This window comes from Aestuariimicrobium ganziense (genome assembly GCF_015352975.1).
In the GTDB taxonomy this organism is placed as follows: Bacteria; Actinomycetota; Actinomycetes; order Propionibacteriales; family Propionibacteriaceae; genus Aestuariimicrobium; species Aestuariimicrobium ganziense.
In genome coordinates this window covers 511,834-568,195 of sequence record NZ_JACYIZ010000001.1, presented here as the reverse complement: position 1 = coordinate 568,195, position 56,362 = coordinate 511,834, and the positions used below count along the sequence as shown (strand labels likewise).

Below are 56,362 nucleotides of genomic sequence, written 5' to 3'. Positions count from 1 at the left end.
ACCATCAGCTGGGCCGAGACCGTACGCATCACCGGGGTCGACCTCAAGCACGCCGATGGCAACCGGGTCGAGATCAAGCACACCATCGAGATCTGGGGCGGTGAGGTGCCGATCACGCTGAGTGCCGAACCCGGCGTCGACCCGGCCACCCGTCGGTTCACCCTGCGCAACCCCAAGGCCGAACTCAGTGGTGTCGAGGTGCCGCAGTCGCTGCTCGTCCCGCTGCTGGCCAAGCTCACCGAGAACACGCTGCTGCCCGAAGTGATGGGGCTTCGTTACCAGTCGTTGGTGGCCACCGACGAGGGGATCGTCGTCGAACTCACCGGCACCGACGTGCCGCTGCAGCAGCCCCGCTGATCAGCCGTCCTGGCCGGAGCCGCCGCTGATGTCGGTGTGCAGCCGCACCTGCTTCAGCCGCACCACACCGTCGTCCGAACCGAGCTCGCGGTGCGCCCCGTCCGCAGCCCACCCCGCCCCCACCAGGAAGCGGCGCAGGTCGTCGTCGGTGGAGGTGACCCACCAGCGAGCGAGCGAGAACCCGTCGGCGCTCATCGTGTCGACCACGGCGTTGAGCAGCCGTGATCCATGCCCCCGACCACGGGCCTGGCCGTCGATGATGAAGGCCAGCACCTCGGCCTCGCGGCTTCCCGCGTCGTCGTCGCCCGAGGGCCCGATCGCGGCGAAACCGAAGACGCGTGACTCGAGGCGGCTGGTGTTCGGCTCTGGAGTCTGTTCCGGGCGTCCCCACGGCTCGGTCGCCACCAGCACACGGTACTGGGCCAGCGGTGGACGGGTGATCGCGCGGTGCCACACCTCGGCCATTTCGTCGACGCTGGCCTGGTCGAGGAAGCGGGAGTGCACCGGGTCTTCAGCCCAGGCCCGACGCTGGATCTCGGCGATCTGCAGCGCCTCGACAGGCATGGCCAGGCGCACTGTCGGCAGTGGCCGCGACGGGTCGTGAGTCACCCGGGCAGCCTACCGGCACCCCTCGTGCAGTGCTCCGCGCCGAGTACTCGACGGGCAGATGCTCTTCAGTGGGGTGCTGTTCACGTGGCCAGGATCGCCGCGGTCCGACCACATGGTGGGTGTGGCCACTTCCACGGGCGAGGAGTGCTGCCGATGACCAGGTCTCCGGTTGTGACCAGACGCGCCTTCGTGACAGCTGTGGCAGGGGTGTTGGCGGTGGGTTGCACCGAGCCGGAGGTTCGTCAGAGCGAGGGGATTCAGGCTCCCGTTACAGCAGCATTCGAGACCTGGGTCGAGACAGTGACGCCATCGTCCTGGGCAGGGTGACGTCGTTCCAGACGGTGACCTACACACCCGGGCCAGACGTGGCGCCCTATCCGCTGGTGTTCGCCACGCTGGCGGTCGAACGCTCCCTCGGCGTCGTCCCGGCCACGATCGAGGTCTGCTGGTCAGGCGAGGACGACCAGCAACGAGGTGGGCTGAACAAGATGAAGGACGGGGAACGCTACCTGCTGTTCACCAACCGGAGCGAGCGCGACAATCGAACCAGCCTTCAGGACCACGACGACCTCCACTTCATCACCGACGGACCCACGGGGGCCTTCTCGGTCAGCGGCGAGCAGGCCACCATGCTCGGCGATGGCTTCGACCCAGCCCCCGGTGAGCAGAAGTCGACCCAGGCCACCACCTACCCGGTCGACGAGCTCTTGGCGGTGGCCACGCGGACCTAGCCTGTCGGTGGGCTCCACTAGGGTGGGGCCGTGCCCGTCACTGGACTGAAGACCCCGCCCCGTCTCGCCCCCGACACGCTCCGCGTCATTCCGCTGGGCGGTCTCGGCGACGTCGGGCGCAACATGGCCAGCCTCGAGGTCAACGGCCAACTGCTGTTCATCGACGCCGGTGTGCTGTTCCCCGAGGACGACCACCCGGGTGTCGACCTGATCCTGCCCGGCCTGGACGCGATCACCGATCGACTGGACGACGTGCAGGCGCTCGTGCTGACCCACGGCCACGAGGACCACATCGGGGCAGTGCCCTACCTGCTGCGCCGGCGCAACGACATCCCGGTCTACGGCTCGAAGCTCACCCTGGCCCTGCTCAGCGAGAAGTTGCGGGAGCACCGCATTCGCAACGTGGTGCTGCGCGAGGTCAGTGAGGGCCAGCGCCAGCGGGTTGGCGAGTTCGACCTGGAGTTCGTGGCGGTCAACCACTCGATCCCTGACGCGATGGGCGTCATGGTGCGCACCCGCGCCGGGTCGGTGCTGCACACCGGTGACTTCAAGATGGACCAGTTGCCGCTGGATGGCCGGATCACCGACCTGCGCGCCTTCGCCCGGCTCGGTGAAGAAGGTGTCGACCTGTTCATGGTCGACTCGACCAATGCCGAGGTGCCCGGCTTCGTGCCGAGCGAGCGCGAGATCGAACCGGCGCTCGAGCGGGTGTTCGCCACCTCGCGACAGAAGCTGATCGTGGCCTGCTTCGCCAGCCACGTGCACCGGGTGCAGCAGGTGCTCGACCTCGCCGTGCAGCACGACCGCAAGGTGGTCTATGTCGGACGATCGATGCTGCGCAACATGGGTGTGGCCCGCGACCTGGGCTACCTGAGGGTGCCCGAGAACACCCTGGCCGAGATGAAGGACCTGGAACACCTGCCCGACGACAAGGTGGTGATCATCTCCACCGGCTCGCAGGGTGAACCACTGTCGGCGCTGTCGCGGATCGCCAACCGTGAGCACCCGGTCGTGCAGATCGGTCCCGGTGACACCGTGCTGCTGGCCAGCTCGCTGATTCCCGGCAACGAGAACTCGGTCTACAGGGTGATCAACGGCCTCACCCGGCTGGGCGCCAACGTCGTCCACAAGGGCAACGCGCTGGTGCACGTGTCGGGCCATGCCGCGGCCGGGGAGTTGCTCTACTGCTACAACATCATCCGTCCCCGCAACGTGATGCCGGTGCACGGCGAGGTGCGCCACCTGGTCGCCAACGGTGCCCTGGCGATCAAGTCAGGCGTGCCTGCGCAGAACGTGGTGATCACCGAGGACGGGGGAGTGGTCGACCTGGCCGGTGGCCGCGCCAAGGTGGTCGGCAAGATCGATGCCTCCTACATCTTCGTCGACGGGTCGGTGGTCGGCGACATCTCCGAATCCGAGCTCACCGACCGCAAGATCCTCGGCGAGGAGGGCTTCATCTCGGTGGTGGCGGCAGTCAACCTGCACGACTCGACCCTGGTCAGCGGCCCCGACATCACCGCCCGCGGCTTCGCCGACGAGGAAGCCTTCGCCCGGATCACCGACGAGGTGCGCCGCGACCTCGAGAAGGCGCTTGCCGACGGCGTCGACGACGTGCACCAGTTGCAGCAGATGATTCGGCGCCTGGTCGGACGATGGGTCTCGCAGACCTACCGCCGTCGCCCGATGATCATTCCCGTGGTGGTCGCGATCTGAGTCATCAGCGGGGGAGGGCCCCCTGCACCCCCCGCACGCGCCCTGGGGTGGGGAGCAAGGGGTGAGCGTCCCGGAGCCAGCACCAGGCCACCCCGGGTTTGGTCACCGGCGGCCCCAGCGGGTACGATCGACAGGTTGCTGTGCGCGGACACTCGTCCCCGCAGCCCCGAACCAAGAACACTGCCACCACCGGTGGCTCGAAGAATCTGCAAGGAGACTCCCATGGCTGCCGTGTGCGACGTCTGCGCCAAGCGTCCCGGCTTCGGCCACAACGTGCCGTGGTCGAAGAAGAAGACCAAGCGTCAGTGGACCCCCAACATCCAGCGCGTGCGCGCCCTGGTCAACGGTGCCCCCAAGCGGATGAACGTCTGCACCTCGTGCATCAAGGCCGGCAAGGTCACCCGCTGACCCCAGCTGACAACGAACGAAGGACCCGCCGCGGCGGGTCCTTCGCTCATTTCGCCCACGATCGGGTCGGGCACGATCGGTTCAGTTGAACTGGGCCTCGATCTCGTCCAACTCCTCGGCGGTCAGCTCCAGGTCGGCGGCCTTGGCCGAGTCGGTGATCGACTCGGGACGAGACGCCCCGGGAATCGGGATCACGTGTTCGCCCAGGCTGAGCTCCCAGGCCAGCACCACCTGGTAGGGGCTGACGCCGCGGCGGCGTCCGATCTCGGTGAAGGCGGGGTAGGTGAGGCCGACTTCCTGGCTGCCGGCGCCGGTGCCTCCCAGCGGGCTCCACGGCAGGAAGACCACCCCGTTCTCGCCGCAGAACTCCAACTCGCCACGGCTGGAACGGAACTTCGGTGAGAACTCGTTCTGCACCGACACCAGTCCACCGGGACCGAGCACGTCGATCGCGACCTGGATCTCCTCGACGTTGGCGTTGCTGATGCCGACAGCCTTGACCAGCCCCTCGTCCTGGAAGCCCTTGAACACCTCGACCACCTGGCCGTAGGGCAGCGACCGGTCGGGGCGGTGCCACTGGTAGAGGTCGATGACGTCACGCTCGAGGGCGGTCAACGACGCCTCGAGCGCGCGGCGCAGGTACTCCGGCGATCCGTCGCGGCCCCAGGTCTCGCCCTCACCGCGGGTGATGCCACCCTTGGTGGCCACCGTGATCGTCGAGGCGTCGCCCGACCAGCTCTTCAGCGCCTTGGCCACGATGCGCTCGTTGTGGCCCATGGTGTCCCAGCTCGGGGCGTAGATGTCGGCCGTGTCGAGGAAGGTCACCCCCGCGTCCAGGGCGGCATGGACGGTGGCCTCAGCCTGTTCGGGGCTCGGCTTCACGTTGGCGCCCATCGACATCGGCATGCAGCCCAGGCCGATGGCAGAGACGGTGAAGGGTCCCAGTGTGCGTGTCTTCATGGATGCCATCCTTGCGTGGCAGGTGAGCGAGCGGCGCAGCGGGTCGGTGTTCGGTGACCAGCCACCCAATACCATGGCGAGCGTGAGCAACGACGCCCGACTGGTGAGCGCGCTGTGGTGACCCGCCACGTGCGCCACGTGGCCCTGACGATCCTCGGCTGGGTGTTGTTGGTCGCCGGCATAGCGGCCCTGGTGTTGCCCGGCCCCGGCCTGCTGATGATCTTCGCCGGCATGACCATCCTGTCGCAGCGCTACGCGTGGGCCGAGAAGCGGCTTCGTCCGATCGAGCTCAAGGCGATGTGGGGTGCGGCCGAGAGCGTGCAGACCTGGCCACGGATCATCGGCACCTGCCTGATGGCGACCGGCCTGGTGGCACTTGGGGTCTACTGGTTCCTGCAGCCGGATGTGCCGTCGTGGTGGCCGGTGCACGAACGCTGGTGGCTGATCGGCGGCCGGACCCCGGGCGCGACCTTCGCCGTGTCAGGGCTGATCGCGTGGAGCTTGGTGATCTGGAGCTATCGGCGATTCCACAACAAGCCCCACGCACTGGCTCGGATCGAGGAACTGGCCCGCTCGAACTGAGCGGCCGTCCTCGTCTCATCCGGATCGTCGGCCGCTGCCAGTAGGGTCGCACCATGGTGCGTTGGCAGACCGACACGTTCGCGCGCCTCAACGCGCCCCTGTCGTCGGTGCTCGGCGACAAGACCGCCAAGGCGATGGCCAAGCTGCGGCTGCGCACCACCGGCGACCTGATGCGTCACCTGCCCCGGCGCTACCTGCGCGGCACCGAGGAGAGCTCTGACCTGTCACGACTGCAGGACGGTGAGGACGTCGCCCTGCTCGCCCGGGTGCGCAACGTGAAGAAGGTGACCAGCCAACGAGCGCGGGTCGAGGCAGTGCTCACCGACGGTCGCAACGAGGTCGACGTCACCTTCTTCGCCCCCAAGCACTGGATGCCCGACTTCTTCGAGAAGCAACTCACCAAAGGGGTGCAGGGCATCTTCGTCGGACGGGTCGGCACCTTCCGCGACCGCTTCCAGCTCACCCACCCCAACTTCGTGATGATCGACCGCCACGGCACCGTGGTCGGCAGCGCCGAGCGGGTCACCCTGGCCTCGGCGGTCTCGCGATCAGGCCTGGTCGGGCTCTACCCGTCGAGTTCGGCCCTTCCCACGTGGACGATCTCCGCCTCGGCCGAGATCGTCCGCGAGCACCTCAGCGGGCTGGACGAGCCGCTGCCCGACTGGGTGCGCGAGCAGAGGGGCCTGCCCACCCTGGAGGAGGCGTTCGCGTTCGTCCATGCGGGGGAGACCCTCGACCAGACCGAGCGGGGTGCTGAGCGACTGCGCTTCGACGAGGCCCTCGCCCTGCAACTCACCATGGCCTACCGCCGGCTCGACCAGTCCCACCACTTGGCCGCCCCGATGCCTGGGGCGGTCGGTGGTCTGCTCGACGCGTTCGACGACACCCTGCCCTTCACCCTGACCCGTGGGCAGCGCCAGGTCGGTGCCGAGATCGACGCCGAACTGTCCCGCGACAAGCCGATGCAGCGACTGCTGCAGGGTGAGGTCGGCTCGGGCAAGACCCTGGTCGCGCTGCGGGCGATGCTGCGCGTGGTCGACTCGGGCCACCAGGCCGTGCTGCTGGCCCCCACCGAGGTGCTCGCCGCCCAGCACGCCGACACCCTGCGCCGCCTGCTGGGCGACCTCGCCGCCGGCCAGGTGCTGGGTGCTCCCGAGCAGGCCACCGAGGTCGTCCTGCTGTCGGGCTCGCTGCCGGCGGCGGTCCGGCGCGACACCTTGGCCAAGGCCGCCAACGGGCAGGCCGGCATCATCGTCGGCACCCACGCCCTGCTCTCCGACGCGGTCGAGTTCGCCTCGCTCGGTCTGGTGGTGGTCGACGAGCAGCACCGGTTCGGGGTCGAGCAGCGTGCTCGGCTCAACGAGGCCGGCAGGCTTCGTCCGCACGTGCTGGTGATGACCGCCACCCCGATCCCACGGTCGGTGGCGATGACGGTCTTCGGCGACCTCGAGACCAGCACCCTGACCGAGATCCCGGCTGGACGAGCCGATGTGCAGACCACGGTGGTCGACGTCGAGGCCCATCCGGGGTGGCTGGACCGGGCCTGGCAGCGGATCCGTGAAGAGGTGGGGCAGGGCCGCCAGGCCTTCGTGGTGGCGCCCGCGATCTCGTCCACGGTGATGGACGACACCGCCGACGCAGTGTTGTTTGTCGATGGGGCCGAGTCGACGTCGACCAGACCACTGACCAGCGTCGAAGACCTGCACGACGACCTTCGCAACGGTGTGCTGGCCGGGCTGAGGATCGGCATGCTGCACGGCCGGATGCCCACCGACGAGAAGGACAAGGTGATGTCGTCCTTCGCCTCGGGTGACCTCGATGTGCTGGTCTCGACCACCGTCGTCGAGGTAGGCGTCGACGTGCCCAACGCCTCGGTGATGGTGGTGATGGACGCCGACCGGTTCGGCATCAGCCAACTGCACCAGTTGCGCGGCCGAATCGGACGAGGCAGCCACCCCGGGCTGTGCCTGCTGATCACCGGCGCCGAGGAGGGCAGCCCGGCCCGGGAGCGCCTGGCGGCGGTCGCCTCGACCCGCGACGGGTTCGTCCTCGCCGAGGCAGATCTGAACGCCCGCCGCGAGGGCGACGTGCTCGGTGCCTCGCAGGCCGGCACCCGCTCGACCCTTCGGCTGCTGCGGGTGCTCGAGCACGCCGACACCATCATCGATGCGCGCGAGGTGGCCGAGCGCCTGGTGGCCGACGACCCGCGCCGTGAGAATCCCTTCCTGGCCGACCTGGTCACCCAGACCGAACTGCTCGCCGCCGGTGACTGGCTGGAGCGCACATGAGCCGGATCGTCGCCGGTAGAGCCGGCGGGCGACGGCTGCAGATGCCCGCGGGTGAAGCCACCCGGCCCACCTCCGACCGGGTGCGGGAGGCCTTCTTCACCGCGCTCGCCAGTTGGAACGGATCGGCCGATGCCGCGGTCGAGCAGCACTTGGCCGGCATCGCCTTCCTCGACCTGTACGCGGGTTCTGGTGCGGTCGGCCTGGAGGCCGCCAGTCGCGGCGCGTCACCGGTCTGGTTGGTCGAGCACGACGAACGAGCCGCACGGGTGGCACGGGCCAACGTGGGCGCCACAAGGTTGGGTGCCACGGTGGTGCAGCGCCGCGTGCAGTCGCTGCTGGCCACCGAGCCCGACCAGGTCTTCGACGTGGTGTGGCTCGACCCGCCCTACCCGGTGGGCACCGACGAGGTCGAGAAGGTCGTCGAGCAGGTGTTCGCGGGCGGCTGGGTGGCCAGCGACGGCGTGGTGGTGATCGAACGGTCGACCCGTGCGGTGCCACCTCGGTTCGACCACCACGAGCAGTGGCACAGGAAGTACGGTGAGACCACCGTGTACTGGGTCGCAGCCCGAGCAGAGGAGTTGGAATGAGGGTGGTCTGCCCCGGGTCGTTCGACCCGATCACCCTGGGTCACGTCGACGTGATCCAGCGTGCGGCCGAGATCTTCGGTGAAGTGGTGGTCGCGGTGGGGGTCAACACCACCAAGCAGTACGTGTTCTCAGAGGACGAGCGGATCGCGTTGGCCCGGCGCACCTTCGCCGACCTGCCGGGTGTCATCGTGGCCCCGATCGAGGGGCTGCTGGTCGACTTCTGCCGCGAGCACGGGGCTGAGATCGTGGTCAAGGGTCTGCGGTTCTCGTCCGACTTCGAGTTCGAGTTGCAGCAGGCCCACATGAACAACCACGTCGGTGACGTCGAGACGGTGTTCCTGCCCGCCAGCCGTGAGTTCGGCACGATCTCGTCCACCCTGATCCGCAACATCGCGGCCTACGGGGGAGACGTCTCGGCCTTCCTGCCGCCCGAGGTCAACGAGGCGCTGATGCGCCGGATGGCCGAGCGGCGCGGCTGAGCACGAGGCCGGGGCCTGCATCTTTGGGCCTCAGGCCTGGCGCGGGCCTCGTCCGTCGAACCCGTCGGCCAGCCAACCGGCGGCCGCGCAACCGAGCACGATGAGGGTGCCGAGCACCACGACGACTGCGTTGATGAGATCCATTGTTGTCATGCATCCAGCCTGCTCAACAGGGGGTGCCATGCACATCCACCGCCGGTCGCGACTCCATTCGCCCGCGGTCGGACCGGCGGCGTAGGCTCCCCCCATGGCGCACCTGATACTGACCCTGATCGGCGAGGACCGGCCCGGCCTGGTCCAGTCGGTCGCCGAGGTCGTCTCTGCCCACGCCGGTAACTGGGAACGCAGCCAACTCGCCCACCTGGCCGGCCAGTTCGCGGGTCTGGTCGAGGTCGGCGTCGACAACGACCAGGCCGACGACCTGGTGGCGGCGCTGCGCGGGCTCGAGGGACTCGAGGTCACCCTGCGCACGGGACGTGCCACCGAGGCACCCCCGCCCGCGCGACGGATCGTCCTCGACCTGGTCGGCAACGACCGTCTGGGGATCGTCGCCGACGTGACCTCGGCGCTGGCCGCCCGCGGCGCCAACATCGAACGGCTCGAGACCACCACCGAAGAAGCTCCGATGGCCGGGGGCAGCATCTTCCGGGCCAGGGTCGAGGCCTCCGTGGTCGACCGAGCCGAACTGGCCGATCTGACCCAGGCGCTGGAAGACCTGGCGGGGGAGTTGATGGTCGACCTCGAGGTCACCGACGCCGATCCCGACTCTCTGTTGTGAGCGTGCTCCGGCAATTTGGGTTCACCCAGCGCCACCGGTAGAGTTGCTCCTCGGTCATCGACAGCGTCGTGCTGCGCGCAACGAGGAGGGACACATCATGACGTCCTCGTCCAAGCATCCGGACGCCCGCTCGCTCCTGGTCCTCGAGACCCATGAGCTGAGCAGGCGGGCGGGCACGATGAAGGAGGTCCATCGGACCGTCCCTGCTCCCGCGGGGCTCGGCGTCGAGATGATCGGGGTGCCTGAGGGCTCCGAGATCGCCGTGAGCGTCAAGCTCGAATCGGTGGTCGAGGGGATCTGGGTGTCCGGAACCGCCGAGGTCGAACTGACCGGGGAGTGCGCTCGCTGTCTGCGGCCGCTGGCTGATGAGGCCACGCTGGAGATGCAGGAGCTGTTCTACCACCCCGGGCGTGACGCCGAGGAGGACGCCAGCTTCGTGGTCGACGAACGGATCGACCTCGAACCGCTGCTCCGTGACGCCGTGGTGCTCGAACTTCCGTTCACCCCTGTGTGCCGGGATGACTGTGCGGGGTTGTGCGTCGCGTGCGGCGCCAACCTCAACGACGATCCCGATCACACCCACGACGAGCAGATCGACCCCCGGTGGGCGGCGCTGCGCGACGTGACCCAGAACTGAAGTACCCGAATCCGGCTCGCCGGAGAAGACCTGAGGAGAAGACCTGTGGCTGTTCCCAAGCGGAGGATGTCCCGCAGCAACACCCGCAGCCGTCGTGCGCAGTGGAAGGCGGTTGCCGTGCAGACGGTGACCTGCGCCAACCCCGCGTGCCGCCAGCCGCACCTTCAGCACACCGCCTGCCCCGGCTGCGGCCAGTACGGCCCGCGCGTCGCGCGTCGCCAGGTCCTCGAGGCCTGAGCCGCGGGTGGCGGCGATGAGCCGCTTCCACCAACTCCTCGACGAGCTGGGTGTCCCGATGGACGCCCAGCTCTTTGAGCTTGCCCTGACCCACCGCAGCTGGGCCTACGAGAACGGTGGCGTGCCCACCAACGAGCGGCTGGAGTTCCTGGGCGACTCGGTGCTCGGCGTGGTGGTCACCGAACACCTCTACCACCGCTTCCCCGACGCCCCCGAGAGCACCTTGGCCAAGCTGCGCGCCGCCGTGGTGAGTGGACGAAGTCTTGCCGAGGTCGCCCGCCGCTACGAGATCGGCCCCCTGGTCAAGCTCGGTCAGGGCGAGATCAACACCGCCGGGTCCGACAAGACCTCGATCCTCGCCGACACCCTTGAGGCGCTGATCGGCGCCGCTCGTCTTTCGGGCAGCCTCGCCACGGCGTCGCGGCTCGTCCACCACCTGTTCGATCCCCAGGTCGAGACGGCCGCCGAACTCGGTGCCGGCCTGGACTGGAAGACATCGCTGCAGGAACTGTGCGCGACCCGGGGCCTGGAGATGCCGGTCTATGAGGTGACTGCCACGGGGCCGGAGCACGACCGCCGCTTCGTCGCTGTGGCGATCGTCGGCGGTGAGCAGCACGAGCCGGGACGAGGGCGCACCAAGCGGCACGCCGAGATGGAGGCCGCCAGCCACGCCTTCGCCGCGCTCAGCCCGCGACCCGGTCCCGCCGGCGGCGATGCCTGAGCTGCCCGAGGTGGAGTCGGTGCGGCTCGGCCTGGCTGCCCACCTGGTCGGCCGGACGACCACCGCGATCACCGTGCTGCACCCTCGGCCGGTGCGCTCCGACCCCCTCGGACCCGACCACTTCGCGTCCCTGCTGACCGGGCGGACGTTCACCGAACCGCGCCGGCGCGGCAAGTACCTGGGGCTGCCGTTCGCCGACGGTGACGCAATGCTCGCCCACCTGGGGATGAGCGGGCAGTTCCGGGTGGACGGGCCCGGCGACCCCCTGCTGCGCAACACCCGCGTGCTGTTCGACCTGGACGACGGACGCCAACTGCGCTTGGTCGACCAGCGGATGTTCGGGGGACTGGCGCTCTCGCCCGGCGGGGCTGAGTTCCCCGACGAGTACGCCCATGTTGCCCCCGACCTGCTCGAGGAGGCGTTCGACCGCGACGCCGTGGTGGCCCGGATCCGCAGCAAGGACTCGGGCATCAAGCGGATCCTGCTGGACCAGCGGGTGATCTCAGGGCTTGGCAATATCTACGTGGACGAGTCGCTGTGGCGCGCTCAGGTGCACTACGACCGGCCCGGTCGGCAGCTGACCCGGGCAGCCGCCGGGGGTTTGCTCGACCACGCCCGCAACGTGCTGCTTGAGGCGCTGGAGGCCGGAGGCACCAGCTTCGACGCGCTCTACGTCAACGTGAACGGCGAGTCCGGCTACTTCGCACGCAGCCTGCACGCCTACGGCCGCGAGGAGCAACCGTGCGACCGGTGCGGTACGCCGATCCGCCGGGAGGCGTTCATGAACCGGAGCTCGTTCTTCTGCCCCCGGTGTCAGCGGGCACCGCGCAAGCGTCGGACGTGAGCCCCTACCCGCACGGGTGAACAATGCGCAGTATGCGGCATGAGCGTGCTTCGCCTGCCCGTGACCAAGGCCCGGCGAAGACAATGTCCCCATGACCCACTTGTCTCAGTGCCGAACTCTCCCGTGGATCCTGCCGTGAGGCCTTGGCAACTGGCGTGCCTGGGGCTGCTGACGCATCCGCGGCCATCGACGGTGGTTCTGGATGACGAGTGGTTCTTGCAGTACTACTTCCGGATCCTCAGTTGGTGGAGGCCATGAAGGGCAAGGTCGGCACCTACGAGTTCTTCGAGCAGGTGGACCAGCGTCTGGTCTGTGGCAGAGGTGACCAGTTCGACCACTGGGAACTCGACCTGGCCGGGGAGGTCGCCACGTGCACGTGCCCCTGTGGACTGATGAGTGCCGAGGTCATCGGTAGCCCTGTTCGGGGGGATTACGTGCACCAGGGTCTCCACCCCCAGAAGGGTCTGCCATGGGCCACTGGTGTGGAAGTCCGACTCAGGCCCACCCTCACAGAACCGCAGATGGCCTCGGCCGCTGACTCGATCCTCATCAAGCCCCACGAGCGGCTTGATCCGTGGTACGAGGCCACTTGGGCTACGTCACCGCAGGCGCCAACCTGGCCAGCAGAAGGTGGCAGCGCGACATCGTCGATCCGACTTGGGACGCGCTCTGGGCAAGCTCGAGTCCACTGGCCGCTTTCTCGCTGCTCGCGAATGGCTGGTTGCTGGACGATGATGGCGCTGCCTCCCGCCGAGGAAGCATGCCTCGCTGCCAACTCGCTCTGCTTGGCCTACGCGTGCACCCCGATCCTCCCAGGCCGCCGAAGGCCTGGATCCGCGAGGAGTTCCTGCGCCTCGCCATGATCGACGGTGGCCATGCCGCGGTCAGACGGGCCGCCCTGATGCTCAAACAGACCCTCGTCGACATTGGCATGGGCGACACCCCCACGCTGCAAGCTGTCGCAGCCGCTGCCAAGGAGTGGGTCGCCCGTGTGGGAGAGCGGTAAGCACCAAGAGCGCGGGCGCTTGATGGCCCTCGTTCGGACTCGCGCGCCTGGACTCTGCCATCGCCCCCGCCTCGCTACGCTGTGACGACCATGACCAGACCGTCCCCCTTCTTCGAGCGACACCGCCGCACGCTCGGGCAATTCGTCCGCTTCGGGCTGGTCGGAGGTTCGGGAGTCCTGGTCAACATGGTCGTCGCCGTGATCATGACCAAGCTCAACGGTGGCACCCGCAACGACAACCGGGTGCTGTTCTGGATCACCAGCGAGCACGCCTTCCGCTACACCGTCCTGGTCTGGATCGTCGCGTTCGTCGTCGCCAACTTCTGGAACTTCGAGCTCAACCGGCGCTGGGCGTTCAAGTCGCGCCAGCACGCGAGTTGGTGGTCGGAGTTCTGGCCGTTCTTCGTGGTCGGTTCGGTCGCTGCCGGCGTCGGCGCCATCATCAAGGTCGCGCTGACCAACCCGACCAGCCCGCTCTACCTGCCGCACCCACCGTTCAACGACGACCAGGGCCTGCGGGCCCGCGCCTACTGGGCCCAGCTGATCACCATCGTGATCACCATGCCGATCAACTTCGTGGTCAACAAGCTGTGGACGTTCCGCGCCGTGCGCTCGTCCCGGATGGCCGCCCACGCCGCAGCCGCTGACCAGGCCGAGAAGGTCGGTCGCTGATGTACCTGAAGTCGTTGACGCTACGAGGCTTCAAGTCCTTCGCGTCAGCCACCACGTTGCACTTCGAACCCGGGGTCACCTGCGTGGTCGGGCCCAACGGGTCGGGCAAGTCCAACGTGGTCGACGCGCTCAGCTGGGTGATGGGCGAGCAGGGCGCCAAGAGCCTTCGCGGCGGCAAGATGGAGGACGTCATCTTCGCCGGCACCGCCGGACGGGCGCCCCTTGGTCGCGCCGAGGTCGTGCTCACCATCGACAACACCGACGGCGCGCTGCCGATCGACTACACCGAGGTGACGATCAGCCGGACGATGTTCCGCAACGGCGGCTCGGAGTACTCGATCAACGGCCAGGCCGCCCGGTTGCTCGACGTGCAGGAACTGCTCAGCGACTCCGGCATCGGCCGCGAGATGCACGTCATCGTCGGCCAGGGCCAGCTCGACTCGATCCTGCAGGCCACCCCTGAGATCCGCCGTGGCTTGATCGAGGAGGCCGCCGGGGTGCTCAAGCACCGCAAGCGCAAGGAGAAGGCGCTCCGCAAGCTCGAGTCGACCGGCGCCAACCTCAACCGGCTCAACGACCTGATCGCCGAACTGCGCCGCCAGCTTCGTCCCCTGGGACGACAGGCCGAGGTCGCCCGCAAGGCCGCCATCATCCAGGCCGACCTGCGCGACGCGCGCGCCCGGCTGCTGGCCGACGACCTCGCCCAGCTCACCGACGCGCTCGAGGCCGACCTCGCCGACGAGCAGGCCCAGGCCGAGGCCCGCCGCCGGCTCGAGGCCGCCCACGAGCGAGCCCGCGCGGCCGAGGCTGCCGCCGACGACGAGGTCGCCGCCGCCAACCCCCGTCTGGCTGCCGCCCAGGAGAACTGGTACGCGTTGGCCGGCCTGCGAGAACGGGTGCAGACCACCCGCTCGATCGCAGCCGAGCGGATGCGCCACGCCGACGCCCAGCCCGAACTCGCCAGGGCCAGCCGCGACCCCGAGGCACTCGACCGCGAAGTCGCCCAGGTGCGCGACGAGGAGGCCCAACTGCGCGAACAGGTGCGCCAGCGCACCGACGAGCTGGCCGACGCCACCCTGCGCCGCAATGGGGCCGAGGCCGCCCACGCCGAGGCCGACGCCACCCACAACGCCCAACTGCGTGCCATCGCCGACCGACGCGAGGGCCTCGCCCGGCTGGTCGGCCAGGTCAACGCCATGCGCTCCCGGCTCGAAGCCTCCGCCGAAGAGGTCGACCGGCTCACCCAGCGCCGCGGCGAGGCCGAACAGCGCTCGCGTCAGGCCGCCGCACAGTTCACCAAGCTCGAGATCCAGGTCGGCCAACTCGGTGATGGGGAGTCCGGGCTCGACCACGCCCACGAACAGGCCCAGTCCCTGGTCGACCAGCTGAAGCTGCGCCGTGACCAACTGCGTCAGGACGAGGCCGACGCCGCCCAGCGTCGGGCTTCGCTGGCCGCCCGGCTCGAGGCGCTGCAACTGGGCCTGGAGCGCAAGGACGCCTCGGCTGCGCTGCTGGCCGCCTCCGACGACCTCAGCGGACTGCTCGGCCAGGTGGCCACCCTGGTCAGCGTCGAGTCCGGCTACGAGGCCGCCACCGCCGCCGCCCTCGGTCAGGCCAGCGACGCCGTCGCCGTCACCGACCTGTCTGCCGCCGTCGCCGCGATGGACCACCTGCGCGCCGAAGACCTGGGACGCGCCGGGCTGCTGCTGGGTGGTGCCACCGCCGGACGCGACGACTGGCCAGACCTGCCCGGCTCCGCCACCTGGCTGGTCGACCGGGTCACGGTCGCCGACGAACTGCAGGGATCGATGGCACGGCTGCTGCACAAGGTGGCCGTCGTCGAGACCCTCGACCAAGCCCGCACCCTGGTCGCCGCGCTGCCCGACGTCAGCGCCGTCACCCGCGATGGCGACCTGCTGTCGAGTTGGTTCGCCAGCGGCGGCTCGGGTCGCAAGCCCAGCCTGATCGAGGTGCAGGCCGCCGTCGACGAGGCCCAGGCCGGGCTGCTCACCGCCCAGGCCGACCTCGAGCAGTTGAAGTTCGGCCTCGCCGAGACCCAGGCCTCGCTCGAGACCGCCGAGCACCAGGCTGCCGCCGCCTTGGAGAAGCTGCACGAGTCCGACGCCCACTACACCGCCCTCACCGAACAACTCGGTGCTCTCAACCAGACTGTCCGCGAGGCCGGCTCCGAGGCCGAACGTCTGGCCGCCGCGATCGAGACCGCCCGTACCGCCCGCGCCCAGGACGAGGAGGGTCTGGCCGCCCTCGAGTCACGCCTCGAACTGGCCTCGAGTGAGACCGACCTCGTCGAGGCCGACCCCACCGAGCGCGACACCCGTGCCGCCGAGGCCCGTCAGGCCCGTCAGGTCGAACTCGAGGCCCGGCTGGCGCTGCGCACGGCCGAGGAGAAGGTCAAGGCGATGGCGGGACGAGCCGACTCCCTGGCCCGTGCCGCCGCCCATGAACGCCAGGCCCGCGCCAAGGCCGCCGCCCGCGCCGCGCAACTGCGTCGCGAGGCCGAGGCCGCCACCGCCGTCCATGCCGCAGCGCAATGGCTCACCGAGCAGGTCGAGCGCGCCCGCGCCATCGCCACCGCCGAGCGCACCGCTGCCGAGACGTCCCGTCAACAGGCCGAGGCACGCCTGGGTGTCGCCCGCCGCGAGACCCGCGACCTGGCCAAGGAACTCGAGGACGTCGTCGCCGGCGCCCACCGCGACGAGATGGGCCGCATCGAACTGCGGATGCGTATCGAGCGGCTGCACGAGGTGGCCATGGGCGAACTCGGGCTCGAACCCGAGGCGCTGCTGGCCGAGTACGCACCCGAGTTCCCCGTGCCGGTGCTCACCCACCCCGACGGTCGTCCGGTCACTGACGAGGACGAGGACCGCCCCCACCCAGTGCCCTACGTGCGGTCCGAGCAGGAGAAGCGACTGCGCGAGGCCGAACGCAACCTGCAGGTGCTGGGCCGGGTCAACCCGCTGGCGCTGGAGGAGTTCGACGCCATGCAGGAGCGCCACCACTACCTCGCCGAACAACTCGAAGACCTGCGTCGAACCCGCGCCGACCTGACCGACATCGTCGCCGAGGTCGACGCCCGCGTGCAGGAGGTCTTCGCCGCCGCCTACGCCGACGTCGAGGCCGCCTTCGAGCGCGTGTTCGCCCGCCTGTTCCCCGGCGGTGAGGGACGACTCGTCCTCACCGAACCGGGGCAGTGGCTGACCACCGGCGTCGAGGTCGAGGCCAAGCCGGCCGGCAAGAACGTCAAGCGGCTGTCGCTGCTGTCGGGCGGCGAGCGATCGCTGGTGGCGGTGGCCTTCCTGGTCAGCCTGTTCATGGCCCGGCCCAGCCCGTTCTACATCCTGGACGAGGTGGAGGCCGCCCTGGACGACACCAACCTGGGACGCCTGCTCGGCATCTACGAGGAACTGCGCGAGAACTCCCAGTTGCTGGTGATCACCCACCAGAAACGGACGATGGAGATCGCCGACGCCCTCTACGGGGTGACCATGCGCGGCGACGGTGTCTCAACCGTGGTCTCACAGCGCCTCCGCGACCAGTGAGCAATGCCTCAGCGATGTGTTGGGGCCCCTCAGTGAAGTCTTGGCTGATTCTTGGCTGAACCCGTGTGTGCCCGGTTGGAGGAACAGAGCTGACCGCGGGCACAATGGTCGGGTAGGAATCTGCAACGAGGCGAGTCCTTCCCCAGTCACACGCTCGAGTCCTCAGAGGTGAATCCATCGTGGCCGTGATCGTCCTGTCCATGGTCGTCATCGTCGCCGTCGCTCTCGCGGTCGCCGCCGTCGTCGCGGTCGGCATGCGCGGCAAGTTCGTCACCGCCGACCCTCGGCTGCGCAACGGACTGACCCAGGTGGCCCGCCACCTCAACGGTGACGCCGAGACTCCGCAGGCCTTCGCCGACGCCGTGGCCTCGATCGGTCATCACCGCGACGAGCGAATCACCACCGCCTGATCGCGGACCCACCTGGTACAGCCCCGCCTGACAGCCGCACCGCTGGTCCCAGCCCCGCCCCGGCGGCGGGGGAGCCGCCGAGCTGCGCCTAGACTCGTGGCTCGTGAACTGGATGTATGTCTTCTGGGCGATCCTCGCCGCCTTCGTTCTCGTCACGGCTGCCGCCGCCGTGGTGGCCCTGCGCTCGCGCCGCGAGCTGCCCCCGGTCGAGCCGGCCGACGAGCTGCTGCCCGCGCAGGAGCCCACCGATACCGAAGTCTTCGAGCCGACCGACATCGACCTGGAACCTGCCCCGCCGGTAGAGCCCGAACCGGTCGAGGAGCCTGCTGTCGCCCTCGAGGTGCCCGAGGCTCCCGCGTCGCGGCTCGCTCGCCTGCGCCGCCGCTTGGCCGGCAGCAACAATGCCCGGGCCCGCGGGCTGGCCGACCTGCTCAGCCGTGATCGGATCGACGAGGACACCTGGGACGACTTCGAGACCACGCTGATCACCTCCGATCTGGGTGTCGGACCCACCACCGAACTGGTCACCGCCCTTCGCCGGGAGCTCGCGGTCGACGGTGTCTCCGACCCGGCCAAGGCCCGCGAGGTGCTGCGCCGTGAGCTGGTGGCGCTCGTCCAGCCCGATCTTGATCGCTCGCTCGACGTCACCGGCGATGGCGACGATCCGGGTGTCGTCCTGGTCGTCGGGGTCAACGGCACCGGCAAGACCACGACCGTCGGAAAGCTCGCCCGCGTGCTGGTCGCCGAGGGACGCACCGTCGTCCTCGGCGCCGCCGACACCTTCCGCGCGGCCGCCGCCGAGCAACTCACCACCTGGGGTGAGCGGGTCGGCGTCGAGACCATCCGCGGACCGGAGGGCTCCGACCCCGCCTCGGTCGCCTTCGACGCCGTCAGCCGTGGTGCCGCCGAGAACATCGACACCGTCATCGTCGACACCGCCGGACGACTGCACACCAAGACCGGCCTGATGGACGAGCTCGGCAAGGTCAAGCGCGTGATCGAGAAGACCGCCCCGGTCACCGAGGTACTGCTCGTGCTCGACGCCACCACCGGCCAGAACGGCCTGACCCAGGCGAGGATCTTCGCCGAGGTCGTCGACGTCACCGGCATCGTCCTGACCAAGCTGGACGGATCGGCCAAGGGCGGCATCGTCGTCCAGGTGCAGCGCGAGCTCGGCGTGCCGGTCAAGCTGATCGGCCTGGGTGAGGGTGTGGACGACTTGGCGCCCTTCGACGCCGAGCAGTTCGTCGCCGGCCTGCTGGGGGAGTGAGTCCCCTCGCTCACCGGGTAAACTCGGGGCTCGGCGCCGCTCGGCGCCAGCTTCCGTGCACCCTGTGAGGTCCCCTTCGTGTTCGACACCCTGCAAGACCGTCTCGCCGCCACCTTCAAGGGACTGCGTGGCAAGGGTCGGCTGTCCGAGGCCGACATCGACGCCACCGCACGCGAGATCCGGATCGCACTGCTCGAGGCCGACGTCAACCTGGCCGTGGTCAAGGAGTTCGTGGCCGCCGTCAAGGAACGCGCCCGCGGTGAGGAACTCTCCAAGGCTCTGAACCCTGCCCAGCAGGTCATCAAGATCGTCAACGACGAGTTGATCGAGATCCTCGGCGGCGAGACCCGCACGGTGCGCTTCGCCAAGACCCCGCCGACGGTGATCATGCTCGCCGGCCTGCAGGGTGCGGGCAAGACCACCCTGGCCGGCAAGCTCGCCCGCTGGCTCAAGGACGAGGGCCACTCGCCGTTGCTGGTCGCCGCAGACCTGCAGCGACCCAACGCGGTCAACCAGTTGCAGGTGGTCGGCCAGCGTGCCGGGGTGCAGGTCTTCGCCCCCGAGCCCGGCAACGGCGTCGGTGACCCGGTAGCGGTCGCCCGCCAGTCGATCCTCGAGGCGCAGCGTCGGCTGTTCGACGTGGTCATCGTCGACACCGCCGGACGCCTCGGCATCGACGCCGAACTGATGCGACAGGCCGCCGACATCAAGGCCGCGGTCAACCCCGACGAGACGTTGTTCGTGGTCGACGCCATGATCGGCCAGGACGCGGTCAACACCGCGGTGGCCTTCCAGGAGGGCGTCGGCTTCGACGGGGTGGTGCTCACCAAGCTCGACGGCGATGCCCGCGGTGGCGCCGCGCTGTCGATCGCCCGCGTGGTCGGCAAGCCGATCATGTTCGCCTCGAACGGTGAGAACCTCAAGGACTTCGACGTCTTCCACCCCGACCGGATGGCCTCGCGCATCCTCGACATGGGCGACATGCTCACCCTGATCGAGCAGGCTGAGAAGGCCTTCGACGCCGAGCAGTCCAAGCTCGCCGCCGACAAGTTGCTGGGCGGCAAGGGCGAGTTCGGCCTGCAGGACTTCCTGTCGCAGATGCAGCAGATGCGCAAGATGGGTCCGCTGAGCAAGATCTTCGGAATGCTGCCCGGCATGGGCCAGATGAAGGACCAGATCGCCAACATCGACGAGCGCGAGGTCGACCGGATCGAGGCGATCATCTACTCGATGACCCCGGCCGAACGCGCCGACGTGTCGATCCTCAACGGCTCGCGCCGGCTGCGCATCGCGCGCGGCGCTGGCGTCGAGGTCAGCGACGTCAACAACCTGGTCAACCGCTTCACCGAGGCCCGCAAGATGATGCAGTCGATGGCCGGGATGATGGGCGGCGGCATGCCGGGCATGGGTGGTGGCCTGCCGGGACGACCGGCCCGCCAGCAGCAGAAGAAGGGCAAGAAGGGACGAGGCCCGGGCAACCCGGCCAAGCGTGCCGCTGCCGCCCGTGGTGAGAAGGTGGCGGCTCGTCCGGCAGCCGACGCCGGCGACGCGTTCGGCTTCGGTGGCCAGCAGCCAAGCGAGGCCGACCTGCAGCGCGCGATGCAGGACTACCAGTTGCCGCCGCAGTTGCAGCAGATGTTCAACCAGTCCAACAAGGGTCCGCGGGGCTAGGCCGAGGCTTCGTCCGGTACCGGCGCCGGGGGCAGGCTGCGCTGGTAGAGGATGAACCCGACCAGTCCGAGCAGCAACAGCGCCGTTCCGACCAGGTACAGCGTGGTGTAGCCGAAGCTCGACGCGATCGCCCCACCCACGATCGGGCCCAGTCCCTGCCCGACGTCGGCACCGATGAAGTAGGTGCTCATCGCCACGCCCACCCGGGCCGGACCCATCTGCCGGATGGCCGTGGTCTGGATCGCGGGCTGGCTCGCTCCCGAGCCCATGGCGTACAGCACGCCGGCCACCGCCAGCACCCACATCGAGTGGGCGAAGCCGACAAGCGTGGTGGCGATCGCGGCCAGCACGAATGCGGGGTAGAGCACGACTCCCAGACCCTTGGTGTCGACCAGGCGTCCGGCCAACGGTCGGGTCACCAGCAGCGTGACCGCATTGGCGATGAAGTAGATGCCCACCGCCATGCCGCGTTCCTCGCCGACCAGGGCGATGAAGGCGGCGATGATGCCATTGGTGAAGGCGAAGGCCGCGGCGATCGCGGTCAGCGGCCACAGCCTCACCGCGATCAGGTCGTCCAGACGCAGTCTGCGTGCCGGTGCTGGTTCGCGCTCGGGCGGGGTGTAGCGCAGGAACAGGATCATCACCGCCGAGGCCAGCACCAGGCCGAACGAGACGTAGAAGGCGACCGGGTAGCCGGCCCGGTCCGACAACTCCAGGCCCAGGTTCGGGCCGACCGCGCTGGCCAGGATGAACCCCAGCCCCATGTAGCCGATGCCCTCACCGAGACGGTCGCGCGGGATGAACGCGGCCCCCAGCGCCTGGGTGGCGGTGCCTGAGAACCCGAAGGCGATGCCGTGCAGCACCCGGAAGAAGAACAGCACCTCGACGCTGTTCGAGATGCCGTAGCCCAGGGTTGCCACCGCAAGGCCCAGCGTCGCGAGCAGGGCGACGGTGCGCATGTTGAGCCGGTCGGTGGCCAGCCCCGCCACCGGACGAATCAGCAACGCGGTGATCGAGAACAGCCCGGCGATGATGCCCGCCAGGGTCAACGACGCCCCGAGTTCGAGCGCGAACTTCGGCAGGATCGGGATCACCATCATGAAACCGATCGCCATCAACGTGGAGATCAGGATCATCGCCACGTACGAGCGGTTCCACAGGTGGGTGGGCATCTTGGCATTATCGCCTGTCCCCGCATTTCCCGTGGCGGCCGGCACCGGGTGGCAGGATCGAGGCATGGGCCACCCGCACAGCCATGCCCACGGTCTAGGCCACGACCACGTCCACCACGCCGAGCAGGTCGTCCTCGACGGGCCTGCGGTGCCACTGCACCTGGTCGGACGACTCGTCGAGACCGGTGAGCCCGTCGAGTTCTGGGTCGCCGACGGACGACTGCACACCGAGCCGGTCGCCGACGCCCAGACGGTGTGCAGTGACGGCTGGATCATGCCCGGCCTGGTTGACGCCCACTGCCACATCGGGCTGGACGCCCACGGCGAGGTCGACCGCGACACCACCGAACGACAGGCACTCGACGAGCGCGACGCCGGGGTGCTGCTCGTCCGCGATGCCGGTTCACCGGCCGACACTGGTTGGATCGACGACCGCGACGACCTGCCCAGGGTCATCCGTGCCGGTCGCCACATCGCGCGGCCGCGCCGTTACATCCGCAACTACGCCGCCGAGGTCGAACCCGACGACCTGGTCGCCGAGGTCGAGCGCCAGGTCGCCCGCGGCGACGGCTGGGTCAAGCTGGTCGGTGACTGGATCGACCGAGACCTGGGCGACCTCGCCCCGCTCTGGGAACCCGAGGTGGCCCGTGCCGCCATCAGCCGAGCCCACGAACTCGGCGCCAAGGTGACCGCTCACTGCTTCGGTGAGGAATCGGTGGCCCAACTGGTCGAGGCCGGCATCGACGGCATCGAGCACGGCACCGGCATGGACGAGTCGGTGATCGACCTGATGGTCGCCAACCAGGTCGCGCTGGTGCCCACGATGGTCAACCTGGAGAACTTCCCCGGCATCGCCGACAGCGCCCAGGACAAGTTCCCCCGCTACGCCGCCCACATGCGCGACCTGCACCAGCGCCGACTCCAGACGCTGAGGCTCGCCCGTGAGGCAGGGGTGGCGATCTTCGCCGGCACCGACGCCGGGGGAGTGCTGCCCCACGGACTGGTCGGGCAGGAGGTCGAGCGGCTGGGCACGATCGGCGATGCCGACTTCGCGCTGGGCGCCGCGTCCTGGCGGGCCCGAGCCTGGCTGGGGCGTCCCGGACTGGAGCCTGGGGCACCGGCTGACCTGGTCGTGCTGGACGAGGATCCCCGCGCCAACCTGGCCGTGCTGCGCCACCCGAGGCTGGTCGTCCTGCGCGGACGAGTGGTGCGCGCAGCCACGGTTTCGTCCTGACGCCCGGGCTCTGGCAGAATGTCGGATGCATCTGTGTCTGGCATGCCCTCTCAACGTGCCTGCACTGGTCACCCCGGACTGTTCGTCGGCGTGCCCCACACGCGACTGAGCGATCCACCCGTTCGTCTCACCAGAGACTTCCACACAGGAGAACCCACACACGTGGCAACCAAGATTCGTCTGAAGCGACTCGGCAAGATCCGCTCGCCTCACTACCGCATCATCGTCATCGACTCGCGCGCCAAGCGGGATGGCAAGGCCATCGAGGAGATCGGCCTCTACCACCCCAAGAACGATCCCTCGCTGATCCAGGTCAACTCCGAGCGCGCCCTCTACTGGCTGGGCGTGGGCGCCCAGCCGACCGAGGCCGTCGTGGCGCTGCTCAAGCGCAGCGGTGACTGGCAGAAGCACACCGGCGACACCTCTGCCTCGGGCATCGAGGAGCAGAAGGAGCGTCCGAACAAGACCGACCTGTTCAACAAGGCCCTCGCTGACGCCAACGACGAGCCTTCGTCGGCCGCGATCAGCAAGTCGAAGCGTTCGTCGAAGAAGGCTGACGACGCCGAGGCCGAGGCTCCTGCCGAGGAGGCGACCGAGGCTGCCGAGGTCGAGGCTGACGAGGCCCCCGCCGCTGAGGCTCCCGCCGAGGCCGAGGCCGCAGAGGCCGACGCCCCCGCCGACGAGGCCTGACGTGCTGGCTGAGGCCCTCGAGCACCTGGTGCGCGGCATCGTCCTCAACCCTGACGACGTCAGGGTGCGCGACAAGGACCTGCGCCGTGGCCGCATGCTCGAGGTCAGGGTCAATCCCGAGGACATCGGCAAGGTGATCGGCCGTCAGGGCCGCACCGCCCAGGCCCTGCGCACCGTGGTCGGTGCGCTGGCCGGGCGCGAGCAGGTGCGCGTCGACTTCGTCGACGTCGACCGTCGCCGCTGAATCAGTCCGTGGCGTGAAGTGTGGTGAACTCACCGCACTTCACGCCACGAATCATTTGTCGCCACGAACGTGCTTGAAGGGAAGCCCATGGCAGACCAGGTCGAGGTCGTCGTCGGGGCGCTGTCACGCGCCCACGGCATTCGCGGTGACGTCGCCGTCGACGTGCGCACCGACGAACCCGAGCGCCGCTTCGCCGACGGTGCCTTGCTGCGCATCGAGAACAGCGCCCGCACCCTGACCGTGGCCGGCAGCCGCTGGCACTCGGGACGACTGCTCGTCCGCTTCGCCGAACTGGCAGACCGCACCGCGGTCGAGGCCCTGCGCGGAGCCGTGCTGGTCGTCGACGTACCCGCTGACGAGGTGCCCGACGACCCCGAGGAGTTTTACGACCGCCAGTTGGTCGGGCTGCAGGCAGTCCAGGGCGGACGAGTCGTCGGCACCATCACCTCGGTCGTCCACCTGCCCAGCCAGGACCTGTTGGCCATCGACGTGGACGGCACCGAGCGGCTCGTCCCGTTCGTCACCGCACTGGTGCCCACCGTCGACCTGGCCGCCGGGCAGGTGCACCTGGCCGATGACGTCGCCGGTCTGCTCGACGACGTCGACGAGACCGAGGACGACGACCCCGACGGCGGGGACGTGGCCTGATGCGCCTCGACGTCGTCTCGATCTTTCCCGACTACTTCGCCCCGCTGCAGTTGTCGCTGGTCGGCAAGGCGATCCAGACCGGGCTCGTCCGCCTCGACGTGCACGACCTGCGCGACTGGACCCACGACCGTCACCGCACCGTCGACGACACCCCCTACGGCGGGGGAGCGGGCATGGTGATGAAGCCTGAACCTTGGGGTGAGGCGCTCGATGCCCTGATCGATGCCAGCGCGCCGCCCACGGTCATCGTCCCGACCCCCTCGGGGCAGCAATTCGACCAGGCGCTGGCCGCCGAACTGGCCACCCACGAGCACCTGCTGTTCTGCTGCGGGCGCTACGAGGGCATCGACGCCCGCGTCGTCGAGCACGCCTCGACCGTGGCGACGGTGCTCGAGGTCAGCCTGGGCGACTACGTGCTCAACGGTGGCGAGGTGGCCGTGCTGGCCATGGTCGAGGCCATCGTCCGCCTGATTCCCGGCGTGGTCGGCAACCCTGCCTCGCTCACCGAGGAGTCGCACAGCCCCGACCACGAGGGTCTGCTGGAGTACCCGGTCTACACCAAGCCCGAACTCTGGCGAGGACGAGCTGTGCCCGAGGTGCTGCTCAGCGGACACCACGCCAGGATCGCCGCCTGGCGCCGCGAGCGCGCCCTGGAACGGACTCGTGCCAGAAGGCCCGATCTTCTGCCGCCGGGCGAGGCGGACGAGCCGCCCACCGAGGGGATTTGAGCAACGTCGAGCTTGCCTTTTTCGCCTAGTGGGCAGGGAGTAGGCAGGTGCGCCGTGGAAGCCCCGACTTTGGGCGAGCCCTGTGTTCCCCAGTAGGTGGCGGATGGCTAGTGTGTGACTCGTGGCGACTCAACTGACTACTCATCAGAGGGCAGCGCGGTCGACAGTGGCGATGAAGGCCTTGATGGCCGTCACCGGCCTGCTGTTGATCGGCTTCCTGCTCATGCACATGTTCGGCAACTTCAAGATGCTGATCCCCGACGACGGCAAGGAGTTCAACGAGTACTCCCACTGGCTGCGCGAGTTCGGCTACCCGGCGCTGCCGCACAAGCTGTTCCTGTGGATCTTCCGGATCGTGCTGCTGTCGGCCGCGGTCCTGCACATCTGGTCGGCGGCCAAGCTGCGCCTGCGCGCCAACGCCAATGCGGGTGGCAAGCGCTACCGCAGCCAGAAGTTCATGGAGAAGAGCTACGCGGCCCGCACCATGATCTGGGGCGGCATCCTGATCCTGCTCTTCGTGATCATCCACATCCTGCAGTACACCGCCGAGGTGCTGCGGTTCGGCTACGACAACCCTGATCGCAGCCTGGCCCCGTTCGACCGCGTCCTGGCCGGCTTCAGCGAGTGGTGGGTCGTGCTGTTCTACGCGATCGCCATGGTCGCGGTGTGCATGCACGTGCTCCACGGCTTCTGGAGCGCATTCGCCACCCTGGGTGCCAACGCCAGCGCCGGCGCCCGCAAGGTGCTCAAGACCCTGGCCTGGATCGCTGCCGCACTGCTCTACGTCGGCTTCATGATCCCGCCCGTGCTGATCCTGTTTGGAGTGATTGGACGATGACCGACAACCCGCAGACCGAGCAGCAGGTGCTCGTCGAGGCCGAGGCCGAGACCATGATTCCCGAGACCGGCAGCCAGGACGCCTCGGCCGCGCAGGCCCCCGTCTCGGCCGCCGACGGCTACTGGATCGACGGCGAGGACATCGCCGACACCAAGGCAGACCTCAGCCAGCCCATCGACAAGATGTGGCAGCACCGCCAGTTCAGCGCGGCGCTGGTCAACCCGGCCAACCGCCGCAAGCTCACCGTGATCATCGTCGGCACCGGCCTGGCCGGTGGCGCCGCTGCCGCCACCCTCGGTGAGGCCGGCTACAACGTGCTGAACTTCTGCTACCAGGACTCCCCGCGTCGAGCCCACTCGATCGCGGCCCAGGGTGGCATCAACGCGGCCAAGAACTACCGCAACGACGGTGACTCGACGTTCCGGCTGTTCTACGACACCGTCAAGGGCGGCGACTACCGCGCCCGTGAGACCAACGTCTACCGTCTGGCCGAGGTCAGCGCGAACATCATCGACCAGTGCGTCGCCCAGGGCGTTCCGTTCGCCCGCGAGTACGGCGGCCTGCTCGACACCCGCTCGTTCGGCGGCGTGCAGGTGCAGCGCACCTTCTACGCCCGGGGCCAGACCGGTCAGCAGCTGCTGATCGGCGCCTACCAGGCCCTCGAGCGCCAGGTCGCGGCCGGCACGGTCAAGATGCACACCCGCCACGAGATGGTCGAACTGATCGTGGTCGACGGACGAGCCCGTGGCATCGTCACCCGCGACATGGTCACCGGCAAGATCCAGGCCCACTACGCCGATGCGGTCGTGCTCGCCACGGGCGGCTACGGCAACGTGTTCTTCCTGTCGACCAACGCCATGGGCTGCAACGTGACCGCCAACTGGCGGGCCCACCGCAAGGGCGCCTACTTCGGCAACCCCTGCTACACCCAGATCCACCCCACCTGCATCCCGGTGCACGGTGAGACCCAGTCGAAGCTGACCCTGATGTCTGAGTCGCTGCGCAACGACGGACGCATCTGGGTGCCCAAGAACGCCGAGGACTGCGGCAAGGATCCCCGCCAGATTCCCGAGGAGGCCCGCGACTACTACCTGGAGCGGATCTACCCGGCGTTCGGCAACCTGGTGCCGCGAGACATCGCCTCGCGCCAGGCCAAGAACATGTGCGACGAGGGTCGCGGTGTCGGCCCGGCCGTCACCGAGCGTGACCACGACGGCAACGAGCGCGAGATGCGTCGAGGCGTCTACCTCGACTTCGCCGACGCCATCAAGCGCTTGGGCCAGAAGGCCGTCGAGGCCAAGTACGGCAACCTGTTCGACATGTACCAGCAGATCACCGGTGAGAACCCCTACGAGGTGCCGATGCGCATCTACCCGGCGGTTCACTACACCATGGGTGGTCTGTGGGTCGACTACGACCTGCAGAGCTCGATCCCGGGCCTGTACGTCACCGGCGAGGCCAACTTCTCCGACCACGGTGCGAACCGGCTCGGTGCCTCGGCGCTGATGCAGGGTCTGGCCGACGGCTACTTCGTCCTGCCCAACACCATCAACGACTACTTGGCTGCCGGCCCGTTCGAGAAGGTCGACGACTCGCACCCGGCATCGCAGGAGGCGCTGACCTCGGTCAAGAGCCGGATCGACAAGATGCTCAGCATCAACGGCACCCGCACCGTCGACTCGATCCACAAGGAACTCGGCCACATCATGTGGGAGTACTGCGGCATGGAGCGCTGGGAGGACGGTCTGAAGACCGCCATCGAGCGCATCCGCGCCCTGCGCGAGGAGTTCTGGACCAACGTCAAGGTCACCGGTGTCAACGAGGACTTCAACCAGGCCCTCGAGCGGGCCGGCCGTCTGGCCGACTTCCTCGAACTGGGCGAGTTGATGTGCATCGACGCCCTGCACCGCCGCGAGTCCTGTGGTGGCCACTTCCGTGGTGAGAGCCAGACCGAGGAGGGCGAGGCGCTGCGTCACGACGACGAGTTCCTCTACGTCGCGGCCTGGGAGTACGGCGGAGACGGCGCGCAACCCGTGCTGCACAAGGAACCCCTGGTCTACAAGGCCATCGAGCTGAAGCAACGGAGTTACAAGTGAAGGTCACACTGCGCATCTGGCGCCAGGCGAATGCCAACTCGACCGGCCAGCTGGTCACCTACCCGCTCGACGGGGTCAGCGAGGACATGTCGTTCCTCGAGATGCTCGACATGCTCAACGAGATCCTCACCGAGCGCAACGAGGAACCGGTGGCTTTCGACCACGACTGCCGTGAGGGCATCTGCGGCATGTGTGGGGTGGTGATCAACGGCGTCGCCCACGGCGGCCAGCACACCACCACCTGTCAGCTGCACATGCGCTCGTTCTCCGACGGCGCCATCATCGACATCGAGCCCTGGAAGGCCGGAGCCTTCCCGGTGATCAAGGACCTGGTGGTCGACCGCACCGCGTTCGACCGGATCATCCAGGCCGGCGGGTACATCTCGGCCAACACCGGGTCTGCCCCCGACGCCCACGCCACCCCGGCGCCCAAGCGTGAGGCCGACATCGCCTTCGACAACGCCACCTGCATCGGCTGCGGTGCCTGCGTGGCTGCGTGCCCCAACGGTTCGGCGATGCTGTTCACCTCGGCGAAGATCACCCACCTGGCGATGCTTCCCCAGGGCCAGCCCGAGCGCTACAGCCGGGTCAAGTCGATGGTCGCCCAGCACGACGCCGAGGGCTTCGGCGGCTGCACCAACATCGGCGAGTGCTCTCAGGTCTGCCCCAAGGGCATTCCGCTGGAGTCGATCAGCCAGCTCAACCGCGACCTGGTCAAGTCGCTGTTCAAGGGCGACGGCAAGGCCAGCTGAGCTCGTCCAAGCAGACAACGTCGGCCCCCAACCATCCGGGCGGGGGCCGACGTGCGTGTGTGCGGACCGGGACAGTTGCTTCTTGCGGCGGATTCATCTTCGGGTTTCACTGGGGTATGGACACAGGTGGAGTGAAGGTGTCATCACCGAGACTCTCCCGGCGCGTCGCCCTGTCGACGCTGGGTGTGGTTGCCTGCACTGCCACCGTCGGCTGCTCGCAGCAGCGTCAGTCGAGCGCGACGTACCCCTCCTACGAGTCGCTGGAGCAACTGGTCAGCGCGTCGTCACTGGTGGCCCAGGGAACGGTCGGACGAGGTCGTCGGACGCTTGACGGCAACACGCCAGTGGCGCTGTTCAACTTGTCGGTGACCCGCTGCACGAAGGCAGCTGCGGTCGGCCAGAAGCTCACCCTGGTGATGCCCGACACGAAGTCCCCGCAGCGGCGTGGAGAGACGTCGGTCTCGGCCGATCGTGACTACGTCCTGTTCCTCGATGAGGTCACAGTTCAGGAGCGAGACGGTCTGGCGGACGAGGGAACGGTGTACTCCTCCGTGGGCGGGCCGCAGGGCATCTTCACGGTCGATGGCGATCGAGCCAGACCGGTCGAGGCCACGACCCTGACCACGTACAACAGCCCGGACGGTGAGCGGTTGCCGCAGGACAGCACTGGCCTCTTCCTCCCGCTCGAGAGGATCTTCGGCTGACTCACAGCGACGCCCCCGACCGCGATCGGTCGGGGGCGTCGTCGTTGTTCAGGAGTCGAGGCGTTCGATCACCTTCTTGTAGTGCTGGACGAAGCGCGACAGCCCTGCGTGCTGGTCGGGCAGTTGGGCGTTGTAGGGGCCGACGCCGTTGTTGTCCTGGCCGTAGAGCCGTTCGAACATCACCAGCACACGCGGCCCGGACTGGATGACCACCGAGTTCTCGAAGTTCTGGTACATCTCGTTGTCACCGGAAATCGAGGCAGCGTAGTAGTGGATCGTGGCGCCACCCTCGACGAGCACCGGCTCAGCGTGGAGGCCCGCCTTCGGGTTGATGCCCTTGAGCTTGGTGTCGCAGCCGGCGTACCAGCCGGTGATGGTGGCGAGCGCCCTCTTGGCGGCGTCGTCGTTGACGAACTGCATGACGACCGCCTCGACCTCGTAGTCGGAGTAGTCCTGGGGGTTGGGCACTCCCTCTGCCGGCCCGCCGTAGATGCCCTGCCACTCAGCCACGGTGCCCGGGAAGTTCATCAGGCCGCCGTCGCACACGCCCAGGGCGTCCTGCTCGCCGCGGCCACCGATGCCGGCGCTGGTCTCGAACATCAGGTCGTTGGGCTCGAGCAGGTAGATCTCGGCGCCGGACGGCAGGTTCGCAGCACTCAGCAGGCCGTTGTCGGTCTTGGCTGCGGGGGTGCTACGGGTGTCGGTCGGCGTGGGGCTGGGGCGGGTGGTGCTGGTCACGCTGGACGAGGCGCTGGGGCTCGGGGTGCCAGCCCACTGCGGGTCGTCGCTGCCGAACATGCTGCCGTTGAGCGCCAGGGCCGAGCCGGCCAGCAGTGCCAGGGCCAGGGCTCCTGAGGCCACGCCGACTCGGCGGCGGGTGCGGCGGCGCTCACCGAGGCGACGAACCTGGCTGGGCGGCAGCATCGGCACGTACTCGGCGTCGCGGGTGTAGGAGTCCCAGGCTGCGCGGGGGATGTCGAGGCGGGGGTCGTCGTCGAAGTGGTCAGACATGGCGGGTCTCCAGGGGTGCGTCGTTGAGCAGGGCAGCCAGCGCGGCGCGGCCGCGGGAGAGTCTGGCCTTGACGGTGCCGACCGGAACCTTGAGTTCCTCGGCAATCTCGTTGACCGACAGGTCGGCGTAGTGGTGCAACACCAGCGCGCGCCTCTGGTCAGGGCTGATCTGGGCAAGGGCCCGTTCGAGCGCCACCCGGTCGGGGCTGGGGGTGCTCGGCTGCGGGATGGGTTCGACGGCACGGTCGGCGGGGCGGCGGCCACGCATCACGCGACGCCAACGGCTGACGGCCAGCCGGTGGGCCACGGTGCGCACCCAAGCCTCGGGGCTCTGTGACGTGTCGAGCTTGCGGCGCTGGTCCCAAGCTCGGACGAACGCTTCCTGCACGCAGTCCTGGGCCTCGGTCCGGTCACCGATGATCGCGGTGAGTTGCCCGACGAGTCGGTTGAACGACTCGGCGTAGAAAGCGTCGAAGGCTTCCTCGTCCATGTCGCTCGTCCTCTCGTCGGTGTGCCGGGCCCCAGGGGCGGGGAGTGTGTCGACGGCCTTGGCGGGCCCGACGCCTGATCCTTGCAGCCAGGCGGCTTCTCACTGGGTCTACGCTCGGCGTGGCCGACTGGTTGCATGCGACTTCGGCAATTGGTGCCAGCCCGACCCGGTGTGGCAGAATCGAGAGCTGTTGCCTGCGACTGCGGCTCCTGCCATGGGGGGATCGTCTGCGGGGTGGGCACTCACACCAGAACTTTCACGAGGTGACCCATGGCACCGGCGAGGACACCATCATGAGCCAGATCATCGACGCGGTCGACGCAGCAGCGCTACGCGACGACATCCCCACCTTCCGGGCCGGCGACTCCGTGCGCGTCCACGTGCGCGTCATCGAGGGCAGCCGCTCCCGCGTCCAGGTCTTCGCCGGCGTGGTGATCTCTCGCACCGGCGGCGGTGTGCGCGAGTCGTTCACCGTCCGCAAGGTCTCGTTCGGCAACGGTGTCGAGCGCACTTTCCCGCTGCACTCGCCGATCATCGAGAAGATCGAGGTCGAGCGTCGCGGTGACGTGCGTCGCGCCAAGCTGTACTACCTGCGAGGGCTCAAGGGCAAGGCCGCCAAGATCAAGGAGAAGCGCGAGAACTGAGCCCACTGGGCCGGATCGCACGACACACGCCCCCGACACCATGCCGGTGTCGGGGGCGTCGTCGTGGAACCGCGAACTCGGCCACATAGACTGGGCCGGCGTGGGGTCGGCCAGCTGGGCGCCCGGAGAGGTGCAGTGTGAGCATGACCCCTGACGAGCAGGAGACCAAGTCGCCCGTGGACGAGGCCGCACCCGGCTCGGCCGACGGTCCGCGCCGCGCGGCCGAGGAAGACGCGGGCGACCCTCAGGAGGACGACAAGGGTCGCACCTCACTCGGTCGCGGGCTGCTCGCCATGGCCAAGGAAGTCGTCCTGGTCGCGGTTCTGGCCTTGGTGATCTCGTCACTGATCCGGCTCTTGATCGGGCAGGTCTTCATCATCCCCTCGGGGTCGATGGAGGACACCCTGCAGGTGGGCGACCGCGTCGCCGTGGCCAAGATCGGCGGCTTCGAACGCGGTGACATCGTGGTCTTCAAGGATCCCGGTGGCTGGATGCCGCCGGCGCCGGAGGTCTCGACCTCACGCAAGGTCCTGCAGTTCGTCGGCGTGCTGCCCGACACCTCGCAGCGACACCTGATCAAGCGCGTCGTCGGCATGCCCGGTGACACGGTCACCTGCTGCGACGACCAGGGCCGCCTGATGGTCAACGGGGTACCTCTGGACGAGACCGCATACCTTGAGATCGAGGACGGGGTGCAGGACAAGCCAGCCCTGGTGCCCTTCAAGGTCGTGGTGCCCGCCGACCGGATCTTCGTCATGGGTGACAACCGCAACAACTCCAGCGACTCTCGCTGCCACCTGGCCGACCTGTCCACCACGGGTGAACCCCGAGGCATGGCTGCCTTCATCCCCGTGGACGAGGTGGTCGGTCCCGCCAAGCTCGTCCTGCTGCCGTTCGATCGCTTCTCACGCCTGTCCAGACCCAGCACCTTCGACTCGGTGCCCGAGCCCGCGCAGCCACCACCGGCGAACCCGGTGATCAGCCCCGAAGGTGTGGGCTGCGTACCGACGCGATGACGATCAGGCCCGGCCGCGGGCTGTACGGCTACGAGCGGGCGCTCGCCCGCGCCGGCTTGTCGCCGGTCGCCGGTGCGGACGAGGCCGGGCGAGGTGCCTGCGCCGGCCCGCTGGTGGCCGCCGCGGTGGTGCTCGCCGACACATCCGCTCGTCGGATCACCGGGTTGGCCGACTCCAAGTTGCTCACCGCCAAGGCGCGGGAACGCTGCTACGACGAGATCATGGCCAAGGCCGTCGACGTCGCCTGGGTCAGCATCGAGGCAGCCGAGTGCGACCGCCTGGGCATGCACGTGGCCGACATCCAGGCCCTGCGACGGGCGTTGATGCGGCTGAGTGTGCGCCCGGAGTTCGTGCTCACCGATGGCTTCGGGGTCGACGGTCTGGGGGTGCCCGGACTGGCGGTGTGGAAGGGCGACCGGGTTGCCGCCTGCGTGGCCGCAGCCTCGGTGGTGGCCAAGGTCACCAGGGACCGGATGATGACCGCGATGGCCGAGAACTACCCGGCCTACCGGTTCGACGTCCACAAGGGGTATTGCACCGCTGACCACCAGGCCGAACTCGACCAGCACGGACCCTGCCCGGAGCACCGGCGACGCTTCGAGAACGTCAGGCGAGCCGCTATGGTGAACTCATCATGAGCGCTGAAGACCTGGAAGCCTACGAGAGCAAGCTCGAGCTCGACCTGTACAAGGAGTACAAGGACGTCGTGGGCATCTTCACCTACGCGGTCGAGACCGAACGGCGCTTCTACCTGTGCAATGCGGTCGACCTCAAGGTGCGCACCGAGGGCGGCGACGTCTACTACGAGGTGTCGATGGGTGATGCCTGGGTGTGGGACATGTACCGGCCGGCACGGTTCGTGAAGTCTGCCAAGGTGCTGACCTTCCGCGACGTGTCGATCGAGGAGATCGTCCACTCCGACCTGCAGGTGCCCGACCAGAAGTGAGCCCGGCCCGAGCCGGCCAGCCTGCCACCTCCTGCTGACCATTTCGCCGTCTCTGATCGGTTCTGTGGACAACTCGCCACCTGGACTGCCGAATCTGTGGACGTGACCGTCCAGGGCATCTTCCTCCCCACAGTGTGGGCGGAGGTGATGGTCCATGACGTCGAAGGCGACCCGAGCGCTGGGCCGGTGGGGCGAGGACGCGGCAGCTGGCCACTGCGAACGACTGGGTTGGACCGTCCTGGAGCGCAACTGGCGCTGCCGTGCGGGTGAGATCGACCTGGTGGCGCGTGAACCCGACGGAACCGTGGTCTTCGTCGAGGTGAAGTGCCGCTCGGGCAGGGGCTTCGGAGACCCGCTGGAGTCGATCACCATCGCCAAGCTCACCAAGCTGCGCGAACTCGCCGCACGGTGGCTCAAGGAACACCAGCCGGGTGCCCCACGGATACGCCTGGACGCCATCGGCGTGCTGCGTGGACCAGGCGGGGTCGAACTCACCCACGTCAAGGGGATCGCCCGATGACCGCCTCGGCGTGGTCGGTGGCCCTGATCGGCATGGATGGTGCCCTGGTCGAGGTCGAGGCAGCCATCGGCGGTGGCCTGCCGCGCATCGTCCTCGTGGGACTGCCCGACACGGCCCTGTACGAGGCCAGGGATCGCTGCCGGGCCGCGGTGAAGGGGGCGGAGCTGTCGTGGCCCGACCAACTGGTCACCATCAACCTCACCCCTGCCGCACTGCCGAAGGCGGGTTCTCACTACGACCTCGCGATCGCGTCAGCGGTGCTTGCGGCCAGCGGGGCCGTTCCACCCGACCTGCTCCGGGACACCGTGATGATGGGCGAACTCGGTCTCGACGGACGCGTTCGCGCGGTGCGCGGTGTGCTGCCCGGGCTGCTGGCCGCCGTCGATGCCGGCATGGTGCGTGCCATCGTGCCTGCCAGCCAGCTGGACGAGGCCGCGCTGGTGCCCGGCATCGCGATCTGGGGCGTGTCGACGCTCACCGACCTGGTCGAGGTGCTGCGCGGGCGACCCGTGCTCAACACCGTGCCAGCGGCCGCGGACGACCCCGAGCCCAGCAAGGTGCCCGACCTAGGCGACGTGACCGGTCAGGAGGCGGCCAAGTTCGCCCTCGAGGTGGCCGCCGCGGGACGACACCATCTCTACCTGCACGGGCCACCGGGGGTGGGCAAGAGCATGCTGGCCAGCCGACTGCCGGGCATCCTGCCCGACCTCAGCCCGGGCGAGGCACTGGAGGTTTCGGCGGTGCACTCGATCGCCGGGCAACTCCACGGCGGCCTGATCCAGCGTCCGACCTTCGCCGACCCACTGCACAATGTCAGCCTGACAGCACTCGTCGGCGGGGGACAGCGGGTGGTTCGCCCCGGGCTGGTCTCGCTCGCCCACCGCGGGGTGCTGTTCCTGGACGAGGTCCTCGAGTTCAGCTCCCACTTGCTGGAGGCCCTGCGGACCCCGCTCGAGTCGGGCTGGGTGACCATCGCCCGGGCGCAGATGATGGCGCGATTCCCGGCCAGGTTCCAGTTGGTGGTGGCCGCCAACCCCTGTCCGTGCGGGCAGTTCGGCACCCCGGGAGGGCAGTGCTCGTGCAGCCCCATGGCGGTGCGGCGCTATGCCGAGAGGCTCAGCGGACCGATCCTCGACCGGATCGACATCCAGTACCGGTTGCTTCCGGTGCGCACCTCGAGCTTCGGCAGCGCGCCGACGGGGGAGTCGTCGGCTGCGGTGGCCGACCGGGTGCAGCTGGCGCGCGAGCGCCAGGCGTGGCGTCTGGAGGGCACCGGCTTCACCACCAACGGGGAAGTGCCGGGGTCGCTGCTGCGTCACGTGCTGCCGGCGCCGCTGGACACCAGGCCCCTCGATCACGCCCTGACCCGGGGCCTGCTGTCGGCTCGGGGCGTCGACAAGGTGGCGCGCGTCAGCTGGACCCTGGCCGACCTGGCCGGCAAGGACCGGGTGAGCGCTAGTCACCTGCGCCAGGCCTTGGCCATGCGTCAGGGCGAGCAGGCCGAGGTGGCGGCATGACCTGGGATGGCGAGCAGCGTGCCCGCGTCGGACTGGCCATGGCCTGCGCCGGAACGGCCGACCTCAAGTTGGCTCGACTCGTCGCCACCGAAGGTGCTGAGGCCGTGTGGATGTCGCTGCTCACCGGCGATCGTGACAGCAGGTGGGGGATCCGGGCACGCAAGGTCGACCTCGACATGGTCGAGGCCCGTACCGAAGTGCTTGGGCTGCAGCACCTGGTGCCCAGTGATCCACGCTGGCCCACCGGACTGAACGACCTCGACCACGTCGAGGTGTCAGAGATGGGCGGTGCGCCCTGGGGGCTCTGGGTCGCTGGAGACCCTGACCTGGCGTCATCGTGCGCCGCTTCGGTGGCGGTCGTGGGCTCGCGTGCAGCCACCCATTACGGAGAGTGGGCAGCCGCCGAGATCGCCGCCGGACTGGCCGCCCACCGACACGACCGGATGGTGAGCCGGGCCACGGTGGTCTCGGGTGGGGCCTACGGCATCGATGCCGCCGCCCACAGGGGCGCACTGGCCGTGGGCGGACCAACGGTTGCCGTGCTTGCGGGTGGACTGGACGACCTCTACCCGAAGGGCAATGCCGGGCTGTTGCGCCAAGTCAGGCAGCACGGCTCGATCGTCTCCGAACTGGCGCCCGGAACCTCGCCGACACGGGTCGCTTTCCTGGCGCGCAACCGGCTGATCGCCGGCATGACCGCCTGCACGGTGATCGTCGAGGCGGCCCGGCGCAGCGGGGCACGGAACACGGTGGCCTGGGCGCGTGCCCTGGGCAGGGTACTGGCCGCGGTACCCGGCCCGATCAACTCCGACCGGTCACTGACCCCGCACCAGCTGATCAGGGACCAGGAAGCAGTGTTGGTGGCCGATGCCGAGCAGGTGCGCGAACTGCTCAGCCCACTGGTGGAGCCGCCGCTGCCCGGGGTGGAGGCGCCGGCACGAGAGCTGGACGAGATGCCGACCCGCCTGCTCGAGGTCAGGGAGGCGTTGCGACGTCGTGGTGGCACCCCGGTCGACGAGGTCGTGGCCCGCACCGGGCTGGGCGTCGCCGAATGCCTCGACCGTCTGGGTGAACTGGAAGACTGGGGATGGGTCCGACTGCTCCCGGACGGGTCCTGGGGCCTGCGCAGACCGTCGGGTCACTGAGGTGGAAGGGGACGACGCATGGCGCTCTACGCAGCCTCCGGCCGACGGCGCACCAGGCAGGTGCTCGGTGACCTGTTCGCGCTCGCCTGGTGTGCGGCATGGATCTGGGTCGGCACCCTGGTCTTCGACGTGGTCGACGCCATCGCCACCCCAGCCCGACGCACCGCCGAGACCAGTGCCGACTTGGAGCGCAAGCTGCACGGTGCCGGTGACAAGGTCGGACAGGTCCCGGCGGTGGGCGATGAGCTGGCCACCCCGTTCCGCGACCTGGCCACCGGGCTCTCGCAGATCACCAGCCAGGCCAACGACCAGGCAGCGTTCATTCACGACGCCGCCTGGGTGGTGGCCATCGTCATCGCCGCCATCCCGGTGCTGATGGCGCTGGCCCTGCGGCTGCCGGGCCGCATCCGGTTCGCCCGCGAGTCCAGCGCCGCGCAACGGTTCATCGACGCAGACCCCGACCTCGACCTGTTCGCGCTGAGGGCGATGACCATGCTGCCGATGTCACAACTGGCCGGCATCAGTGACGACCCGGTCGGTGCCTGGCGTCGTGGTGACCGACGCGTGATCGACCAACTGGCGGCCCTCGAGCTGGGTCGCGTGGGACTCAAACCGCCCATCAGGGCCGAGCAGGTCGTACGCCCAGATCGACGGTCGCTCGAGACCTGACGGTGGCGCTGGGCTCGTCCAACCGTGGCCCGACCGTCTACGCTTTGCAGGTCGTCACTGCCCAGCCGCTGAAGGTCGTCCGTGCTCTCATACCTCGATGCGATCCTGCTCGGGATCGTCGAAGGACTCACCGAGTTCCTCCCCGTCTCGTCCACCGGCCACCTCACCATCGCCGAGAAGATGCTCGGCCTCAAGGTCGACGACCCCGCCGTCACCGCCTACACCGCGATCATCCAGCTGCCGGCGATCCTGGCCACCTTCATCTACTTCTGGCGCAAGATCGTCACCCTGGTCGTGGCCTGGGCCAAGGGCCTCAGGAACCCCGCCGAACGCAGCGACCCCAACTACCCGTTGGCGTGGGCTGTCATCATCGGATCGCTCCCGGTCGGCATCGTCGGCTTCCTCGGACGCAACTTCATCAGCGGTCCGCTGCGCAGCCTGTGGGTGGTCGCCGGTGCGCTCGTGCTGTGGAGCGCGGTGATCTGGTTCTCCGAGCGCCGGTTCCACCGACTCGCCGAGCAGGGTCGGGTGCGCGAGGAGGGTGATGTCACCATTGCCGATGGCCTGCTGATCGGGCTGTTCCAGTGCTTCTCGCTGATTCCCGGGGTCTCCCGCTCAGGCACGACGATTTCGCTCGGGCTTGTTCGCGGGCTCAACCGGGTCACCGCCACCGAGCTGTCCTTCTTCCTGGCCATCCCCGCACTGACCGCTGCGGGCATCTTCCAGGCGGTCGAGGCCTGGAACCAGCTGCCGACGCTCGGGTGGGGCCCGATCCTGGTCGGCTGTGTCGCCTCGTTCGTGGTGGCCTACGCCTCGATCGCCTGGCTGCTCAAGTTCGTCCGCAACCACTCGCTGAACTGGTTCGTCGGCTACCGCGTGCTGCTGGGCGCCGCCGTCCTGGTCGCCCTGGCCGCCGGGTGGATGAGCGCCAACTGAGCCGTGCCCACCGGGTCGTCGCTCAGTCGACGACCTGATGGACGACGCGCGCCCGGCCAAGCCCGAGCAGTACCACCGGCACCAGCGCCACCATCGTCACCATCGACAGCCCGCCGAAGCCCAGCGCCCCCATGATCGGGCCGGCCAGACCGGCGGCGGTGGCGTTGCCGACATTGACCAAGGTGTCCGCCGCGCCCTGCGACTGGGTGCGGATCGCCACCGGTACCTCCTCGGCCAGGATCGACGAACCCGACACCATGCCGAACGACCAGCCCAGACCGACCAGGAACAACCCGATGTTGACCATCATCAGGCTGTCGCCGGCCAGGGCGCACAGCACCAGCGCCGCGAGGTTGGTCGCCACGCAGGCCCAGATCACCACGCGTGACCCCGACCGCTCCACCCACCAGCCGATCAGTGGTGCGAACGCGAACATGCCCAGGATGTGCATCGACAGGGTCAGCCCCACCATCGCCAGCGAGTGACCGGCCCTGGTCATGTGCACCGGCGTCAGCGTCATGATCGCCGCCATCACGTACATGTTGAGCACCAGGGTGACCAGGGCGAACCGTCCCGCGGGCAGGCGCCACAGCTCCGGCACGACGCTCAGTGCTCCGCGACGACGCGACGCGGCCGATGCCTCCTTGGTGTGGCTCCGGGCCAACAACAGCGGGTCGGGACGAAGTGCGGTCGCGACGAAGACCGAGCCCACCAGCAACCCCACGCCTGCGAGCACGTAGGCGCCGGCGATCGGGGGCAGGCCCAGCCATCGTCCGACCGACCCACCCGGGGCCGCCAGGTTCGGGCCCGCCACCGAACCGAACGTGGTCGCCCACATCACGAAGGCCAGCGTCCGCGCTCGGTGCTTCGGCACCGCCAGGTCAGTGGCGGCGAACCGGGTCTGCAGGTTGGCCGCCGATCCGGCACCGAACAACAGCATGCCGCCCAGCAGCAGCCACAGGCTCTGGAAGGCGACCGAGCCCACCAGCAGCACCGAACCGGCCAGGGCGATCGCCCAGCCGCTGGCCAGGGCGGCTCGTCGTCCCCGCCTGAGCGCCAAGGCCACCAGCGGGCCGGCGAACAGGGCCGCCGACAAGGCGTTGAACACCCGCGACAACCCGGCCAGCGACTCGCGTCCGGTCACTTCGTAGGCCAACAGCGACCCCATCGAGCCGGCCACACCGATGCTCAGGCCGCCGATCACCTGCGCAGTCGACAGCACGCCCACGGTGCGTCGCTGCACCGCGCGAACCTCGGCCTGATCCTGCCACGTCACGATCGACCAGTCTGCCGCGCCAAGCCCGGCGCGGTGGCTCAGACCAGCAGTCGGGAGGCCTCGTCCACGAATTGCCTGGCCCTGTCGTCGGCAGGCCCCAGCTCTCGTCCCTCACGTTGTGCAGTCAGCACCTCATCGAGCCACACCGCGTCGTGACTGGTGACCGGGAACCGTCGCTGCCACCATCCCACCCCGTCGACCTTCGACAGCACCAGGCCCGCGTCGGCGAAGGCCACCGCTCGACAGGCGTTGAGCACGGCGTAACGGGCGTCACCGTGCTCCAGACCCCAGGCCAACTCGTCGCGCAGGTAGCCCAGCACCCACTCCTGCCTGATCGGCCCAATCACCCGACCGGGGTCCGGCCCGTGTGTCGCCAGCCCAGCAGACCTGGCCACGAGCAGGTGCATCAGCAGGTCGGGATCGCCGTGGCCGGGGTCAGGTCCGGCCACCCGGTCAGCGCTGTTGACGTGCAACAGGTAGGACCACGGCGGCCCGGGGCGTCGCGCCAGCGCCTCGCGGATCACCGACAGTTCCAGCCACGGCGTCCGCGACCCGACCCCGAGCAGGGCAGAGCCCAGCGTGGTCAGGTTGTCGGGGGCAACGTCACGCACGACCACGAGCACGTCGAGGTCACTGGCAGGACCGACGCCACCGAGCGCCGCCGATCCGTGCACCCACACCGCGACCAGGTCATGGCCGAGCACCTCCTGGCAGGTCAGGGTCACCGACCGTGCCCGCTCCTGCCAGGGCTGCTCGTCCACCTCAGTCAGCGGTCACCTCGAGAACTGCGGTCAGGTCTGCGGTTGAGCTGCCACCGACGTACACGTCGATCGTGCTCGCATCCTGGACCCAGTCACGGGTGGCCGCGCTCCAGTAGCGCAGCTGGTCGGGTCCAAGGTCGAAGCCGACCGTGCGGGTCTCGCCGGCCGCGAGGGTGACCCGCTCGAAGCCCTTGAGCTCACGCACCGGGCGTGACGAGGTGCCGTGGCGCTGGTGGATGTAGAGCTGCACCACCTCGTCAGCGGCCACAGGCGAGGTGTTGGTCACCTGGACCTCGACGCGGGCCGTGGCACCCACGGCGACGCTGCCGGTGCCCACGCTCAGGTTGGCGTAGCTGAAGCTGCCGTACGACAGGCCGTGCCCGAACGGGTACAGCGGCACCGACGGGTCGTCCCAGTAGCGCTCACCCTGACCATCGGGCATGTGGCTGCGGGTGTGGGCGTAGTTCAGCGGCACCTGACCGACGTGCCGCGGCCAGGTGAACGGCAGCCGGCCGCCGGGGGAAACGTCACCGAACAGGGCGGCGGCGACCGCCTCACCGCCTCGGGTGCCCGGGTACCAGACCTGCAGGATCGCCGGAGCGACCTCGTCCACGACCCGCAGGTCGAGCGGACGACCCGACATCACCAACACCACCACCGGGGTTGCGGTGTCAACAATCCGCTGCAACTGCTCGACCTGCTTGCCACCCAGCGACAGCGTGCTGGTCGAGGCCGACTCACCGATCTGGTTCTGCGGCTGACCCACGACCACCACGGCCACGTCGGCCCCGGCAGCCAGCTCGACAGCCGCCTCGATCGCGTCGTCATCGGTCTCGGGGTCGTAGCTCGTGGGGGTGGCGCCACCATCCATGCCGTCGAACATCGAGGCGAACTTCCGCGGGGGGATGCCGGCACCGGCGGCGTGCTCGACCCGCACACCCTCACCGACGCGGGCCTTGATGCCGTCGAGGATGGTGACGGTCTCGGCATCGTCCTGCTCGAACACCCACGGGCCCACGGTGTCGCGCGCCGAGGCAGCCAGCGAACCGATCACCGCGATCGAGCCGAGCTGATCAGCCTTGAGCGGCAGAGCCTGGTCCTCGTTCTTCAGCAGGACGAAGGTGCGCTCGGCAGCCTGGCGCGACACGGCACGGTGGGCTGTGTCACCGAGCACGCTGAGCGAGGTCTCCTCGTCGACATAGGGGTTCTCGAAGATGCCGAACGAGAACTTGACCCGCAGCACCCGCCGCACGGCCTCATCAACCTGCTGCTCGTTGAGCTGACCGTCGGCCACCGCCTGCGGAATGCGGGTGAAGGCGGGGTCGAAGATGCACATCTCCATGTCGTTGCCGGCAGCCAGCGCCCGGGCGGCGGCGTCAGCCAGATCACGCACGTGGTGCTGGGCCTCCTGGTTGCGCACACCGTTGGCGTCACTGACCACGAAGCCGTCGAAGCCGAAGGCCTCGCGCAGCACGTCGTGCAGCAGCCAGCGGTTGGACACCGCCGGCACCCCGTTGAGGTCCATGTAGGCGCTCATGATGTTGCCGGCACCCGCGTCGACCGCGGCCTTGAACGGCGGCAGGTAGATGTTCCACAGTTCGGAGTCCGACAGTTCCACCTGGTCGTAGTCACGACCACCCTGTGAGGCGCCGTAGCCAGCGAAGTGCTTGGGGCCGGCGATGATCCGGTCGGCGCCGAAGTCGCCCTGGAAACCGCGCACCTGGGCAGCGGCCATCGCGCCACCGAGCACCGGGTCCTCACCCGCGCCCTCGATGATGCGCCCCCAGCGCGGGTCGCGGGTGATGTCGACCATCGGGGCGAACGCCCAGTGGATGCCGACCGCACGTGCCTCACGAGCAGCCACGGTCTGGCCGGCCTCGGCCACCGAGGGATCCCACGAGGCGGCCACCGCGATCGGCACCGGCATGATCGTGCGCAGTCCGTGAATGACGTCGTAGCCGAAGATCAACGGGATGCCGTGCCGGTTGCCCTCGATCGCCATCTTCTGCAGCCGATTGGCGTTGGCGGCATCCTTGACGAACAGCAGCGAACCGGCGCCACCGGCCTGCAGAGCGGCCTCGACCATCTTCGGCTGCTGCAGGAACATCTGGGCGTCAACCGGGAGTTGGCCCATGTCGGTGTCTGCGGGGAAGTTCTGTGCGAAGGCGCCGAAGTAGAAGTACTGGGTCAGCTGGCCGGCCTTCTCCTCCAGGGTCATCCGGCCCAGCAGGTCGTCCACACGTTCCTCGACCGGTATCGACGGATCGCGGTAGGGCAGATCGTTCATGGCGACTCCTTCGTCCACAGGGCATGGCACCCGCCCCCTGCGGGCACCCGCCGACACCACGACGCTACCTGCCCGGCGATGCCGGGGAGTGGCGCACTGCAACATCGGTGGTCGGGGCGACGACACGCGTCCAGCGACCGCAGGCTCAGCCGCTTGCCCCACCCCGGGCGGTAGGTTCTGTGGCTACACGGCCGCCGACCCGGAGGCCTGACGCGCAGGAGGCACCGTGCTGAAGCGGATCGCTGTGGTCAACCGAGGAGAGGCCGCGATGCGGCTGATCCACGCCGTGCGTGACCTGAACGCCGCGGCCCGACCCGATGACGAGCCGATCAGCGTGATCGCCCTGTACACCGATGCCGAGCGCACCGCCATGTTCGTCCGCGAGGCTGACGAGGCCCAACCGCTCGGACCCGCTGCCAACCGCCCCTACCTCGACCACGACCTGCTGCTCGACGTGCTCCGCCGCGCCCGGGCCGACGCGGTCTGGGTCGGCTGGGGCTTCGTCGCCGAGGACGCCGCCTTCGCCGACCGCTGCACCGAGGCCGGCATCACCTTCATCGGACCCACAGGTGAGTCGATGCGCCAACTCGGCGACAAGATCGGCTCGAAGCTGATCGCCGAATCGGTCGGCGTCCCCGTCGCGCCCTGGAGCGGGGGACCGGTCGACACCGTCGACGACGCCCTGGCCGCTGCCGAGCGGATCGGCTACCCGGTGATGCTCAAGGCCACCGCCGGTGGTGGTGGACGAGGCATTCGCCTGGTCAGCACCCCCGACGAACTCACCGACGCCTACCAACGCACCCGCGACGAGGCCGAACGCGCCTTCGGCTCCGGCGTGGTCTTCCTCGAGAAGGTGGTCACCGGAGCCCGCCACGTCGAGGTGCAGTTGATCGCCGACCACCACGGCACCGCCTGGGCGGTGGGGGTGCGCGACTGCTCGATCCAGCGACGCAACCAGAAGGTGATCGAGGAGTCGGCCTCGCCGCTGTTGCTGCCCGAAGAGGTCGCCGAACTCAAGGCCGCCGCCGAGCGGCTCGCCCTGGCCGTGGGCTATCGCGGCGCCGGCACGGTGGAGTTTCTGTTCCAGCCGTTCGATCGCAGCTTCGCCTTCCTCGAGGTCAACACCCGTCTGCAGGTCGAGCACCCGATCACCGAGGTGGTCACCGGGCTCGACCTGGTGCAGTTGCAGATCCACGTCGCCGACGGCGGACGACTCGACGGCGGTGTTCGTCCGGCCGAGGTCGGCCACGCCGTCGAGGCCCGGCTCAACGCCGAGGACCCCGATCGTGACTTCGCTCCCTCGCCGGGACGGATCGTGCGCCTGCAGTTCCCGTCGGGCCCCGGCATCCGGGTCGACACCGGCGTCGCCGAGGGTGACGCCATCGTTGCCGACTTCGACTCGATGATCGCCAAGGTGATCGCCCACGGCCGCACCAGGGACGAGGCGCTGGCCCGGCTGCGACGCGCCATGGCCGAGACCACGGTCGTGATCGAGGGCGGCACCACCAACAAGAGCTTCGTGCTCGACCTGCTCGACCAGCCCGAGGTGGCCACCGGCCACGACGCCGCCACCGCAGAGCCCGGCCACTGGGCCGACACCGCCTGGATCGACCGAGTCCGCGCGCAGGGACGTCTCGGCGAGGCGGCCTGGTCAGGCGTCGCACTGGTCGCCGCCGCGATCGAGGCCTACGGCGAGGCAGAGCAGGTCGAGCTGGCCCGCCTGCTCGAGTCGGCCCGGGGCGGCCGTCCCCAGGTGCAGCACGTCACCGGACGCCCCATCGACCTGAAGCTGCGCGGCGCCACCCACCAGGTCACCGTGGCCCGGGTCGGTGCCGACCGCTACCACGTGGTCGTCCTCGGTGGCGAGCAGCCTGCTCACGCCGACGTGCGTGTGCAGACCTTGGACGACTTCCACTCCCGGTTGACGGTCAACGGCCAGGTCTTCCGGCTGGTCACCCACACTTCGGGTCCGATGCACCTGGTCGAGGTCAACGGCATCACCCACCGGGTCAGTCGCGACGAGGGCGGCGTCGTCCGCTCACCCGCTCCGGCCCTGGTGGTGGCCACCCCGGTCGCCGTGGGCGACGAGGTCGCCGCTGACGCGCCGGTTCTGGTGCTGGAGTCGATGAAGATGGAGACTGTGCTCACCGCACCGTTCGCCGGGCGGGTGCGTGAGTTGCTGGTGGCCGCGGGCAGCCAGGTCGAGACCGGGGCACCGCTCGTCCGTCTCGAACCCACCGGCGACGCCGACGAGACCACAGCCACCGCAGACGCCACTGCCTCCGTCGACCTGCCAGCACCTGCCGAGGCCGACGACAACGACGAGCAGTTCCAGAGCGCGCTGGCCACCCTGCGCGCCGGACTGCAGGGCTACGACCTCGACGACACCCGGGCCGCCCTGACCGAGTTCGGTCAGACCCGCGCCACCCTGCGCGCCGCTGGCGGCCACACTCTGGAGTCGGAGATGGCGCTGCTGTCGCTGTTCGCCGACCTCGCCGAACTGAGCCGCAACCGCCCGGTCGGGGAAGACCTGGCCACCGAACTGCGGGTGCACAGCGCCCGTGAGCACTTCCACAGCTACCTGCGCACCCTCGACGTCGAGCGTGGCGGGTTGCCGGTCAGCTTCGAGGAGAAGCTGCGCACGGTCCTCGCCCACTACGGGGTGGACGACCTCGACCGCAGCCCTGCCCTGCACGAGGCGGTGTTCCGCATCTTCCTGTCGCAGCAGCGCCCCGCGCGCGTGCCCGCGGGCGCGAGCGCTGGGCTCGAGGCCTGGCTGGACGAGCAGCCGCCCACCGGCGAGCGGGCCGACGCCGCACGAGACCTGCTGGAGCGGCTGGTCCGCACCACCCAGCGTCGTTTCCCCCGGGTCGGTGACCTGGCCCGTTCGGTGCGCTTCCGTTGGTTCGACCAGCCCCAGGTCGACGCCGAGCGTGACCTCGTCCTCGACCGGGTGCGCACCGAACTGGACGCCCTGTCGGCCGACCCGGCCCCGGCCGACCGAGAGAGCCGGATCGAGGCCCTGGCCGACATCCCCGAGCAGCTCATCGAGTTCCTGGCCGCCCGGATGCGGCGCGGGCTGGGCGACCGCGACCCGATGCTCGAGGTGCTGGTGCGCCGCCACTACCGCGAGTTCGACCTTGGGGAGGTGTCGACCGAGCCGGTGGCTGGTCGTCCCGCTGCGGTCGCCGACTACCGGATCAGTGACCGTGACGCCCGCGTGATCGCCCTGGTGTTCGACGCCGACGCCCTCACCGGCGGCGATCCCACGCTCACCGAGGCCGTGGCCAGCCTGGTCAGCGCCGCTCGCGAGCAGCAGCGCCACCCGGTCGTCGAACTGCACGTGTTGTGGCCCCAGGCGCCGGTCGACGCGCGAGAGCAGGCAGAGCAACTTCGGCGCTGGCTCGCCGACCAGGCCTGGTCACTCGAGGCCCGTCGGGTCACCGTGGCCGTCGTGGCCGACGACGAGCGGCCCACGACCCACACCACCTTCCGGGCCCGTGACGTCGACCGACGACGCGAGCTGGTCGAGGATCGCCTGGTCAGCGGCGTGCACCCGATGCTGGCCCGCCAACTGAGCCTGTGGCGGCTGAGCGAGTTCGAGATCACCCGGCTCGACTCCCCACACGGTGTGCTGCTGTATGAGTGCGTGGCCCGCAGCAACCCCGCCGACCGACGGCTGATCGCCATGGCGCAGGTGCGCCAACTCGCGGTCACCCGCGACCGGTCGGGCCGCGTCGTCGGCCTGCCCCACGCCGAACGCGCCGTGCAGCAGAGCCTCGAGGCGATCCGGCGAGCCCGCTCGGCGCGCGGCTCGGCCGGCAACCAACTGGTGATGAACCACATCTGGCTGCACATCTGGCCGGTGGTGCGCGCCGAACTCGACGACCTGGCCGCACTTCAGTCGCGGATCCGTCCACTCGGGGAGGCCGCAGGCCTGGAGGAGGTGCTCGCCCAGGGACGGGTGCTCGCACCCGACGGCACCGCGCGCCCGGTGGCGATCCGCTTCCACGCCGCTCCCGGGGCAGGTGTCACCGCCGACATCGGGCGGATCCCCGATGCGCCGCTCAAGCCGATGGACGACTACGACGCCAAGGTCGAGCGGGCCCGGCGCCGCGGGCTGGTCTACCCCTACGAGTTGCAGGGCATGCTGGCCGGGCCCGGTGGCACCGTCACCGAACTCGACCTGGACGAGTCCGGTCACCTGGTGCCGGTCGATCGTCCGGCCGGTCAGAACCGGGCCGGGATCATCGTCGCCGACGTCACCACCCCGACCCCGACTCACCCCGAAGGGGTGCGGCGGATCGTCCTGTCGGGCGACCCGATCAAGGCGCTGGGTGCGGTGGCCGAGCCGGAGTGCTCGCGGATCATTGCGGCGATCGACCGGGCCGAGGCCGAGAAGGTGCCGCTGGAGTGGTACACGATCTCGTCGGGGGCGCGGATCTCGATGGAGTCGGGCACCGAGAACATGGACTGGGTCGCGGCGGCGCTGAAGCGAATCGTCGAGTTCACCCAGGCCGGGGGAGAGGTCAACGTCGTGGTCGCCGGGATCAATGTCGGCGCCCAGCCGTACTGGAACGCCGAGGCGACCATGCTGATGCACACCCGGGGTGTGCTGGTGATGACCCCGGACTCGGCGATGGTGCTCACCGGCAAGCAGTCGCTGGACTTCTCCGGTGGGGTCTCGGCCGAGGACAACTTCGGCATCGGTGGCTTCGACCGGGTGATGGGCCCCAACGGGCAGGCCCAGTACTGGGCCCCCACACTGGCCGGCGCCTACGAGATCCTGATGCGCCACTACGAGCACACCTACGTCGCTCCTGGCGAGCAGCGTCCTCGTGACCTGCCCAGTGTCGACCCGGTCGACCGCGACATCAGCGACGCCCCGCACGCCTGGGGCACGGACTTCACCACCATCGGCGAGGTGTTCTCGAAGGAACTGAACCCCGATCGCAAGAAGGCGTTCGACATTCGTGCAGTGATCAGGGCGGTGGCCGACCAGGATCGTCCCCAGTTGGAGCGGTGGGCGCAGATGGCTGACGCCGAGACCGCGGTCGTGGTCGACACCACGATGGGCGGGCACCCGGTCTGCATCGTCGGCATCGAGTCGCGACCGGTGCCCCGGCGCGGCTTCCCGCCCACCGACGGACCCGACACCTACACCGCTGGCACGCTGTTCCCGCGTTCGTCGAAGAAGGTGGCCCGGGCGCTGAACGCGGCCAGCGGCAATCGTCCGGTGGTGGTGCTGGCCAACCTGTCTGGCTTCGACGGGTCACCCGACTCGATGCGTCACCTGCAGTTGGAGTACGGCGCCGAGATCGGACGAGCGATCGTCAACTTCGAGGGCACGATCGTGTTCTGCGTGATCTCGCGCTACCACGGCGGCGCGTTCGTGGTGTTCTCGAAGGCGCTCAACCCCAACATGACCGTGCTTGCCCTTGAGGGTTCGTTCGCCTCGGTGATCGGTGGCGCCCCGGCAGCCGCCGTGGTCTTCGCCGGTGAGGTCGCCAAGCGGGTCGCCGCCCATCCCGAGGTGGCACGCCTGCGGGCGGCGGTCGAGTCGGCATCGGGTGCTGAGCGCAGCCGGTTGTCGGCGGAGTTGGCTGACGCCGAGACCGCGGCCCGGGCCGAGAAGATCGGTGAGGTGGCCGCCGAGTTCGACGGTGTGCACGACATCCACCGGGCCGTCGAGGTCGGGTCGGTCGACGAGGTGGTCTCGGTGGCCCGGCTGCGGCCGACGGTGATCGAGGTGATCAGACGCTCACGCGGCTGATCACCCCGACCCCTCGGGCTCAGGCCAAGCGCAGGGTCTGGCCGACGTAGATCAGGTTGGGGTTCTTGACCTTGGCCCGGTTGAGCTGGTGCAGCTTCTGCCAGCCGCCGTTCACCCCATGACGGGCGGCGATCTTGCTGAGAGTGTCGCCGCGCTTGACGGTGATGCTGCGCGCCTTCGAGGTCGCGCTGGTCACCGGCTTGGTGGTGGTGGAGCGCTTGCTGGTCGCCGGCTTGGTGGACTTCTTCGGTGTGGTGCTGCGCTGCGTCGTGGACGAGCCAGCCGTCGCGCTGGACGAGGCGCCGCCGTTGGCCTTGGTCAGACCGGCTCGCACCGAGCACACCGGCCAGGCGCCGGGGCCCTGCACCGCGAGGGTGCGGCGGGCGATCGCAATCTGCTGCGACTTCGTGGCCAGGTCGGCCCGGGGGGCGTACTGGCGCCCGCCGAAGCCCTCCCAGGTCGCCTGCGAGAACTGCAGGCCGCCGTAGTAGCCGTTGCCGGTGTTGATCGACCAGTTGCCGCTGGACTCACAGGCGGCAACCCGGTCCCACACGGCGGTGTTCGCGTCGGCGGTCGAGGGGGCGCCGCCGATGGCCAAACCAGCTCCGACGAGGGCTCCGAGGGCGAGGGTGGTGAAACGCGTGGTGCTGTTCGTCATGGTGGGGGAACCTTTCCGTGTTGACGAGGTCGTCCACGGTAGGAACCATCCTGAGGAAACTCAACAATTTCTCAGGTGCAGGGGGTGATCCCACCCCGACAGGCTGGTCAGGTGATGTCGTAGACCCGGCGCAGGGCCTGGTCGACCCGGGTGTTGAGTTCGTCGAGGTGGGCGTACTCCTCGGGCGCCGTGCCGCGATAGAGCGGGCGCACGGTGATGATCGCCTCGTACAGGTCGTCCTTGGTGAACTGGGGCTGCGCCAGCAGCATCCGCAGGTCGCGGTTGGCGCCGCGCAGGTCGTTGGCTCGGCCTCGCCAGCCGGGGTTGTCGACGGGGGAGCCCTCGGAGCCCATCGCCCGGGCGAGTTCCTCCAGGTTGGTGGCCAGGTCGTCCACCGCGGTGCGAACCTCGTCGCTACTCACCACGGCCGACACCACCGGGGAGTCGTCGTCCTCGGAGCGCCCCAACAACCTCGACAGGAAACCCATGAATACCCCTTCGCCACGCCCGCACCCGCGTGCGCGCTGTCTCGTTCCTACCAGATCGTCGCACCGACCGTGGCTGACCGATCGTGACGGGTACCACCGATGACAACCGATCGCGGCTGTGCGGCGTTGTCAGTGCAACAACGAAAGGGGGGCACCATGAACATCGTCGTTCGCCCCATCAGGACCATCGCCGCCTTGGTGGCCACTCTCGCGGTCACGCTGGCCACACTCATCGGTTTCACGGCGCAGGCCCCAGCGGCCACCCCCACCTCGTGCACGGTTCGCTGGGGATCTCTTCCCAAGGACGGTGGCCTGGCGATGACCAGCGCTGCCCTCACCGGCGTCCGTGCCGGACGTCACGCCTGCTTCGACCGTCTGGTGATCGATCTCAACGGAGGCGTCGCCGGCTATGACGTGCGCTACGTGCCGTTGGTGCACGCGGACGGAAGTGGGATGCCGCTCCCCGTTGCCGGGGCGGCCGACCTGCAGGTGATCGTGCGAGCGCCGGCTCACAACAGCGCGGGCCGACCCAGCTACACGCCGAGCAACCCCAATGCCCTGGTCAACGTGTCCGGCTACTCGACCCTCCGGCAGGTGCGCTGGGCGGGGTCGTTCGAGGGTCAGAGCACCATCGCACTCGGTGTGCGGGCCCGGCTGCCGATGCGGGTCTTCGTGTTGACCGGACCGGGGAACGGCTCACGTCTGGTGATCGACGTCGCCCACCGTTGGTGAGTCACCGGGTGGGACGGGCTCAGCCCTCCCACGTGTTCGGGTGCGGGCCGACACGGCCGTCCTCGCCCCGGTCGAGGGCGTTGATCGCGTCCATCTGGGCCTGATCCAACTCGAAGTCGAAGACGCTGAGGTTCTCGACCATCCGCTCGGGGCGCGACGACTTCGGAATCGAGACGTCACCGCGCTGCACGTGCCAACGCAGGATCACCTGGGCGGTCGAGCGACCCAGCGATTCGGCGATCTCGGTGATCGTCGGATCGGTGAGTGGTTCACGGTTGTGACCGAGCGGGCTGTGCGCCTCGACCGCGATCCCGTACTTCGCGCACGCCTCGGTGGTGGGCTTGTTGGCGAAGTAGGGGTGCAGTTCGAACTGGTTGACCACCGGCACGAGGCCGGTCTCGTCGATGATCGTGTCGAGGTGCTCGGGCAGGAAGTTCGAGACCCCGGCACTGCGCAGCCGGCCACCGTCGACCAGTGCCGCGACCGCCTTCCAGGTCGAGACGTAGTCGCCGTCGTGCATGGTGGGCAGCGGCCAGTGGATCAGGAACAGGTCGAGGCGGTCGAGGCCCAGGTGCTCCAGGGTCTGGTCGAACGAGCGGCGCACGTCGTCGGGGGCATGGTTGGGGTTGGCCAGCTTGCTGGCGACGTAGAGCTCGTCACGGGGGATGCCCGACTCGGCGATCGCCTTGCCGACGCCGCGCTCGGTGCCGTACGACTGCGCTGAGTCGAGGTGGCGGTAACCAGCCTTGAGGGCGGCGCGGACGATCTCGCCAGTGATGTCGGCGTTCTCGTCGCTGGCGTCACGGCTGGGCTGCACAGCGAGGGTGCCGAACCCGATCTGGGGGATGGTGGTGCCGTTGGGCAGGGTGGTCCACGGGGCTGCAGGTGCGGACGACATGGGTGACTCCGTTCCCGGCGATGGACTGATCCCAACCCTACGTGGCGTCCTCTGCGCGCTGGTGGGCGACTTGTGCCTTGGCCACCTCGAGGGCGAGTTCGAAGTCCAGGTCGGGATCGGCGATCAGGCGACTGGTGACGATCGCATGGGCGCGAGCGGCGTCGTTCGCCTCGGCCGCGTGCTCGACGTCACTCAGTGCCGCAAGTGCGGTCTCGCCCAGCGATGCGATGCTGCGGCTGAGCGCCCGCTGCAGTGAGAGGTCACCTCGTCCGAGTTCGCGGACGAGGTCGCGCGCAAGCTCGGCGCGCTGGTCGTCCGGGACGACCGCCGCGGCCGCCCGCCACGCGGTGCGGGCCACCTCGTCGACCTCGGAGTGCAGCATGTCGGTGGTGATCAACGGCCAGGTGGCCGGGTCGCCGATCTTCGACAGGGTGTGCAGGGCCTGACTGCGGGCTTGGTCTTCGGCGCGCCACAGTTCGGTGGCCAGCGCCTTGACCACCTGATCGCATGGGTGCATCAGCAACGCCCAGCTCAAAGTGTCACGGACGAAGAAGTCCGGCTCGATGCGGCAGCGCTCGATCAACACCTCGACGAAGCCGGGCTGAGGATGCGTTCCGGCGGCGAGGGTGGCGCTCAGCCGGCTCTGGTTGTCGTCGGACGACAGCAACTCACGGAGTTGGGTCACACGGTCGGGGGAGGTCACCCTTCGATCCTTCCATGGCAATGACAAGAGGCCGGCGCCAAGGCGTTTCGCCTTGTCACCGGCCTCTTCGTGCGAGTGTCCGAGAGAGGACTTGAACCTCCATGCCCGATAAAGGGCACTAGCACCTCAAGCTAGCGCGTCTACCAATTCCGCCACCCGGACAGGGTGCGTCCGGTCGCCCGGACAGCCCCTCGAGAATAGCAGCGCCCCCACGGGGGTGCCAATCGCCGGGCACCCGATCGGTACTCACTGCGACAGGCGCTCGACCACCTCGGCGAACCGGGCCTCGACCTGGTAGCCATCGGCCTCACCAGACGACTCGTCGAAGACCATCGTGCGCGGTGCCTCCCGCGTCCAGACCTGCCACGGTGCGGTGTGCTCGCTGATGAACTGCACCCACACCGCATGCATCCGATCGGCCAACTCCTGTGGTGCACCAGGCCCGGACGACGTCTCGACCTTGGGGTCGGCCAGGTTGTCCCAGACGAACGGCAGTTCTGCGCAGTGGGTGGCCAGACCAGAGGTCTGGTTGACCCAGCGGAAGTCGTAGACCCACGTCGGCAGACCATGCTGCTCACGGGCCTGGGCCACCACCGGCACCCACCGCCGGAAGGTCTTGTCGGTGTCCACCTGGCCCAGCAGCAGGTCGTCGTCCATCTCGGCGTTCGCGGCCAGGTATTCCTCGGCGAACTCGCCGAGCCGGCTCGTCCGCAGCAGGTCGCGTGCGTTCTGCCCCTGGAGCAGTGGTGCCATGAACTGCCCGGCCGCGGTGATCTCGTGGGCGGTCGTCCCGAACATCAGCGGCGCCGGATGGGCAGCCACCCGCGACACCCAGCCAGCGGGCAGGCTGAACGAGTCCTCGTGCGGCAGGAACATCAGTTCGGTGATCCGTTCAGCGGCCACCACCGAGTCGACCACCTGCTGCGGGTCCTCGACCGGGCGCTCGGCGCGTTCCATGGCCTCGGTGGCGTCGAGCACCTGGTCGTGGGTGACCGACGAGAAGCCCTCCACGGTCGGTTCGACACCCAACTGCTCGGCCAGTGCCGTCGTCCGCTCGGCAGCGAGGTCGGCGGTGATCGGACGAAGGGCACCGGAGTGACTGATCGCCGCATGGAACAGGCCCTCGGCCAGCGGTGAGGCCATCAGCGCCAGCACCGAACCGCCGCCGGCCGACTGCCCGGCGATGGTGACGTTCGAGGGGTCGCCACCGAACTCGGCGATGTTGTTGCGCACCCACTCCAGCCCAGCGATCTGGTCGAGCAGGCCCCTGTTGGCCGGTGCGTGCTCGATCAGGCCGAACCCGTCGAAGCCCAACCGGTAGCCCACGCTCACCGTGACGACGCCGTCACGGTTGAAGGCGAACCCGTCGTACCAAGGGCTGGCCGGCGAACCGGCCTTGTAACCGCCGCCGTGGATCCAGAACAGCACCGGCAGCAGCGCGCCCTCGCGCGGGTCGGGGGTGAACACGTTGACGTGCAGCACGTCGTCGCCGGGGATGCTCGGCTCGGGGATCGCGGTCACCTCACCGAACGGACGACGCTGCGCGGTGGCGCCGTACTTGGTCGCATCGCGCACGCCCTCCCACGGGGTGCGCGGGTGTGGCGCCAGGTAGCGGTAGGCACCCACCGGCGCCTCGGCGAACGGCACACCCAGGAAGGCCGCCGACCGCGAGCCCTCGGGCTGGTCGCGCCAGAACCCCCTGACCTGGCCGCTGGTGGTGGTGACGACGGGTGAGTCAGACATGGATGCCCCCTGCATGGTGATGCTCGACATGGTCGTTGCTCCGACTCGAACCTACCGGGAGCGTCATCGGCCCGTGGAAGGATGGCGCCATGACCGAAGCCGCAGCCCCTGCCCGCCGCGACGTCGACTCCGAGGTGGTCGACCTGTGTCGCGAGCTGATCCAGATCGACACCACCAACTACGGGGCCGGCGAGTCCAAGGGGGAGCGGCCGGCAGCTGAGTACGTCGCAGCCAAGCTCGACGAGGTCGGCATCGAGTCGCAACTGTTCGAGTCCGAGCCCGGACGCACCACCCTGGTCGCGCACTGGGAACCCGAGGGCGTCGACCGCAGCGTGGCGCCGTTGATGATCCACTGCCACACCGATGTCGTCCCGGCCGTGGCCGACGACTGGCAGGTCGACCCGTTCGCCGCCGAGGTGCGCGACGACATGATCTGGGGTCGCGGCGCGGTCGACATGAAGGACTTCGACGCCATGCTGCTGTCGGTCGTCCGTTCGCGGCAACGTGAGGGACGAGCGCCGCGTCGTCCGGTCAGGCTGGTGTTCTTCGCCGACGAGGAGGCCGGGGGACAGCTGGGCTCGAAGTGGCTCGCCCAGCACCACCGCGACCTGCTCGCCGACTGCTCCGACGCGATCAGCGAGGTCGGCGGGTTCTCACTCACCGTGCGCGACGACCTGCGTCTCTACCTGGTGCAGACCGCCGAGAAGGGCCTGATGTGGCTCAAGCTGATCGCCGAGGGACGCGCCGGCCACGGCTCGATGCGCAACGACGAGAACGCGGTCACCCGGCTCGCCGCCGCGATCGGACGCATCGGCTCGCACCAGTGGCCGCAGACCCTGCACCCCACCCAGCGCGCGTTCCTGGACGAGATCGAGAAGGCCTTCGAGATCGAGATCAACCACGACGACGTCGAGGCCACCCTGTCCCGGCTGGGCACGATCTCACGGATGGTCGGCGCCACCATGCAGAACACGGTCAACCCGACGGTGCTGCGTGCCGGCTACAAGACCAACGTCATTCCCGGGCACGCCGAGGCCGAGCTCGACGGACGATTCCTGCCCGGTGGTGAGGAGGAGTTGATCGCCACGGTGCGCGAGCTCGCCGGACCCGACATCACAGTCGAGGCGACGGTGCACGAGCGGGCGGTCGAGGCCGAGTTCGCCGGCTCACTGGTCGAGGCGATGCAGTGGAGCCTGGAGCAGGAGGATCCGCACGCCCGCACGATTCCGTTCATGATGAGCGCCGGCACCGACGCCAAGGCCTTCGGTGGCATGGACATCAACTGCTTCGGCTTCGCGCCGCTGCAGCTGCCGCCCGAGCTCGACTTCACGGCCCTGTTCCACGGCGTGGACGAGCGGGTGCCGATCGAGTCTCTGAAGTTCGGCGCCCGGGTGCTCGACCACTTCCTCGACAAGGCCTGAATCTGGCTGGTCGAGTGGGACGGCCTGAACCTGGCTGGTCGAGTAGGGGCGAGGTACGAGCCCCGTGTCGAGACCAGGTCGGCGCAGGGGTCTCGACACGCGCTTCGCGCTACTCGACCAGCCAAGGCTTCAGCGGCCGAGGTTGGGTCCTCCGGACACGTCGTCGAGTGCGGCCACGATCGAGCTGGGCAGCACCTGCGACTCCACGGCCAGGTAGGGCGCCAACTGTTCTGGTGTCCGGGCTCCGAGGATCGGTGCGGTCACCCCGGGGGCGTCGCGCACCCACAGCAGGGCCACCTGCGCCGGGCTGAGGCCCAGCCCGTCGGCAGCGGTCGCCACCGCGTCGGTGATTGCCTGCGGCTTCGCCTCGAGCAGCGGCTCGACGAACCACGAGAAGTGGTCCTGTGCCCCTCGGGAGTCACGCGGGGTGCCGCGGCGGTACTTGCCGGTGAGCACCCCTCGTCCGATCGGTGACCAGGCGAACACGCCCATCGTCAGCGCCCGGGCTGCCGGCACCACCTCGACCTCGGCCCGCCGTGCCAACAGCGAGTACTCCACCTGGGTGCTGACCACCGGCGCCCGCCCGGGAACTGCCCGCTGCCAGGTGGCGGCCTGCGCGGTCTGCCAGCCGACGAAGTTGCTGATGCCGACGTAGCGCGCCATCCCGGAGTTGACCGCCTGGTCGAGTGCGGACAGGGTCTCGTCGAGCGGCTCCTCGCCCCAGGCATGCACCTGCCACAGGTCGACGTGGTCGGTGCCCAGCCGCCGCAGCGACCCAGCCAGGTCGTCCAGCATCGCCCGCTTCGAGGTGTCGACCACCCGCTGGCCGTCGTGGATGCCGAAACCACCCTTGGTGGCGATCACCACTTGGTCACGGCGCAGTTCGGTGTGCAGCAGCTTGCCGATGATTCGCTCGGCGACCCCGGCGCCATAGGCCGGGGCGGTGTCGAGCAGGGTCCCGCCGGCCTCGACGAAGGCGCGCACCAACTGCCGGGCCACTTGGGGAGTGGTGTCCCGCCCCCAGGTCATCGTGCCCAGACCGAGCCTCGAGACCTGCAGACCGGACGAGCCGACGCGACGCAACTGCATGCGCGTCACCCTA

Annotated in this window: 57 protein-coding genes and 1 tRNA gene (2 of these 58 running past the window's edge); 41 read left to right on the top strand and 17 right to left on the bottom strand. The window is 69.1% G+C overall.

Annotation, left to right across the window (positions count from 1 at the left end; genetic code table 11):
• Positions 1–357, top strand: the end of a protein-coding gene (locus tag IE660_RS02805; RefSeq protein WP_203566770.1) for a hypothetical protein. 378 nt of this gene lie to the left of the window's left edge; only the last 357 of its 735 coding nucleotides appear in the window; its start codon lies beyond the left edge, outside the window; its stop codon occupies positions 355–357.
• On the opposite strand, the gene IE660_RS02800 is transcribed toward IE660_RS02805, so the two are convergent.
• Positions 358–966 (bottom strand): GNAT family N-acetyltransferase, encoded by a 609-nt coding sequence (locus tag IE660_RS02800; RefSeq protein ID WP_328701809.1) that lies wholly within the window; start codon positions 964–966, stop codon positions 358–360.
• A gap of 365 nt (positions 967–1,331) precedes the next feature.
• Here IE660_RS02800 and IE660_RS02795 point away from each other — a divergent pair, with 365 nt between their 5' ends.
• From IE660_RS02795 to rpmB, 3 genes are all read left to right on the top strand, one after another.
• Positions 1,332–1,697, top strand: coding sequence for a hypothetical protein (locus IE660_RS02795; RefSeq protein ID WP_203566769.1), 366 nt, complete (start codon positions 1,332–1,334; stop codon positions 1,695–1,697).
• 30 nt (positions 1,698–1,727) lie between these two features.
• On the top strand, positions 1,728–3,410 hold the full coding sequence (locus IE660_RS02790; RefSeq protein WP_203566768.1) for a ribonuclease J: 1,683 nt from the start codon (positions 1,728–1,730) through the stop codon (positions 3,408–3,410).
• A gap of 222 nt (positions 3,411–3,632) precedes the next feature.
• The gene (gene rpmB / locus IE660_RS02785) at positions 3,633–3,818 is read left to right on the top strand and encodes a 50S ribosomal protein L28 (RefSeq protein WP_203566767.1); all 186 of its coding nucleotides are present in this window, start codon (positions 3,633–3,635) and stop codon (positions 3,816–3,818) included.
• 81 nt (positions 3,819–3,899) lie between these two features.
• Here rpmB and IE660_RS02780 read toward each other — a convergent pair whose 3' ends face one another.
• On the bottom strand, positions 3,900–4,778 hold the full coding sequence (locus tag IE660_RS02780) for an aldo/keto reductase (RefSeq protein WP_203566766.1): 879 nt from the start codon (positions 4,776–4,778) through the stop codon (positions 3,900–3,902).
• Here IE660_RS02780 and IE660_RS16100 point away from each other — a divergent pair.
• From IE660_RS16100 to coaD, 5 genes are read left to right on the top strand one after another with little or no spacing between them, the layout of a single operon-like run.
• The gene (locus IE660_RS16100; protein WP_268882435.1) at positions 4,777–4,899 is read left to right on the top strand and encodes a hypothetical protein; all 123 of its coding nucleotides are present in this window, start codon (positions 4,777–4,779) and stop codon (positions 4,897–4,899) included. The genes IE660_RS02780 and IE660_RS16100 overlap by 2 nt on opposite strands.
• Positions 4,896–5,360: a PGPGW domain-containing protein gene (locus tag IE660_RS02775; protein WP_203566765.1), complete on the top strand. Its 465-nt coding sequence runs from the start codon at positions 4,896–4,898 to the stop codon at positions 5,358–5,360. Before IE660_RS16100 ends, IE660_RS02775 begins: the two co-directional genes overlap by 4 nt.
• A gap of 53 nt (positions 5,361–5,413) precedes the next feature.
• Complete coding sequence (locus tag IE660_RS02770; RefSeq protein ID WP_203566764.1) at positions 5,414–7,648, top strand: ATP-dependent DNA helicase RecG; 2,235 nt, start codon at positions 5,414–5,416, stop codon at positions 7,646–7,648.
• The gene (rsmD, locus tag IE660_RS02765; RefSeq protein WP_203566763.1) at positions 7,645–8,235 is read left to right on the top strand and encodes a 16S rRNA (guanine(966)-N(2))-methyltransferase RsmD; all 591 of its coding nucleotides are present in this window, start codon (positions 7,645–7,647) and stop codon (positions 8,233–8,235) included. The genes IE660_RS02770 and rsmD overlap by 4 nt, the downstream gene beginning before the upstream one ends.
• Positions 8,232–8,714, top strand: a complete 483-nt coding sequence (coaD, locus tag IE660_RS02760; RefSeq protein ID WP_203566762.1) for a pantetheine-phosphate adenylyltransferase — start codon at positions 8,232–8,234, stop codon at positions 8,712–8,714. The genes rsmD and coaD overlap by 4 nt, the downstream gene beginning before the upstream one ends.
• 30 nt (positions 8,715–8,744) lie before the next feature.
• Here coaD and IE660_RS16095 read toward each other — a convergent pair whose 3' ends face one another.
• Positions 8,745–8,867, bottom strand: a complete 123-nt coding sequence (locus IE660_RS16095; protein ID WP_268882433.1) for a hypothetical protein — start codon at positions 8,865–8,867, stop codon at positions 8,745–8,747.
• Positions 8,868–8,961: 94 nt separating this feature from the next.
• Here IE660_RS16095 and IE660_RS02755 point away from each other — a divergent pair, with 94 nt between their 5' ends.
• The 11 genes from IE660_RS02755 (at position 8,962) to ffh (ending at position 20,520) form a co-directional block, all read left to right on the top strand.
• Positions 8,962–9,492, top strand: a complete 531-nt coding sequence (locus IE660_RS02755; RefSeq protein WP_203566761.1) for a glycine cleavage system protein R — start codon at positions 8,962–8,964, stop codon at positions 9,490–9,492.
• A gap of 97 nt (positions 9,493–9,589) precedes the next feature.
• Positions 9,590–10,129 (top strand): YceD family protein, encoded by a 540-nt coding sequence (locus IE660_RS02750; RefSeq protein WP_203566760.1) that lies wholly within the window; start codon positions 9,590–9,592, stop codon positions 10,127–10,129.
• Positions 10,130–10,174: 45 nt separating this feature from the next.
• Positions 10,175–10,366: a 50S ribosomal protein L32 gene (rpmF, locus tag IE660_RS02745; RefSeq protein WP_203566759.1), complete on the top strand. Its 192-nt coding sequence runs from the start codon at positions 10,175–10,177 to the stop codon at positions 10,364–10,366.
• 16 nt (positions 10,367–10,382) lie between these two features.
• The gene (gene rnc, locus IE660_RS02740; protein WP_203566758.1) at positions 10,383–11,087 is read left to right on the top strand and encodes a ribonuclease III; all 705 of its coding nucleotides are present in this window, start codon (positions 10,383–10,385) and stop codon (positions 11,085–11,087) included.
• Positions 11,080–11,931 (top strand): bifunctional DNA-formamidopyrimidine glycosylase/DNA-(apurinic or apyrimidinic site) lyase, encoded by an 852-nt coding sequence (mutM, locus tag IE660_RS02735; protein ID WP_203566757.1) that lies wholly within the window; start codon positions 11,080–11,082, stop codon positions 11,929–11,931. The genes rnc and mutM overlap by 8 nt, the downstream gene beginning before the upstream one ends.
• Positions 11,932–12,505: 574 nt before the next feature.
• A complete protein-coding gene (locus IE660_RS02730) occupies positions 12,506–12,937 on the top strand; it encodes a hypothetical protein (RefSeq protein WP_203566756.1) in 432 nt (143 codons plus the stop codon).
• Positions 12,938–13,027: 90 nt separating this feature from the next.
• On the top strand, positions 13,028–13,609 hold the full coding sequence (locus tag IE660_RS02725) for a GtrA family protein (RefSeq protein WP_203566755.1): 582 nt from the start codon (positions 13,028–13,030) through the stop codon (positions 13,607–13,609).
• A complete protein-coding gene (gene smc / locus IE660_RS02720) occupies positions 13,609–17,169 on the top strand; it encodes a chromosome segregation protein SMC (RefSeq protein WP_203566754.1) in 3,561 nt (1,186 codons plus the stop codon). Before IE660_RS02725 ends, smc begins: the two co-directional genes overlap by 1 nt.
• A 179-nt stretch (positions 17,170–17,348) precedes the next feature.
• Positions 17,349–17,579 carry a hypothetical protein gene (locus IE660_RS02715; RefSeq protein ID WP_203566753.1) on the top strand — a complete coding sequence of 77 codons (231 nt, stop codon included), beginning with the start codon at positions 17,349–17,351 and terminating at the stop codon, positions 17,577–17,579.
• 103 nt (positions 17,580–17,682) lie between these two features.
• Positions 17,683–18,849 carry a signal recognition particle-docking protein FtsY gene (gene ftsY / locus IE660_RS02710; protein ID WP_203566752.1) on the top strand — a complete coding sequence of 389 codons (1,167 nt, stop codon included), beginning with the start codon at positions 17,683–17,685 and terminating at the stop codon, positions 18,847–18,849.
• 78 nt (positions 18,850–18,927) lie between these two features.
• On the top strand, positions 18,928–20,520 hold the full coding sequence (gene ffh / locus IE660_RS02705) for a signal recognition particle protein (RefSeq protein WP_203566751.1): 1,593 nt from the start codon (positions 18,928–18,930) through the stop codon (positions 20,518–20,520).
• On the opposite strand, the gene IE660_RS02700 is transcribed toward ffh, so the two are convergent.
• Complete coding sequence (locus IE660_RS02700; RefSeq protein WP_203566750.1) at positions 20,517–21,692, bottom strand: MFS transporter; 1,176 nt, start codon at positions 21,690–21,692, stop codon at positions 20,517–20,519. The genes ffh and IE660_RS02700 overlap by 4 nt on opposite strands.
• A 64-nt stretch (positions 21,693–21,756) precedes the next feature.
• Here IE660_RS02700 and IE660_RS02695 point away from each other — a divergent pair, with 64 nt between their 5' ends.
• The 9 genes from IE660_RS02695 to IE660_RS02655 all read left to right on the top strand — a co-directional run bounded on the left by IE660_RS02695 (position 21,757) and on the right by IE660_RS02655 (position 29,626).
• A complete protein-coding gene (locus tag IE660_RS02695) occupies positions 21,757–22,926 on the top strand; it encodes an amidohydrolase family protein (RefSeq protein ID WP_203566749.1) in 1,170 nt (389 codons plus the stop codon).
• A gap of 162 nt (positions 22,927–23,088) precedes the next feature.
• Positions 23,089–23,616, top strand: coding sequence for a 30S ribosomal protein S16 (gene rpsP / locus IE660_RS02690; protein ID WP_203566748.1), 528 nt, complete (start codon positions 23,089–23,091; stop codon positions 23,614–23,616).
• A gap of 1 nt (position 23,617) precedes the next feature.
• On the top strand, positions 23,618–23,860 hold the full coding sequence (locus tag IE660_RS02685; protein WP_203566747.1) for an RNA-binding protein: 243 nt from the start codon (positions 23,618–23,620) through the stop codon (positions 23,858–23,860).
• A gap of 87 nt (positions 23,861–23,947) precedes the next feature.
• The gene (gene rimM / locus IE660_RS02680; RefSeq protein ID WP_203566746.1) at positions 23,948–24,508 is read left to right on the top strand and encodes a ribosome maturation factor RimM; all 561 of its coding nucleotides are present in this window, start codon (positions 23,948–23,950) and stop codon (positions 24,506–24,508) included.
• Entirely contained in the window at positions 24,508–25,236 is a 729-nt protein-coding gene (gene trmD, locus IE660_RS02675) for a tRNA (guanosine(37)-N1)-methyltransferase TrmD (protein WP_203566745.1), read from the top strand. Before rimM ends, trmD begins: the two co-directional genes overlap by 1 nt.
• 184 nt (positions 25,237–25,420) lie before the next feature.
• On the top strand, positions 25,421–26,074 hold the full coding sequence (locus IE660_RS02670; RefSeq protein ID WP_407928982.1) for a succinate dehydrogenase cytochrome b subunit: 654 nt from the start codon (positions 25,421–25,423) through the stop codon (positions 26,072–26,074).
• A gap of 53 nt (positions 26,075–26,127) precedes the next feature.
• A complete protein-coding gene (locus tag IE660_RS02665) occupies positions 26,128–28,170 on the top strand; it encodes a fumarate reductase/succinate dehydrogenase flavoprotein subunit (protein ID WP_203566980.1) in 2,043 nt (680 codons plus the stop codon).
• Complete coding sequence (locus IE660_RS02660; RefSeq protein WP_203566743.1) at positions 28,167–28,922, top strand: succinate dehydrogenase/fumarate reductase iron-sulfur subunit; 756 nt, start codon at positions 28,167–28,169, stop codon at positions 28,920–28,922. The genes IE660_RS02665 and IE660_RS02660 overlap by 4 nt, the downstream gene beginning before the upstream one ends.
• 137 nt (positions 28,923–29,059) lie before the next feature.
• The gene (locus IE660_RS02655) at positions 29,060–29,626 is read left to right on the top strand and encodes a hypothetical protein (RefSeq protein WP_203566742.1); all 567 of its coding nucleotides are present in this window, start codon (positions 29,060–29,062) and stop codon (positions 29,624–29,626) included.
• A gap of 48 nt (positions 29,627–29,674) precedes the next feature.
• On the opposite strand, the gene IE660_RS02650 is transcribed toward IE660_RS02655, so the two are convergent.
• Together IE660_RS02650 and IE660_RS02645 are read right to left on the bottom strand one after the other, a co-directional pair.
• Positions 29,675–30,637 (bottom strand): hypothetical protein, encoded by a 963-nt coding sequence (locus tag IE660_RS02650; RefSeq protein WP_203566741.1) that lies wholly within the window; start codon positions 30,635–30,637, stop codon positions 29,675–29,677.
• A complete protein-coding gene (locus tag IE660_RS02645) occupies positions 30,630–31,127 on the bottom strand; it encodes an RNA polymerase sigma factor (RefSeq protein WP_203566740.1) in 498 nt (165 codons plus the stop codon). The genes IE660_RS02650 and IE660_RS02645 overlap by 8 nt, the downstream gene beginning before the upstream one ends.
• A 293-nt stretch (positions 31,128–31,420) precedes the next feature.
• Here IE660_RS02645 and rplS point away from each other — a divergent pair, with 293 nt between their 5' ends.
• The 9 genes from rplS to IE660_RS02600 all read left to right on the top strand — a co-directional run bounded on the left by rplS (position 31,421) and on the right by IE660_RS02600 (position 38,520).
• Positions 31,421–31,771, top strand: coding sequence for a 50S ribosomal protein L19 (gene rplS / locus IE660_RS02640; RefSeq protein ID WP_203566739.1), 351 nt, complete (start codon positions 31,421–31,423; stop codon positions 31,769–31,771).
• Positions 31,772–31,914: 143 nt separating this feature from the next.
• Complete coding sequence (gene lepB / locus IE660_RS02635; RefSeq protein WP_235996714.1) at positions 31,915–32,787, top strand: signal peptidase I; 873 nt, start codon at positions 31,915–31,917, stop codon at positions 32,785–32,787.
• Complete coding sequence (locus tag IE660_RS02630; RefSeq protein ID WP_203566738.1) at positions 32,784–33,425, top strand: ribonuclease HII; 642 nt, start codon at positions 32,784–32,786, stop codon at positions 33,423–33,425. The genes lepB and IE660_RS02630 overlap by 4 nt, the downstream gene beginning before the upstream one ends.
• Positions 33,422–33,733 carry a DUF2469 domain-containing protein gene (locus tag IE660_RS02625; RefSeq protein WP_203566737.1) on the top strand — a complete coding sequence of 104 codons (312 nt, stop codon included), beginning with the start codon at positions 33,422–33,424 and terminating at the stop codon, positions 33,731–33,733. The genes IE660_RS02630 and IE660_RS02625 overlap by 4 nt, the downstream gene beginning before the upstream one ends.
• 154 nt (positions 33,734–33,887) lie before the next feature.
• On the top strand, positions 33,888–34,253 hold the full coding sequence (locus tag IE660_RS02620) for a YraN family protein (RefSeq protein ID WP_203566736.1): 366 nt from the start codon (positions 33,888–33,890) through the stop codon (positions 34,251–34,253).
• Entirely contained in the window at positions 34,250–35,770 is a 1,521-nt protein-coding gene (locus IE660_RS02615; RefSeq protein ID WP_203566735.1) for a YifB family Mg chelatase-like AAA ATPase, read from the top strand. The genes IE660_RS02620 and IE660_RS02615 overlap by 4 nt, the downstream gene beginning before the upstream one ends.
• Positions 35,767–36,915, top strand: a complete 1,149-nt coding sequence (locus tag IE660_RS02610; RefSeq protein ID WP_203566734.1) for a DNA-processing protein DprA — start codon at positions 35,767–35,769, stop codon at positions 36,913–36,915. The genes IE660_RS02615 and IE660_RS02610 overlap by 4 nt, the downstream gene beginning before the upstream one ends.
• 18 nt (positions 36,916–36,933) lie before the next feature.
• A complete protein-coding gene (locus IE660_RS02605; protein WP_203566733.1) occupies positions 36,934–37,584 on the top strand; it encodes a hypothetical protein in 651 nt (216 codons plus the stop codon).
• A gap of 81 nt (positions 37,585–37,665) precedes the next feature.
• Positions 37,666–38,520 (top strand): undecaprenyl-diphosphate phosphatase, encoded by an 855-nt coding sequence (locus IE660_RS02600; RefSeq protein ID WP_203566732.1) that lies wholly within the window; start codon positions 37,666–37,668, stop codon positions 38,518–38,520.
• Positions 38,521–38,542: 22 nt separating this feature from the next.
• Here IE660_RS02600 and IE660_RS02595 read toward each other — a convergent pair whose 3' ends face one another.
• The 3 genes from IE660_RS02595 to IE660_RS02585 are packed head-to-tail and all read right to left on the bottom strand — an operon-like array spanning position 38,543 to position 42,844.
• The gene (locus IE660_RS02595) at positions 38,543–39,796 is read right to left on the bottom strand and encodes an MFS transporter (RefSeq protein WP_203566731.1); all 1,254 of its coding nucleotides are present in this window, start codon (positions 39,794–39,796) and stop codon (positions 38,543–38,545) included.
• 38 nt (positions 39,797–39,834) lie between these two features.
• Entirely contained in the window at positions 39,835–40,557 is a 723-nt protein-coding gene (locus tag IE660_RS02590) for an aminoglycoside adenylyltransferase domain-containing protein (RefSeq protein ID WP_203566730.1), read from the bottom strand.
• Between the two features lies 1 nt (position 40,558).
• Positions 40,559–42,844 carry a glycoside hydrolase family 3 N-terminal domain-containing protein gene (locus IE660_RS02585; protein WP_203566729.1) on the bottom strand — a complete coding sequence of 762 codons (2,286 nt, stop codon included), beginning with the start codon at positions 42,842–42,844 and terminating at the stop codon, positions 40,559–40,561.
• Positions 42,845–43,070: 226 nt separating this feature from the next.
• Here IE660_RS02585 and IE660_RS02580 point away from each other — a divergent pair, with 226 nt between their 5' ends.
• Positions 43,071–48,617, top strand: coding sequence for an ATP-binding protein (locus tag IE660_RS02580; RefSeq protein ID WP_203566728.1), 5,547 nt, complete (start codon positions 43,071–43,073; stop codon positions 48,615–48,617).
• 19 nt (positions 48,618–48,636) lie between these two features.
• Here the strand turns inward: IE660_RS02580 and IE660_RS16320 are convergent, their stop codons facing one another.
• Both IE660_RS16320 and IE660_RS02570 read right to left on the bottom strand, forming a co-directional pair.
• Positions 48,637–49,275: a transglycosylase family protein gene (locus IE660_RS16320; protein ID WP_203566727.1), complete on the bottom strand. Its 639-nt coding sequence runs from the start codon at positions 49,273–49,275 to the stop codon at positions 48,637–48,639.
• 107 nt (positions 49,276–49,382) lie between these two features.
• Positions 49,383–49,763: a hypothetical protein gene (locus tag IE660_RS02570; RefSeq protein WP_203566726.1), complete on the bottom strand. Its 381-nt coding sequence runs from the start codon at positions 49,761–49,763 to the stop codon at positions 49,383–49,385.
• Positions 49,764–49,919: 156 nt separating this feature from the next.
• Here IE660_RS02570 and IE660_RS02565 point away from each other — a divergent pair, with 156 nt between their 5' ends.
• The gene (locus tag IE660_RS02565; protein WP_203566725.1) at positions 49,920–50,495 is read left to right on the top strand and encodes an AMIN-like domain-containing (lipo)protein; all 576 of its coding nucleotides are present in this window, start codon (positions 49,920–49,922) and stop codon (positions 50,493–50,495) included.
• Between the two features lie 19 nt (positions 50,496–50,514).
• Here IE660_RS02565 and IE660_RS02560 read toward each other — a convergent pair whose 3' ends face one another.
• From IE660_RS02560 to IE660_RS02545, 4 genes are all read right to left on the bottom strand, one after another.
• Entirely contained in the window at positions 50,515–51,393 is an 879-nt protein-coding gene (locus IE660_RS02560; protein ID WP_203566724.1) for an aldo/keto reductase, read from the bottom strand.
• A gap of 37 nt (positions 51,394–51,430) precedes the next feature.
• A complete protein-coding gene (locus IE660_RS02555; RefSeq protein ID WP_203566723.1) occupies positions 51,431–52,096 on the bottom strand; it encodes a HEAT repeat domain-containing protein in 666 nt (221 codons plus the stop codon).
• A gap of 76 nt (positions 52,097–52,172) precedes the next feature.
• Positions 52,173–52,258: transfer RNA gene (locus IE660_RS02550), tRNA-Leu, on the bottom strand.
• 84 nt (positions 52,259–52,342) lie between these two features.
• Positions 52,343–53,839 (bottom strand): carboxylesterase/lipase family protein, encoded by a 1,497-nt coding sequence (locus tag IE660_RS02545; RefSeq protein WP_203566722.1) that lies wholly within the window; start codon positions 53,837–53,839, stop codon positions 52,343–52,345.
• Positions 53,840–53,928: 89 nt separating this feature from the next.
• On the opposite strand from IE660_RS02545, the gene IE660_RS02540 reads away from it, so the two are divergent.
• On the top strand, positions 53,929–55,260 hold the full coding sequence (locus IE660_RS02540; RefSeq protein ID WP_203566721.1) for a M20/M25/M40 family metallo-hydrolase: 1,332 nt from the start codon (positions 53,929–53,931) through the stop codon (positions 55,258–55,260).
• A 129-nt stretch (positions 55,261–55,389) separates the two neighbouring features.
• Here IE660_RS02540 and IE660_RS02535 read toward each other — a convergent pair whose 3' ends face one another.
• Together IE660_RS02535 and IE660_RS02530 are read right to left on the bottom strand one after the other, a co-directional pair.
• The gene (locus tag IE660_RS02535) at positions 55,390–56,349 is read right to left on the bottom strand and encodes an aldo/keto reductase (RefSeq protein ID WP_203566720.1); all 960 of its coding nucleotides are present in this window, start codon (positions 56,347–56,349) and stop codon (positions 55,390–55,392) included.
• 10 nt (positions 56,350–56,359) lie between these two features.
• Positions 56,360–56,362: the 3' end of a GNAT family N-acetyltransferase gene (locus IE660_RS02530; protein WP_203566719.1), read on the bottom strand. Its footprint extends 549 nt past the window's final position; only the last 3 of its 552 coding nucleotides appear in the window; its start codon lies beyond the right edge, outside the window; it ends in the stop codon at positions 56,360–56,362.

Coding starts and splice junctions, on each gene's coding strand:
- IE660_RS16095 (WP_268882433.1), bottom strand. CDS start 8,867: ATGACAACAATGGATCTCATCAACGCAGTCGTCGTGGTGCTCGGCACC.
- IE660_RS02670 (WP_407928982.1), top strand. CDS start 25,421: ATGGCCGTCACCGGCCTGCTGTTGATCGGCTTCCTGCTCATGCACATG.
- IE660_RS02695 (WP_203566749.1), top strand. CDS start 21,757: ATGGGCCACCCGCACAGCCATGCCCACGGTCTAGGCCACGACCACGTC.
- IE660_RS02585 (WP_203566729.1), bottom strand. CDS start 42,844: ATGAACGATCTGCCCTACCGCGATCCGTCGATACCGGTCGAGGAACGT.
- mutM (WP_203566757.1), top strand. CDS start 11,080: ATGCCTGAGCTGCCCGAGGTGGAGTCGGTGCGGCTCGGCCTGGCTGCC.
- IE660_RS02545 (WP_203566722.1), bottom strand. CDS start 53,839: ATGTCTGACTCACCCGTCGTCACCACCACCAGCGGCCAGGTCAGGGGG.
- IE660_RS02605 (WP_203566733.1), top strand. CDS start 36,934: ATGGCGCTCTACGCAGCCTCCGGCCGACGGCGCACCAGGCAGGTGCTC.
- IE660_RS02560 (WP_203566724.1), bottom strand. CDS start 51,393: ATGTCGTCCGCACCTGCAGCCCCGTGGACCACCCTGCCCAACGGCACC.
- IE660_RS16320 (WP_203566727.1), bottom strand. CDS start 49,275: ATGACGAACAGCACCACGCGTTTCACCACCCTCGCCCTCGGAGCCCTC.
- trmD (WP_203566745.1), top strand. CDS start 24,508: ATGCGCCTCGACGTCGTCTCGATCTTTCCCGACTACTTCGCCCCGCTG.
- IE660_RS02620 (WP_203566736.1), top strand. CDS start 33,888: ATGACGTCGAAGGCGACCCGAGCGCTGGGCCGGTGGGGCGAGGACGCG.
- smc (WP_203566754.1), top strand. CDS start 13,609: ATGTACCTGAAGTCGTTGACGCTACGAGGCTTCAAGTCCTTCGCGTCA.
- IE660_RS02625 (WP_203566737.1), top strand. CDS start 33,422: ATGAGCGCTGAAGACCTGGAAGCCTACGAGAGCAAGCTCGAGCTCGAC.
- rsmD (WP_203566763.1), top strand. CDS start 7,645: ATGAGCCGGATCGTCGCCGGTAGAGCCGGCGGGCGACGGCTGCAGATG.
- rpmB (WP_203566767.1), top strand. CDS start 3,633: ATGGCTGCCGTGTGCGACGTCTGCGCCAAGCGTCCCGGCTTCGGCCAC.
- IE660_RS02725 (WP_203566755.1), top strand. CDS start 13,028: ATGACCAGACCGTCCCCCTTCTTCGAGCGACACCGCCGCACGCTCGGG.
- IE660_RS02665 (WP_203566980.1), top strand. CDS start 26,128: ATGATTCCCGAGACCGGCAGCCAGGACGCCTCGGCCGCGCAGGCCCCC.
- IE660_RS02565 (WP_203566725.1), top strand. CDS start 49,920: ATGAACATCGTCGTTCGCCCCATCAGGACCATCGCCGCCTTGGTGGCC.
- IE660_RS02615 (WP_203566735.1), top strand. CDS start 34,250: ATGACCGCCTCGGCGTGGTCGGTGGCCCTGATCGGCATGGATGGTGCC.
- IE660_RS02770 (WP_203566764.1), top strand. CDS start 5,414: ATGGTGCGTTGGCAGACCGACACGTTCGCGCGCCTCAACGCGCCCCTG.
- coaD (WP_203566762.1), top strand. CDS start 8,232: ATGAGGGTGGTCTGCCCCGGGTCGTTCGACCCGATCACCCTGGGTCAC.
- IE660_RS02755 (WP_203566761.1), top strand. CDS start 8,962: ATGGCGCACCTGATACTGACCCTGATCGGCGAGGACCGGCCCGGCCTG.
- IE660_RS02700 (WP_203566750.1), bottom strand. CDS start 21,692: ATGCCCACCCACCTGTGGAACCGCTCGTACGTGGCGATGATCCTGATC.
- IE660_RS02540 (WP_203566721.1), top strand. CDS start 53,929: ATGACCGAAGCCGCAGCCCCTGCCCGCCGCGACGTCGACTCCGAGGTG.
- IE660_RS02780 (WP_203566766.1), bottom strand. CDS start 4,778: ATGAAGACACGCACACTGGGACCCTTCACCGTCTCTGCCATCGGCCTG.
- rimM (WP_203566746.1), top strand. CDS start 23,948: ATGGCAGACCAGGTCGAGGTCGTCGTCGGGGCGCTGTCACGCGCCCAC.
- IE660_RS02750 (WP_203566760.1), top strand. CDS start 9,590: ATGACGTCCTCGTCCAAGCATCCGGACGCCCGCTCGCTCCTGGTCCTC.
- IE660_RS02650 (WP_203566741.1), bottom strand. CDS start 30,637: ATGTCTGACCACTTCGACGACGACCCCCGCCTCGACATCCCCCGCGCA.
- IE660_RS02535 (WP_203566720.1), bottom strand. CDS start 56,349: ATGCAGTTGCGTCGCGTCGGCTCGTCCGGTCTGCAGGTCTCGAGGCTC.
- IE660_RS02630 (WP_203566738.1), top strand. CDS start 32,784: ATGACGATCAGGCCCGGCCGCGGGCTGTACGGCTACGAGCGGGCGCTC.
- rplS (WP_203566739.1), top strand. CDS start 31,421: ATGAGCCAGATCATCGACGCGGTCGACGCAGCAGCGCTACGCGACGAC.
- rnc (WP_203566758.1), top strand. CDS start 10,383: ATGAGCCGCTTCCACCAACTCCTCGACGAGCTGGGTGTCCCGATGGAC.
- IE660_RS02645 (WP_203566740.1), bottom strand. CDS start 31,127: ATGGACGAGGAAGCCTTCGACGCTTTCTACGCCGAGTCGTTCAACCGA.
- IE660_RS02610 (WP_203566734.1), top strand. CDS start 35,767: ATGACCTGGGATGGCGAGCAGCGTGCCCGCGTCGGACTGGCCATGGCC.
- IE660_RS16100 (WP_268882435.1), top strand. CDS start 4,777: ATGGATGCCATCCTTGCGTGGCAGGTGAGCGAGCGGCGCAGCGGGTCG.
- lepB (WP_235996714.1), top strand. CDS start 31,915: ATGACCCCTGACGAGCAGGAGACCAAGTCGCCCGTGGACGAGGCCGCA.
- IE660_RS02570 (WP_203566726.1), bottom strand. CDS start 49,763: ATGGGTTTCCTGTCGAGGTTGTTGGGGCGCTCCGAGGACGACGACTCC.